Genomic DNA, 55205 nt, shown 5'->3' on the forward strand with positions numbered 1-55205 from the left:
GAGTCGGACCGGCCGGACGCGTGGCTGCTGCGCGGCGGCCCCGCCCCGCAGCTCGTCATCACCACCGGCGCGCTGCGCCGGCTCGACGACTCCCAGCTCGACGCGCTCCTCGCCCACGAGCAGGGTCACGTCCGGGCCCGCCACGACTGGCTGCTCCACTGCTCCTCCGCGCTCGCCAACGGCTTCCCCCAGGTGCCCGTCTTCGCCGCCTTCCGCGACCGGGTGCACCACCTGGTGGAACTGGCCGCCGACGACGTCGCCTCCCGGCGGTTCGGGCGGCTGACGACGGCGCTGGCGCTCGTCGAACTCAACGAGGACCGAGGGGTGTTCGACCCCTGCGCGGCACGCACGTCCCAACTGCCCGGCCGGGTGGACCGGCTGCTCGCCCCGGCCCCCCGCCTCACCCCGGCCCGCCGCCTCCGCCTGACGGCCACGGCGGCGCTGGTGCCGTTCGTCCCGGTGCTGGTCACGTTCGTACCGGGGTTGCGGGCGCTGGGCTGAAGACCCGCCCCGGAGCGATCAACGGTCCCGGAACCGTGTGCGTCTTGCCCACTGCCGCCGGGCCGCAGCGCCTGCCGGCCCACACCGGGTGAGGAACCGCCTTGTCCGGCAGGGACCTTGAGGAGCGGGAAGATGAGCGAGGGCACCGGAACGCCCGACACCGGCGAAGCGAGCCGGGCAAGCGCGACGAGACCGGGACGGATGTGGGAGTTCCTCTGGGGGTCCCCCGGCCTCTTCTCGCTGACGTCGATGATCCTGTTCGTCGGGCGATGGGACCGGGCAGCCTGGAACGTCTACCTCCTCGGCTGGACACCCCTGGGGGTGATGGGCCTGGTAAGTCTGCTGACGCACAGGAAACCGCACCTTCCCGGCCTCGGAGCCGGTCTGGTGCTCCTGGTGGCCCTCGGCGTGTTCAATGCGCTGGTGCACGGCGACGGTTACCCGTACTGAGCACGGCGCCGGACGGGCTGCTCCCAGCCCGTCCGGCACGTGAGGGCGAGCGGGCGGAGTCGTGGAGAGGGCTGGGGCGCACCCCCAGAAAACGGCGAAGGGCAGGGTCAGGGGCTCAGCACACCGCCGTAAGCTCCCCGATCCGCTCCGGGAAGTCCGGCTGTGGCAGCGGCAGGTCGACCTCCTCGACGAAGCCGAGCGCGTTCGGCACGTACGCGATCACCGCCGTCGCCGCGGGCGAGAACCCCTCCCTCTCCCCCTCCCGCAGCCCGTCCAGCATCTGCAGGGCCATGTTGAGGTCGTTCCGGTCGATCTCCTCCGGAGTCTCCGGCATCAGCGCCTCCAGGCCCGCCTGCCGCCGCCACAGCTCCGCCTCGCGTCGCTCGCCGAGCGCCATGTGGTGCAGGTACAGGCAGCAGGCGGCGCCCGTGTCGTCGGCGCCGGCGCCGAACTGCCACCAGAAGCGGGCGCTGTCCTCGCGGTCGGCGAGTTGGAGGACGCAGCCGAGGACGAGGGCGCCCTCGGGTTCGAGGAGGCGGTCGGCGAGGAGGGCGCCGAGTTTGTGGAGGTCGTGGGCGACGACGGTCTTGCAGAGGCTGCGCAGTCGGCGGTAGAAGGCGCGGTGGGGCAGGTAGTTGCGCTGGGCGGCGCGGACGGCGGCGGTGCGCGCCGGTTCCATCTGGTCGTCGAAGTACAGGGCGCCGTGCCACATGCGCTCGGTGAGCCGGACGGCGAGCCGGGCCTCGGCCCGGTCGACCTCCGCGCTCGGGTACGGGCGCGGGGCGAGCCGGGCCTTGGCCAGCACGTGGTCGAGTGTTCCGGTCACCGGTGCTCCTCTTCTCTCTCCAGTCCGAGCGCGTCGTGCAGGCGGTGGCGGGCGTGCCGGGCGGTGGAGCGCACCCCGCCCTCGGTGATGCCCATGATGTCGGCGGTCTCCCGAACGCTGTAGCCGAGGCAGTAGTGCAGGACGATGACGTCGTGCTGGCGCGCCGGCAGGGCGCAGATCGCCTTGTAGACGGACAGGCTCTGCTCCAGCTCGTCGATGGGGTCGACGGCGTGCCGCAGGGCGGTGGTCTCGAAGGCCGCGGTGTCGACGACGGTGGGGCGGCGGCCGCGCGCCCTGGCGCAGTCGATGGTCCGGTGTCTGACCACGGCCCACGCGTAGGCGTTGGGGTTCTCGGTTCTCAGGACCTCGGTCCAGGTGAAGTACAGGTCCTCGAAGGCCTGGTCGACGGCCTCCTCCGCGTCGTGGCGGTTGCCGAGGTAGAGCTCGGCCCAGTGCACGTAGGCGGCGCGGTAGAGCTGGTGGAACGCCCGGTAGTCCGCGGGCAGTCCTGTCACGGGAAACGTACTCGCTCGGGAGGGTGCCGTCACCTCTCGCCTCCCCGCCGCCCGCGGGGGCCGCGGCGCAGTTCGCTGATGCCGATGCGGACACCGGCGGCGGCGGCGCGGCGCAGCAGGGCGAGGGCGTCACTGCCGAAGACGCGTGCGAAGACCGCCGCGCTCAACAGGTCGGCCGTGTGATGTGGGTTCACGGAACTGGTGGTCCCTCCGGTCGTTTTGATCATGTACCGGACGCGGCGGGCCGCTGCCGAGTCCGCCGTGCCTCAGAGGAAGGCGTCGCGGTGGCGCGCTCTCTTCCCCTTCGCCGGTAATGGCGTTCCCCAGGGGGGTTTTGTGCATCGGACCAACGTAAAGTCTTACGGAAGGTTTCACTCCGGTTACCCTCCGCCGCTTTGTCGGAGGTGACAAAAATCGAAAGTATGCGGGATTGGATCCTCCGGATGCCTCTCGGGAAGCGGCCGTCCTGAGTAGGGTGGGGCTCACGGCCGGTGAGCGTCCGACCACGCGCGGGGTCCGGATGCCGTCCGGCTCGGGCGAGTTGCGCGATTTCCGGTGCGGTGTGATTCCGGTGCGGTGCGTCCGGCGGACGCGTCCCGATGGTGCGACAGGGTGGCAGGTGAGCATGGTCGCTGGCTCGTTCGAAGGTCGGTACGTCTGGCATCCGGCCGCCGACGACCACGAGTTGGCCCAGGCGTGCGTCGAGGTGCAGGCGGGCCGGTACCACAGCGCCCACGCGATCCTGCACGACTCCCGGGACGACTTCGCCACGCGGGCGCACCGGTCGCTCGTCCTCGCCTCGATGGCGGCCGACTCGGACTTCGCCGAGCGCTGGCTGGCCGAGGAACCCGGCCCGGACTCCGCCCTGTTGTGGGCCCGGGTGGCGATGTTACGGGCGCTGCGGATGGCCGACAGCCGGGACCGCAGGACCGCGTCCCTGCTGCGGATCGCCGAGGCGGCCTGCGACCAGGCCGCGCAGATGGCGCCCAAGGACCCCACCCCCTGGGTGGCCCGGCTGGCGCTGGCCCGCACCGGACGGGTCCGCGACCCCGCTCCCCCGGGGATGCTCACCGCGCCGTCCGGCCCGTGGTCGCTGTTCTCCCGGGCCCTGACGCTGGACCCGTGGAACCGGGAGGCGCACCACCGCTTCCTCTCCTTCTACTTCGCCCGCCACGGCGGTTCGGCGAGCGCCCGCTGGGACGTGGCCGAGTTCCTGGCCAACCGCGCCCCCGCCAACTCACCGCTGCGGCTGCTGCCGTTGGTGACGCTGGTGGAGGACTACGACCCGCGCGCCGACCCGTTCGCCGACCGCGCCTGGGGCCAGCGCCGCTGGCGGACGCTCGCGCTGGAGGTCTACGCGCGGTGGCTGCCCGAGGTGCCCGGGTACCGGTTCACGCCCGTCCTCGACCTCGCCTACCTGGCGCACGCGCTCTGCATGGCGGGCTGCCTGGACGAGGCCCGCACGGTCTTCACCACCATGGGCCCCTACGCGTCCCGTATGCCGTGGAGCGTCTTCGGCAGCCCGGAGGAGCAGCTCAGCAAGGCCCGCCGGCGGTGCGGACTGCCGGCGCCCGGCTCGCCCTGACCGATCGCCGGGCCGCCCCGCGCGCACCGCCTTGCCCCGCGCGCACCGCCCGTACTGCTTTGCACCACCCGCACTGCCCGTACCGCTTTGCACCACCCGCACCACCGTACAACCGGACGTCGCGTGAGCCGCCCGGCGCCCGGCCCCGTCCCCCGTCCCCCTCGCAGAAAGCCGCTGTCCGTGTCGGAGTTCCTCTCCCCCGCTCACGCCCGAGCCCACCGGCAGGCCGCCCACGTCGCGATGGACGACGACGCGACGCTGCACGCCATGGGGTACCCGCGCAAACTCACGCGGAGATTCCGGGCGTTCGACAACTTCGCCATCTCCTTCACCATCATCAACATCCTCTCCGGGATCTTCTCCTCGTTCGGCTTCGGAATGAACGCCGGCGGCCCCCGGATCCTGGTCTTCGGCTGGATCGGCGTCTCGGTCATGGTGCTGTTCGTCGGCGCCTCGATGGCCGAGATCGCCTCCGCCTACCCGACCAGCGGCGCGCTCTACTTCTCCGCGGGCAAGCTCGCCAAGCGGCACAAGGGCGCCTGGTCCTGGTACACGGGCTGGCTCAACTTCATCGGGCAGGTCGGCGGCACCGCCGCCACCGACTTCGCCGCCGCCACCTTCATCCAGTCGTTCGTCGCCCTCCAGTGGCCGTCGTACGAGCCGACGGCCCAGCAGACCGTCGGCATCACCGCCGTCATCCTGCTGATCCAGGCACTGGCCAACACCTACACCGTGCGGCTGGTCGCCATCGTCAACCGGATCTCCGTGTGGTGGCTGCTCATCGGCCTGGTGGTCATCGTCGCCTGCCTGATCACCGTGCCCTCCGAGCACCAGTCCGCCTCCTTCGCCACCCACTTCGTCAACAACACCGGCTTCTCCAACGCGGTCTACGCCGGGATGCTCGGCCTGCTGGTGACCAGTTGGACGTTCACCGGGTTCGACGGCAGCTTCCACATGTCGGAGGAGACCGTACGGGCCACGGTGAACGCGCCGCGCGGCATCATCCGGGCCATCGGCTGCTCCGCGCTCACCGGCCTGGTACTGGTGCTCGCCCTGGTGTACGCGATCCGGGACTACGCCTCCGAGGCCGCCGCCTCCGCCCCGCCGGTGCAGATCCTCATCGACGCCCTCGGGCTGACCACGGCCAAGCTGCTCCTGCTGCTCGTCATCGGCGCCATGCTGTTCTGCGGCCTCGCCAACATGACCAGCAACACCCGGCAGATCTTCGCCTTCTCGCGCGACGGCGCGATGCCCGGCTCCCGGCTGTGGCACTCCGTCTCCGACCGCACCCGCACCCCCGTCAAGGCCGTGTGGCTGGCGGCGGCCTGCGCCCTGGTGCTCGTCATCCCCGGCTGGTGGTCGCACGTGGCGTTCACGGCCGTCGTCAGCGTCAACGTCGTGGGCCTCTTCCTCGCCTACGGCGTGCCCATCTTCCTGCGGCTGCGGCTGAAGGACTTCGAGCCCGGCCCGTGGCACCTCGGCCGGTTCGGACGGCCGGTGGCCTTCGTCGCCGTCGCCTGGATCGTGATCAGCAACCTGCTCTTCATGCTGCCGCAGGCGTCCCCGATCACCGCCGAGTCCTTCAACTACGCGCCGATCGCGCTGGGCGTGGTCCTGCTGATCGCTACCGTGTGGTGGTTCGCCTCCGCGCGGCGGCGCTTCAAGGGGCCGGTCAGCTACGGCAGTCCGGACGAGGTGGCGGCGATGGACCTCATCTGACCCGCCCATCCACCGTACGTACCGAAAGGAACTCCCAGCACCATGCACCCCATCGACGCACCCGAGCTCACCGTCACCACCGCCTCGGCCGAGGACTGGCGGCAGGTCGTGGCGTGGGCCACCGAGGAGGGGTGGAACCCCGGCCACGGCGACGCCGACCGCTTCCTCCCCACCGACCCGGAGGGCTTCTTCACCGGCCGGCTCGGCGACCGGATCGTCACCGCCATATCGGTCGTCAACCACGGCCCGGACTACGCCTTCCTGGGCTTCTACCTGGTGGCGCCGGAACAGCGCGGCCGCGGCCTCGGCCTGGCCACCTGGCGCGCGGCCTTCCCGCACGCGGGCACCCGGACGGTGGGCCTCGACGCGGTGCCGGAGCAGGAGGAGACGTACAAGCGCTCCGGGTTCGTCCCCGCCTACCGCACCCTGCGCTGGACCGGCCGCCCGGCCCGGTCCGGCACCACGGCGGCCGGCGTCCACGCCGTCACCCCGGACCGCCTCGACGCCGTCGCCGCCTACGACCGGCGCTTCTTCCCCGCCGAGCGCCGCGCCTTCCTCGCCCGCTGGCTCGACGGGCCCGGCCGCGCCGCCCGGGTGCTGCTGCGCGACGGCCGCGTCACCGGCTACGGCCTGATCCGTCCCTCCCACGACGGCCACCGCGTCGGCCCCCTCTTCGCCGACACCCGCGAGGACGCCGAGACCCTCTTCGACGCCCTCACCGCGCACCTCGGCCCCGATGAGGAGGTCTGCCTCGACATGCCCGAACCGAACCCGGCGGCCGCGGCCCTCGCCGAGGGGCGCGGCCTGACCACGGACTGGCACTCCATCCGGATGTACGCGGGCCCGGTCCCGGGGACGCCGGCGGAACGGGCGTTCGCGGTGACGAGCCTGGAACTGGGATAGCCGGAAGGAGCCGGCCGGCCCTCCGCGAGGAGGACCGGCCGGCCGGTACCCGGGATCAGTACCCGCGCTCCGCGGTGACGTCGACGGTGTGCGCCTTGCCCTTGACCTTCAGCAGCACCCGGATCTGATGGTTCGTGTAGTAGTTGCTCACGGCGTAGTGGGGCTTCCAGTCGCACGGCTGGAAGCCGCTGCCGCCGAGGACCCGGTTGAGGGTCATGTCCTTGATCTGGACCTGCGCCTTGCCGCCGTCGCCGTTGTTCCAGCACTGCAACTTGACCCGGGCCGTGTTGGCGGGTCGCGGCATGGTGTAGTTCTGCGACTGCCACTGCTTGCCGTGTGAGTTGAGGTAGGCGGCCGAGATCTTCGCCGGGCCCCAGACGTGCACGTAGGTGGTCTTCAGCGCCGCGTCCCCGCCGGCATCGGCGGGCGCGGCCATGGAGGGTGTCGTGGCGAGGACGCCGCCGAGGACGGCGGTCGCGGCCGTCAGGACGACGCGCTTGCGTACGTGGGTCATGCGGGTTCCTTCCCCCGTGAAGCGGGACGGCGGCGCGGAGGGACCTCGCGCCGCCCGTTGACACCACCGACTCTGCCGACCGGCCCCGCCGCCCGCCAGGGACTCCCGGGAAAGCGGGTGTTCATGGGACGTCCCAGCCCGTGACCTGGGATTTCACTGCTTCCCATGAGGCAGGAGTGGGACGGCGGACCGCACGCCCACGCACCGCACTAACGTTCCCCCAATGGAATGGACGAGTCTTGCCGGCACGGCGCTGGGCGCGGTCATCGCGACCGCCTCGGGCGCCCTGCTGGAACGCCGGCGCTGGCGGCGCGAGCGCGGGGAGCGCGACGCGGCGGTGCGGCGCGCGCTGTACGCCGAGTACCTGGCGGGCCTGGCGGAGGCGCGGTCCGTCGGGGCCGTACTGGCCCGGAACACGACCATGGACCCGGCCGACCGGTTCACCACCGCCCGGGAGGCGTTCGCGCCCTGCATCCGGCTGCGGTACCAGATGGCCATCACCGCCCCGGCCGACGTCGTCCGCGCGTCCGACGAGGCGTTCCGCCGCCTGCGGGACTTCCGCGACCGCGTCATCGAGGGCGCGGGCGAGACCGATCCCGCGTACGTGGACGGCAAGTGGGCCTACAACGAGGCGTTGTCGGCGCTGCAGGAGCTGATGCGGGAGGATCTCCTGGGCGAACGCGCCGGGCCGCTCGGGTGAGACGCCCGCCGGTCGGAACCAGGAGAGGACACCCGTGACATCCACCCCCGCCGAGGACTCCGCCCTCTGGGCCACGGCCCGCCGGTCCGCCGCCGCTCTGGACGCCGCCAACGGCACCGGCCCGCACGAGACCGCGCTGCGCCTGATCAAGCTGAGCGAGGAGGTGGGCGAGGTGCATCAGGCGTACATCGGCATGACGGGTCAGAACCCCCGCAAGGGCGTCACCCACGACCGTTCGGACGTGGCCGCGGAGCTCTGCGACGTCATCATCACGGCGGCCACCGCCCTCCACCTCTTCACCGACGACCCGGCCGGCGCGCTGGAGGAGCATGCGCGGCGGGTGGGACGACGGGTGACGGAGTGGGCCCCCCGCAGCCAGTCCGGCGCTTGAGGGCAACCGCGCGGAGCGCGGTTTCGGGGGCCGGGGCGAACCCGGACAACGGTGGAAGGCCGGTCAGGGGCAGGCGACCGCCCGGTCACCCCTTCTCCGCCCGGAACGGCACGCACCCCTTCGCCGACGTGCCGCCATGCGCCCCGAGGAAGGCGAGCACGTCGCAGAACGACCGGCCCAGCACGTCGTCGTGTCCCGCGCCCGCATACGCGCGCTCGGTGACCGAAGGCGATCCGAGCGCGCGGAGGTTCCGGGCGACCTGGGCCGTCCACGCGGCGGGTACGTCCTGGTCGGCGCCGCCCTGGACGATCAGGACGGGGGCGCGGACGGCCGACCGGTCCGGGTTGCCGTAGGCGGCCATCTTGCCGCCCACGACCGCAAGTTGGGCGCGGTCGAGCGGCAGGGCCGCCTCGGTGGTGGTCCGGGCGAGGGCGGGGTGCGGAGCGGTCAGGCACTCCTCGAAGACCTGGCGGGCGGTCCGGGTGGCCGAAGGACCGAGCAGCCGGGCCAGGTCCACGCCGGGGTCGGTCGCGTTCAGTCCGGCCAGCGAGTAGAGGGCGAACGCCAGGCTGCCCGGCTGGTGGGCGGCGATGACGCCGGGCAGCATCGCGTCGAGGTGGCTCGCCGGGGCGACGGCGACGGCGCCCCCGAACCGGGTCCCCGCCGCCCGGTCGGCCGCGCGGGCGGCGAAGAGGGCGGCCTGGCCGCCCTGGGAGTGCCCGACGGCGAACCACGTCGGCGCGAGGTCCGGGAGCAGCCGGTGCGCCGCGGTGACGCTGTCGACGACCGCGTTGCCCTCGTCCGGCCCGACGAGGTAGGTGTGCGGGCCGGGCGTGCCGAGCCCCGGGTAGTCCGTGGCCACCACCGCGTAGCCGGCCCGCAGGAACGCGCCGGCCTCCTGCGCGTAGACGTCGAACCCCAGGTTCGCCGCCTGTGACGGCGCGCACGCGTCGGCGATGCCGGTGGTGCCGTGCGCCCAGGCGACGACGGGCCGGCCGCCCGGCGGCGGGGCGCCTCGGGGGACGAGGAGAGTGCCGCTCACGGCGATGTCCCTGCCGTGGGCGTCGGAGGAGTGGTGGAGGACGGTCCAGCGTTCCGCCGCCCCGGTCCTCGGGTCCGGGCCGTGCCGGGTGGCGGCGATCGGGGTGCCGGGCGGGGCCGGGGACAGGGGCTGCGGCACCTGGTAGGTGTGCCCGTCGAGCCGGACCCCGGCCGGACGCTCCCCCGCGTCCGCGGCCCCCGCCGGACCGGAGCCGTCGGCCGAGCAGGCCGCCGCGGCGAGGGCGAGGGCGGTCGCCGCCGCCAGCGGCCAGGCGGGCCGGCGCCGCCGCGTACGGCGGCGATCGGATATGTCCCCGGGGCTGGTCGTCCTCACGGCGCGCGCTCCCTCCGCCTGGGCGATGGCACGGCCCCAGCGTCCCATCCGCCCCGGCGGCCCGCAGGAGGCGTCGGCCGGACGGGTGACGGGCTCGGGGCGCGGCCGGGGTTCCGGAGGCTCCCGGCCGCCTGGCAGGCTGCCGCCCATGACCGTGACGGGTGTGCTCTTCGACTTCTCCGGAACCCTCTTCCGCATCGAGTCCCCCACCGCCTGGCTGCGCCACGCCGCCGCCCGCCGCGGCCTGCACCTGGGCGACGGTGAACTCACCCGCTTCGCCGCCGCCCTGGCCGCGGCCGGCGCCCAGCCCGGCGGCCCGCCGCCGACGGCCGTTCCCCCGCGCCTGACGGACGCGTGGGCCCACCGCGACCGCTCCGCCGCCGAACACCGCGCCGCCTACCTGGGCCTGGCGCGCGAAGTGGCGCTTCCGGAGGAGGGGTTGTACGAGGCGCTGTACGCGCGCCACATGGAACCCGACGCGTGGCTGCCGTACCCGGACGCGCCCGGCGTCCTCGCCTCGCTGCGGGAGCGAGGCATACCGGTCGCCGTCGTGAGCAACATCGGCTGGGACCCGCGGCCGGTGTTCCGCGCGCACGGCCTGCACGCGAGCGTGGACGCGTACGTGCTCTCGTACGAGCACGGCGTGCAGAAGCCGGACGCCCGCCTCTTCCGCACCGCCTGCCAGGCGATCGGGCGGCGGCCCGAGGACGTCCTGATGGTCGGCGACAGCGCCGCGGCCGACGGCGGCGCGGCGGCGATCGGCTGCGCGGTGCGGCTCGTCGAACACCGGCCGGCGGCCGAACGCCCGGACGCACTGCGGCGCGCCGTGGACCGGGCGGTGGCCTGACGTCCGTGGGCCGGGGGCGGTTCGACCTCGGTAGGCGGGGCCGCGACCTGACCTCCGCGGGCTGGGCCCTGGCCTGACCTCCGCGGGCCGGACCGCGGGCTGCCCCCCGCAGGCCGCACACCGCGCGGTCTGGCCTTCACAGGCCGCACCGCGACCCGACCCCCGTGAACCGCGCCGCGGCCTACCCCCGGCGCCTCCTCCGGAACCGCGGATCAGGCCGTCTCCCCCGCCTCCCGCCGCGCCCACGCCCGCAGTTCCGCGCGGTCCTCGAAGCGGGCGACGTTGCGGTCGATCCCGCCGGACGTGCCGTACTGGTGGAACGTCCAGGGGAACCGCACGCCCGGCCGGCCCGCGGCGTGGTCGGGGTCGGCGATCCAGAGGCCGTCCCCGGCGCGGCTGGTGGTGTCCCGGTGGAACCAGAAGTCCCGGTTGCAGTAGAGGACGACCCGGTGGCCCGGCGCCTTCGCGGCCACCCGGGCGAGCCAGCGGTCCTTGTCCGCGCAGGAGACGCCGGCCTCCTCCCAGTCGAGGGCGAGGACGTCCCCCGCTCTCAGCGCGATCCTGCTCAGGAACCGGTCCGCCTGCGCGGACATCGATCCGGGTGTGACGTAGTGGTAGTACCCCACCACCAGCCCGGCCCCCCGGGCCCGGTCCCGCTGCGCCACCCACTTGGGGTTGGTGTAGGACATGCCTTCGGTGACCTTGACGAAGGCGAAGTCCTGTCCGGCGACGGGGTAGTTCTCGCTCTGGTAGCTGCTGACGTCGACACCGTGGATCATGACGGGCTCCTAGCGTGACACGAACACGTCACGTGAGTGCCCGGTGGCCCGCCCTGTCAACAGCACGGATCGGCCACGAACCGGTACCGGTTGGGGACGCCCGCCTCAGGCGGCGGCGCCGAACCACCGGGGCAGGTGCTCCAGCAGCTCCGCCTGGTCGTCGCCGGCCCAGGCGACGTGACCGTCCGGGCGCAGCAGCACCGCCGGCGCGTCCAGCTCCTCGCTGACGTCGACGACGTGGTCGACGCGGTCCACCCAGCCCGTCGCCGAGAGGAGACCGGTCTGGTCGAGGAGGAGGCCGCGACCGCCGCGCATCAGCTCGTAGAGGCGGCCGTTCTCCTTCAGGGGGATGTCGCGCAGCCGGCGGCCGAGCAGGTCGTGGCCCTCGCCGAGGTCGTAGCGGACCCCGACCGCGGTGATCATGGCGGTCACGTGCCGGTTGACCTCCTCGAAGTCCATCAGTTCGGCGAAGAGTTCGCGCAGGGCGACGGCGCCCGGGCCGGTCCCCAGCAGGGTGATCTGGGCGCGGGTGTTGGCCAGGACGCGGGCGCCGACGGGGTGGCGTTCGGCGTGGTAGCTGTCCAGGAGGCCGTCGGGGGCCCAGCCGGCGACCTCGGCGGCCAGCTTCCAGCCGAGGTTGAACGCGTCCTGGACGCCGAGGTTGAGGCCCTGGCCGCCGGTCGGCGGGTGGATGTGGGCGGCGTCGCCGGCCAGCAGCACGCGGCCGGACCGGTAGCGCTCGGCCTGCCGGGTGGCGTCGCCGAAGCGGGAGAGCCAGCGCGGCGAGTGCACGCCGAAGTCGGTGCCCGCGACCTCCCGCAGCCGCCGCTTGAACTCGTCCAGGGTCGGCGGCGCCGTCCGGTCCTCCGAGACGCCGTCGGCGGGCACGATGACGCGGAACGTCCCGTCGCCGTTGGGGATGGTCCCGAACCGGAGCTGCGTCTTTCGGACTTCCTCGACGACGGCGGCGACCGCCTCCGGGTCGTCGGCGATCTCCATGTCGCCCAGCATCGTCTCGACCGTCGCGGGCTCGCCGGGGAAGCCGACGCCGATCAGCTTCCGCACCGTGCTGCGTCCGCCGTCGCAGCCGACGAGGTAGCGGGAGCGAAGCCGGGTACGGTCGGCGAGTTCGACGGTGACGCCCTCCTCGTCCTGCTCGAGCCCGACGACCTCGTGGCCGCGCCGGATCTCGGCGCCCAGCTCCCGCGCGCGCTCCTCCAGCAGCCGCTCGGTGACCGGCTGCAGGGTGGACAGGCCGTACGGGTGGCCGGTGTCCAGGCTCTTGGGCCACGGCTTGGCGATCCCGCCGAAGAGGCCGCCGACCTGGAACTTCTCACTGACCGCGAGGAACCGGTCCAGCAACCCGCGCTGGTCCATCAGCTCGACGCTGCGCGTGTGCAGGCCGCGCCCCCGGGTCTCCTTGGTCGGCTCGGCCAGCCGCTCCAGCACGACCACGTCCACACCGTGCAGCCGCAGCTCGCCGGCCAGCATCAGACCGGTCGGACCGCCGCCGACCACGATCACGTCGTACATCCCCACGCCCACTTTCACGAGATTGCCGTGCACCCGGCCAGGGAAGGGCGTGATCGCGCCGTTTCCGCAGCTCATCGGGTATCGAGTGGAGATTCTGCGGTATGACCGGGGCCTTGCCGCAAGGCCCCCTGTGCGCTATAAGTTGAGAGTGGCGAGGAGAGGACTCCTCGCCTTCGTCGTTCCCCGGCCCGGCGCGGCGCGGTGGCGGCCCTCCGGTGACGGGGCCGCGACGGCAGGCGGGCAGCGCTCCCCGACGCGGACGCGCGGCGGGTGGACGGACGGCGGACGGACGGCCTGTCCATCGGGCGCCTCCTCGGGGAGGCTGGCAACCGTGCCCGTCAAGGGCGCCACCGCCGTCAGCGAAGGAGAGCCACCGTGACCCGCACGCCCGCAGTCGCACACGGCGCCGCCTGGCGCCGGTCCACTCACAGCGATCCCGGCCGGGGCGAGTGCGTCGAGGCGTCCGACCGTTTCGCCGACAGGGTGCTCATCCGCGACAGCAAGAGCCCGGGCCGGGCGATCCTGATCTTCCCGCTCGCCTGCTGGCGCGCCTTCACCGCGGCCCTGTCCCGGCCCGAACACCTGCGGGACGACGGGGAGTTCCCGTGGGCGGACGACGGCTGAACGCCCGCCGGAGCCGGGGTCAGACCGCCGCCGGTGCCGCCGCGCGGGCGCCGCCGAGCGTCGCGAAGGACTCCCGGACGGCGTCCAGCGCGGCCAGCCGGTCGGCGTCGGTCATATGGGCCGGCCCGTAGGTGACGACGGGCGGCAGCACCTCGTAACCGACGAACTCCAGCATCCCGCGCCGGATGTGGTACAGGAAGTCGTCCATCGCCCCGAACGAGCCGCCCCGGGCGAAGGACTCCGCCGTGCCGCCGGTGGTCACCAGGACCATGGCGCGCTTGCCGCGCAGGGCGCCCCGGTCGAAGACGCCGTGGTCGCCGCCGAAGACCGCCCCCATGGCGAAGACGCGGTCGACCCAGCCCTTGAGGATCGCGGGCACCGAGAACCACCACAGCGGGAACGACAGCACCAGCAGATCGGCGTCGAGCACCGCGTCCAGGTGGGCCCGCACCTCGACGGGCAGGGTCCCCTCCCGGACGGCCTTCCGCTGCTCCGCCTGCGGCTTGAAGTGCCCTTCGACGGGCCCGAACTCATGCCGGTCGAGGACCGGAGCCCACCCGTCGGCGTAGAGGTCCACCACCCGCACGGAGTGGCCGGAGCGCCGCAACTCCTCGGCGGCGGCCCGCATTTGGGAGGTACTGAAAGAGCCCGGCTCGGGGTGGGCGTGCACGATCAGGGCGGACTTGCTCGGTGTCGTCGCATCCATGCGGACGATCGTATCGCAATATTCCGATGTGTCGATAGGAGTCGGTCGGGCCGCTCAGAGCTGCTCGCCGATCGCGTCCGCCAGCCGCCGCAGCCGCTCCTCGTCCCGCCGGTAGTGCGTCCACTTGCCCACCCGCGTGGAACGGACCAGCCCCGCCCGCTCCAGGGCGGCCATGTACGAGGAGACGGTCGACTGCGCCAGCCCGCTCCTGGCCTGGATGTGACTGACGCACACCCCGACGACCCGCCGGTCCGCGATCGGCTCGTAGTCCGCGAACTCCCGGTCCGGCTCCCTCAGCCACCGCATGATCTGCATCCGCACGGGATTGGCCAGCGCCTTGAACGCCTCCAGCATCTCCTCGGCCCGCACCGCCGCCTCGTCGCCCACCGGCACCCTTCCTTCCCTTCCTCCGGATTCCCCCCGTACCGACACACCACGGTATCCGGGGCCGCACCGCACCCCGATCCGCACTTGCCAGCCGAAGCTAATGCCATTAGCTTTACGGCTAACGAACCAAACCTCACGGGGGACACCATGACCGAGTACCTGACCGTCAACGGCGGGCGGATCGCCTACGACGACGCCGGCGAAGGCCCGCTCGTCGTGCTCGCGCACGGAATGGGGGACAACCGGCACGCGTACCGCGACATGGCCGACGGGCTGGTCGCGGCGGGGTACCGGGTCGTGCGGACGGACCTGCGGGGCCACGGGGAGTCGGACGCCGACTGGGAGGCGTGGTCGCGGACGGAGGTGGCGGGGGATCTGGTGGCGCTGGTACGGCGGTTGGGGGGTCCCGCCGTCGTCGTGGGGCACTCGTTCGCCGGCGGGGCCGCCGTGATCGCCGCCGCCGAGGAGCCCGGGCTCGTCCGCGCCGTCGTCGGCATCGGGCCGTTCACCCGCGCCCAGCGGATCGACGCGGGCGCCCTCGTCTCCGACGCCCGCTACCGGAAGGGACTCGCCCTGCTCCTGGGCGCCGGGCTGTTCCGCAGCGTCGGACTGTGGAAGCGGTACCTCCGGCACGCTCACCCCACCGGTGTCGAGCCCGCCCGCCTCGCCGCCCTGGAGGCGGAGTTGCGCAGGCCGGGGCGGATGGCCGTCGTGGCCCGGATGGGCATGTCCGCGCCCACCGACGCCGGGGCCCGGCTCGCCGACGTCCGGTGCCCGGTGCTGATCGTCCAGGGCGGCCTGGATCCGGACTGGCCCGACCCCCGGGCCGAGGGGAACGGGATCGTGTCCGAACTCCCGCCCGGACTGGGCAGGTTGGAGATGGTCGCGGGCGCCGGGCACTATCCGCACGTCGAGTTCCCCGACCGCGTCACCGCCGCCGTGCTCGCCTTCCTCGGGGAGGGCGTCCGTGCCTAGGGCCGCCCTGTCCCCCGGCGCCGTCGTCGACCTCGCCCTCGCGATCGTCGACGAGGGCTCCCCCGCCGCCCTGACGCTGTCCGCCGTCGCGGGCCGGGCCGGTGTCGCCACCCCGTCGCTCTACAAGCACGTCCGCAACCTCGCCGAACTGCGCGACCTGATGTCGGCGCGGATCCTGGACGACCTCACGGACGAGGTCGGCCGGGCCGTGCTCGGCCGCTCGGCCGACGAGGCGATCCGCGCGCTGATGCTCGCCTGGCGGGACTGGGCGCTGCGCCACCCGCACCGGTACGCGGTGCTCGTGCAGCGCCCCGAGCCGCGGACGGCCGAGGCCGGGGAACGCCTGCTCGGCATCGTGTTCGCCGCGCTCCGTGCCTACGGCATGGAGGACGCTGCGGCCGTGCACGCGACCCGCTGCCTGCGGGCCGCGCTCCACGGCTTCGCCGTCCTGGAGGCCGAGGGCGCGTTCGGGCTCCCCGAACGGCTGGAGGAGAGCTTCGAGCTGCTGATCCACATGGTGATCAGCGGGCTGCGGACGCCTCGTCGGCCCCCGGGCCGCTGACACCGGGCCCGCGGCCACCCGGGCCGCTGACCCCGGAGCCGCGGACGCCCGGGCCGTCAGCACCGGATCCGAGGGCACCTGGGCCGTCGGCAGCGGAGGCGTCGATTCCAGGACCGTCGGCACCGGGACCCTCGACACCAGGACCCTCGACACCGGAACCGTCGGCACCGGAGCCTTCGGCCTCGGCACCGCCCCCCGCCGAACCCCGGAACGCCCCCAGGATCCGCTCCGCCGCCAGCGTCGCCGTCAACGTGCCGTCGCGCAGCGCCCGTTCGACGTCCGGGGTCACCGCGCGCACCCCCGGGTGAGCGTGCAGCTCGCCCAGCAGCTGGTCGCGGACCATGCCCCACGCCCACTCGACCTGCTGCTCGCTGCGCCGCCGGACCAGCTCGCCCGTCGCCTCCAGCACGCGGCGGTGCTGTTCCAGGCGTTCCCACAACGCGTCCAGGCCGGTGTTCTCGCGGGCGCTGCACGTCAGGACGGGCGGGTTCCAGGCGGCGTCGGGCGACCGCAGCAGCCGGAGGGCGCCGGCGAGTTCGCGGGCGGCGGCCTTCGCGTCGCGCTCGTGCGGGCCGTCGGCCTTGTTGACGGCGACGAGGTCGGCGAGTTCCAGGACGCCCTTCTTGATGCCCTGGAGCTGGTCGCCGGTGCGGGCGAGGGTGAGCATCAGGAAGGTGTCGACCATGCCGGCGACGGCCGTCTCGGACTGGCCGACGCCGACGGTCTCGACGAGCACCACGTCGTAACCGGCCGCCTCCATCACCACGATCGTCTCGCGGGTCGCCTTGGCGACGCCGCCGAGCGTTCCCGCCGTCGGGGACGGCCGGACGAACGCCGCCGGATCGACGGCCAGGCGTTCCATGCGCGTCTTGTCGCCGAGGATGCTGCCGCCCGTGCGCGTCGACGACGGATCGACGGCGAGCACGGCGACCCGGTGGCCCAGGCCCGTGAGCATGGTGCCCAGGGCGTCGATGAACGTCGACTTGCCGACGCCGGGCACGCCCGTGACGCCGATCCGCCGGGCCGCGCCCGCGTGCGGGAGCAACTGCACCAGCATGCGCTGGGCGAGCTCGCGGTGGTCGGCGCGGGTGGACTCGACGAGGGTGACGGCACGGGCGACGGCCGCCCGCTTACCATCCAGCACCCCCTTGACCACCGCGTCCAGATCGATCGCGCGCGCCATCAGCCGGCCGCCCCGCTCACTGCGCGTGGCCGAGGACCCCGGCGAGGGTCTTCAGCAGGTCGTGGGCGGCGTCGGGGATCACCGTGCCGGGCGGGAAGACGGCGGTCGCTCCCATCTCCAGCAGCGTCGGCACGTCCTGCGGGGGGATCACCCCACCCACGACGATCATGATGTCGTCGCGCCCCTCCTCCGCCAGGCACTCGCGCAGCGCCGGCACCAGCGTCAGGTGCCCGGCGGCCAGCGAGGAGACGCCGACGACGTGCACGTCGGCCTCCACCGCCTGCCGGGCGACCTCCGCCGGGGTCTGGAACAGCGGGCCGACGTCGACGTCGAAGCCGAGGTCGGCGAAGGCGGTCGCGATCACCTTCTGGCCGCGGTCGTGCCCGTCCTGGCCCATCTTGGCGACCAGGATGCGGGGCCGGCGGCCCTCCTCCCGTTCGAACGCCTCGACGAGCGCCCGGGTGCGCTCCACGCCGGACGACGGTCCGGCCTCCTGCCTGTACACACCGGAGATGGTACGGATGCGGCCGGCGTGGCGTCCGTACACCTTCTCCAGGGCGTCGGAGATCTCTCCGACGGTGGCCTTGGCGCGGGCCGCGTCCACGGCGAGTTCCAGCAGGTTGCCGTCGCCGCCGGCGGCGCGGGTGAGCGCGTCCAGCGCGCCCCGGCAGGCGGCCTCGTCCCGCTCCTCCCGCAGCCGCCGCAGCTTCTCGATCTGCTGCGCGCGGACGGAGGAGTTGTCGACCTTGAGGACCTCGATCTGCTCGTCGCTGTCCACGCGGTACTTGTTGACGCCGATCACCGGCTGCCGGCCGGAGTCGATGCGGGCCTGGGTGCGGGCCGCCGCCTCCTCGACGCGGAGCTTGGGGATGCCGGCGTCGATGGCCTGGGCCATGCCGCCCGCGGCCTCGACCTCCTGGATGTGCTGCCAGGCCCGGCGCGCCAGGTCGTGCGTCAGTCGCTCGACGTACGCGCTGCCGCCCCAGGGGTCGATCACCCGGCAGGTGCCGGACTCCTGTTGCAGCAGGAGCTGGGTGTTGCGGGCGATGCGCGCGGAGAAGTCCGTCGGGAGGGCGAGGGCCTCGTCGAGGGCGTTGGTGTGCAGCGACTGGGTGTGCCCCTGGGTGGCGGCCATCGCCTCGACGCAGGTGCGCGTGACGTTGTTGAAGACGTCCTGCGCGGTCAGCGACCAGCCGGAGGTCTGCGAATGCGTGCGCAGCGAGAGCGACTTGGGGCTCTTGGGGTCGAACTGCCGTACCAGCTTCGCCCAGAGCAGCCGCGCGGCCCGCAGCTTGGCGACCTCCATGAAGAAGTTCATGCCGATCGCCCAGAAGAACGACAGCCGGGGCGCGAACGCGTCCACGTCCAGCCCGGCGCCGAGTCCGGCGCGCAGGTACTCGACGCCGTCGGCGAGCGTGTAGGCGAGCTCCAGGTCGGCGGTGGCCCCGGCCTCCTGGATGTGGTAGCCGGAGATGGAGATGGAGTTGTACCGCGGCATCCGCTGCGAGGTGTACGCGAAGATGTCGGAGATGATCCGCATCGACGGCTTCGGCGGATAGATGTAGGTGTTCCGGACCATGAACTCCTTGAGGATGTCGTTCTGGATGGTCCCGGCCAGCTTCTCGGGCGGTACGCCCTGCTCCTCCGCGGCGACGATGTAGAGCGCGAGGACGGGCAGCACCGCGCCGTTCATCGTCATCGACACGCTCATCCGGTCCAGCGGGATGCCGTCGAACAACTGCCGCATGTCGTAGATGGAGTCGATGGCGACGCCCGCCATGCCGACGTCGCCGGTGACGCGCGGGTGGTCGCTGTCGTAGCCGCGGTGGGTGGGCAGGTCGAAGGCGACCGACAGGCCCTTCTGGCCGGCCGCGAGGTTGCGGCGGTAGAAGGCGTTGGACTCCTCGGCGGTGGAGAAGCCGGCGTACTGCCGGATGGTCCACGGCTGGTTGACGTACATCGTCGGGTACGGGCCGCGCAGATAGGGCGCGATACCCGGGTACGTGCCGAGGAAGTCCAGCCCGTGCAGGTCCTCGGCGGTGTAGAGGGGTTTGACGCCGATGCCCTCCGGGGTCTCCCAGAGCAGGTCGTCGGCGCCGCGGCCGGTGCTCTCCTTCAGGGCCGCCCGCCACTGCCCGGCGTCGGCGGGCACGGACGCCGCCGGTCCGTCCGGTGCGAGGTCGATACGGGAGAAGTCGGGGATGCTCATCACGCCACTCCGAGGTGGTCGAGGACGGAGGAGAGGAGGGCGACGGCGTCGCCGCCCGCGGAGACGAACGCGTCGACGCCCGCGCGCTGCCAGTCGTCGCGCCGGTCCCCGGGGCGGCCCGCGAGGAACACCCGGGTCGCGCCCGCCGACTTGAGGGCCCGGGCGACGTCCTCGGCCTGCTCGGCGTAGAGCGCGTCGGAGGAGCAGAGGCAGGCGACGGCGGCGCCGCTGCGGCGGAACGCGTCGGCGGCGGTGTCCGCGTCGACGGTGACGGGGTCGTGGACGGGCTCGACGCCGCCCGCCCGGAAGAGGTTGGCGGCGAAGCCGGCCCGCGCGGTGTGCGCGGCGGCCGGGCCGAGGGCGGCGAGGAAGACGCGGGGCCGGGCGCCGGTGGCGGCGGCGTGCGCGTCGGACCGGGCGCGCAGCGCCTCGAACGCCTCGTCGCGGCGGACGCGCGGGAGGCCGCCGGAGGGCGGGGCGGGCGCGGGCCGCCGCTCGACGGGCCGCTCCTCCAGGTGCGGGAACTCGCTGACGCCGGTGACCGGTTCGCGCCGGGTGGCCAGGCGGCGGGAGCGGTCGGCCCAGGTGGCGGCGAGCCGCTCGCCGACCATCCCCGAGCGCAGGGCGGCCTCCTGGCCGCCGGCCCGTTCGATCTCCTGGAACCAGGCCCAGGCGGCGTGCGCGAGGTCGTCGGTCAGCCGCTCCACGTACCAGGAGCCGCCCGCCGGGTCCACGACCCGGGCCAGGTGGGACTCCTCCAGCAGGATCGACGAGGTGTTGCGGGCGATCCGGCGGGCGAACGCGTCGGGCAGGCCGAGGGCGCTGTCGAACGGCAGGACGGTGACGGCGTCCGCGCCGCCGACGCCCGCGCCGAGGCAGGCGACGGTGGTGCGCAGCATGTTCACCCACGGGTCCCGGCGGGTCATCATCACCGGTGAGGTGACGGCGTGCTGGCGCTGGGCGCGGGCGGCCGGGGACGCGCCGCAGACCTCGGCGACGCGCGACCAGAGCCGGCGGGCGGCGCGCAGCGCGGCGATGGTGAGGAACTGGTCGGCGGTGGCGGAGAGGCGGAACTCCAGCTGCCCGCACGCCTCGTCGACGTCCAGGCCGGCGGCGGTGAGCTCGCGGAGGTAGGCGACGCCGGTGGCGAGCGCGCAGCCGAGTTCCTGCGCGGTGGAGGCACCGGCCTCGTGGTACGGCAGGGCGTCGACGACGAGGGCACGCAGGCCGGGGAACTCCCGTGCGCAGCGCACGGCGAGGGCGGTTCCCGAACCGGCCGTGCCGGTGCGGGCGAGGGTGCCCAGCGGGTCGGCGCCGAGGTTGCCGGGGACCGTGCCGGGCCGGACGCCCCGCTCCTCGTACACCCGCAGCAGGGCCTCGCCCGCGGCCTCCGCGTCGGCGCCGGCGTCGAGGACGACGGGCGCGAGGTCGAGGTAGACGCCGTCGAGGGCGGTGGCGAGGCCGTCGACGGGGAGGCCGGCGGGGCCGACGGTGAGCCAGAGGGAGGTGACGCCGTTCTCCAGGTCGGCCAGGACGGCCTCGTTGGCGCGGCGGGGGTCGGGCTCGGCGTGGAGCTGGCGGACGTCCCAGCCGGCGACCGCCGTTCCCTCGGGGCGTCCGCCGCGGACGAACGGCGGGAAGCCCGGGAGGCCGGGGTCCGGGGCCGCGTCGTCGGCCGTGTAGAGCGGACGGGTGCTCAGCCCGTCCTGGAGGGCGGTGGTCAGCGCGTCCTCCGCCGCCGTCCCGGTGGCTTCCGTCCCCGCCTTGCGCAGTACGCCCTCGACGAGGCGCTGCCACTGCTCGCGGGTCGCGTCCGGGAATTCGGCGGCCAGGGAGAAGCCTTCTTCGGGCAGGACCGTCATGGGGGGAAGGCTAGGGGGTAGGGCGCGCTGTGCAGCAGGGGACGAGGCTGTGACCTTGACCTCTTCACGGCGCGCGAGGGGGGCCGCGGGCGGGCCGGTCGTCCGCGGGCGCGTGCCGGTCCGCCGGGGGCCGGCGCCGCCGCCGCGCGGCCGGCCCCCGGCGGGGCGGCTCACTCCCCGGCCGGGACGGTCAGCCCCACGCCCTCCGCCATCACCGCGACCGCGTAGTCGAAGAACGCCTCCTGGTCGTGGACGCTGTCGTGGGTGCGGCTGAAGACCTGGAAGGACAGGAGGCCGATCAGGCCGCTCCAGAGCACGATCCCGCGCTCGATGAGGTCCGCGAACGGCTCGCCGGGGGCCTCGCCGAACACCGCCACCGCCTCCGGCCGGATCAGGGGCGGTCCTGGCACGGCCCGCCGGGGCGGGGTCAGTTCCCCGGCCTCCAGCGCGGACCGCAGGACGCCGGCCAGCACGGCGGGGGTGCGCGCGGCGGGCGGGACGGTCTCCTGCGGGGCGTGGTAGCCGGGCACGGGCGAGCCGTAGAGCAGGGCGAACTCGGCGGGGTGGGCGAGGGACCAGGCCCGCGCCGCGCGGGCGACGGCCAGCAGCCGCGCGCCGGCCGGGGCCCCGGCCCCGCGGGCCCGTCCGTCCGCTTCCTCCAGCGCGGCGGCGGAGGCGTCGTAGGCGTCGATCAGCAGGGCCGTCAGCAGATCGTCGCGGTGCGGGAAGACGGCCGCGACCTCGGCGGCCGGCAGGCCGCTCGCGCGCGTCAAGGCGTCGGGCGTGAGCCCGGCCGCCCCCGTCTCGCCGAGCAGTTGACGGGCCGTCGACAGGGCGGCCGACTGAATGGTGTCTCCACCGGAAGTGTCCATGGCGGCACGCTACCCGCCGCCCGCCGGGCACCGTCCCGGCGGCCCTACGGACTCCTCCGCGCCCCGGAGTCCTCGGGCGCCGGCCCCAGATCGAACTCGCACCACACCGACTTGCCGCTTCCCCGCGACTCCACGCCCCAGACGTCCGCGAGCCGGTCCACGAGCAGCAGGCCGCGGCCGGAGACGCCCGACTCGCCCGGTTCGCGGCGGCGGGGCAGGGCGCTGGAGCGGTCCTCGACCTCGACGCGGAGGCGGCGCCCGGCGCCGGGGACCATGCGGATGGTGACCACGGCCGCGCCGTCGGTGTGCAGCAGGGCGTTGGTGGCCAACTCGTCGGCGGCGAGCTCGATGTCGTCGGCCCGGTCCCGTACGCCCCACGCGCGGACCGCGGTGCGGATCATGTGCCGGGCGGCGGACAGCGCCTCGGGGTCGGCGGGGGCGATGTGCTGCTGGAGGCGTCCGCCCGGGCGGGCGACGGTGCCCTGACGGCGCAGCAGGAGGATGGCCATGTCGTCCTCGCCGACGCGCTCCTCGACGACCTCGCACAGCCGGTCGGCGAGGTCGTGCGGGTCCTCGGGGCCCTCCTGGACGAGTCCGGCGAGCTGCCGGATGCCCTCGTCGAGGTCGGCGCCGGGCTGTTCGACCAGGCCGTCGGTGAACATCATCAGCGTCTCGCCGGGTTCGAGCTCCACCGTGGTCACGGGGTAGTCCAGCCGCCCGAACTCGGCGGACAGCCCGAGCGGCAGGCCGCCGGCGACGGGCAGCTGGCGGGAGGTGCCGTCGGCGTGCCGCAGCAGCGGGTCTATGTGCCCGGCGCGGACGAGCTGGACGGATCCGGTGGTCAGGTCGGCCTCGGCGTAGGAGCAGGTGGCGAAGCGGTCGGTGTCCAGTTCGTGGAGGAAGGCGGAGGCACGGGCCATGACCGTGCCCGGGGAGTGCCCCTCGGCCGCGTAGGCGCGCAGCACGATGCGGAGCTGGCCCATCACGGCGGAGGCGTGGGTGTCGTGGCCCTGCACGTCGCCGATGACGGCGGCGACCCGGCCGCCGGGCAGCGGGACCACGTCGTACCAGTCGCCGCCGATGTCGCGGCCCATCCGGGCCGAGCGGTAGCGGACGGCGATCTGGGCGCCGGGCACCTCGGGGATCCGGCGCGGCAGCATGGCCTGCTGGAGGCCCTCGGCCAGGTCGTGCTCCTGGTCGAAGAGCATGGCGCGGGCGATGCTCTGTGCGAGGCTGCTGCTGAGGGCGATGAAGAGGTTGCGTTCCTGCCGGGTGAAGCCGCGGGCCTCGCGGTAGAGGAGGCCGAGCGCGCCGATGGGCCGGGCCTGGGCGATCAGCGGCAGGTAGGCGCCCGAGGAGATGCCGATGCCCTTGATCCGCTCCCACAGCCAGGGGTAGCAGCGGGCCCACTCCTCGCGGGACTCGATGAAGCGCGGGGTCATGGTGCGGATGACCTCGCTCATCGGGAAGTCGTCGTCGATCCGGGTGTAGCGGGTGCCGGGGATGAAGTGCTCGGACGGGCCCTCGGCGACGAGGTGGACGCGTCCGGACTCGACCAGCCCGAGGACGAGGAGGTCGGAGCCGAGGTGTTCGACGGCCCGGGAGTCCTTGAAGAAGTCGATGACGTCCTGGACGGTCCGGGCGTGGGCCAGGGCCGCGGTGGTGGTCTCGACGACGGTGGTCTGGTGGCGGCGGTCGCCGTTCGACTCCCCCGGCCGGTCGGGCAGCCGCAGCTCCTCGTTCGCCTCGCGGAGGATGCCGAGGATCCGGCAGGGCCGGCCGGCGGCGTCCCGCTCGATACGGCCCTGGGTGTAGGCCCAGCGGAGGCCGTCGGGGCAGCGCACCCGGTGGTAGGCGCCGTAGCTCTCGCTGCCGTCCTTCAGGGCCCGCGACACCAGGGCGTCCAGCCGGGCGCCGTCCGCGCGCGGCACCCGGACGGCGAGGTCGGTGACGTTGCCGTGGAACTCGCCGGGCGGCAGGCCGAGGATGCCCAGGGCGACGGGGTCGAGGTGGAGCCGTCCGCTGACGAGGTCCCAGTCGAAGGTGCCGACGTGGTTGAGGGCGAGGCAGCGCTCCGGGCGGGCGGGCCAGTCGTCCGGCAGCGCTCCGGAGGCAGGCGTGGCTCCCCGATCAACCATGGATTCACTCTGCCACTTTTTGTCCGTTTCTTCGATTTCTTCGGTTCTTCGGTGCGACCGCGCGGCCGACGGGGACGCACGGGGTACTCGGAGGGGCATGGAGTGGTTCACGGCCTCCGGGTACGGGCTGAGCCGGCTGGTCTTCCAGCGCGGGCTGGCCGTCCTCTACCTGGTCGCCTTCGCCTCGGCGGCGCTGCAGTTCCGGGCGCTGATCGGGGAGCGCGGCATGCTGCCCGTACCGCGCTACCTGGCGTACGTCCCGGCACGCCGGATCCCGACGCTCTTCCGGTGGCACTATTCGGACCGCTTCTTCGCCGGGTGCGCCTGGGGCGGGGCGCTGCTGGCCGCGGCGGTCGCGGCGGGGGCCGCCGATGCGGTGCCGCTGTGTGCGGCGATGCTGATGTGGCTGGTGCTGTGGGGGCTGTATCTGTCGATCGTCAACGTCGGCCAGACGTGGTACGCCTTCGGGTGGGAGTCGCTGCTGCTGGAGACCGGGTTCCTGGCGGTGTTCCTGGGGAACGCGCGGACGGATCCGCCGGTGCTGGTGCTGTTCCTGCTGCGCTGGCTCCTCTTCCGGGTGGAGTTCGGCGCGGGGCTGATCAAGATCCGGGGCGACCGCTGCTGGCGCGACCTGACCTGCCTGTACTACCACCACGAGACGCAGCCGATGCCCGGCCCGCTGAGCTGGTTCTTCCACCGGCTGCCCCGGCCGCTGCACCGGGTGGAGACGGCCGCCAACCACGTCGCGCAGCTGGTGGTGCCCTTCGGCCTCTTCGCGCCGCAGCCGGTGGCGAGCGTCGCGGCGGGGCTGGTGATCGTCACCCAGCTCTGGCTGGTCGCCTCGGGCAACTTCGCCTGGCTGAACTGGATCACGATCGTGCTGGCCTTCGCGGCGGTGGACGGCGACGCCATGGCGGACCTGTTCTCCGTGACCGGCCCTTCCCCCGCCCCCTCGGCGCCGGTCTGGTACGAGGTCCTGGTCGTCGCGGTGACCGTGCTCGTGGCCGCGCTGAGCTGGTGGCCGGTACGCAACCTGCTCTCGCGCGGGCAGCGCATGAACATGTCCTTCAACGCGTACCACCTGGTCAACACGTACGGCGCCTTCGGCAGCGTGAACCGGAGCCGGTACGAGGTGGTGGTCGAGGGGACGGCGGACACGGTCCTCGGCCCGGAGACCGAGTGGCGGGAGTACGGCTTCAAGGGCAAACCGGGCGATCCACGCCGGCTGCCCCGGCAGTTCGCGCCCTGGCACCTGCGGCTGGACTGGCTGATGTGGTTCGCGGGGATCTCCCCGGCCTACGCCCGGGACTGGTTCGGACCCCTCGTCGAACGACTGCTCGAAAACGACCGGGACACCCTGCGGCTCCTCCGCCACAACCCGTTCCCCGACGCACCGCCCGCGCATGTCCGCGCCCGGCTCTACCTCTACCGCTTCACCACCTGGCGCGAGCTGCGCACGACCGGCGCGTGGTGGCACCGCGAGCTGGTGCGCGAGTTCCTGCCGCCGGCCGCGCTGCGGCGGCCGTGACACCGGAGAGGAGACGGACCGGATGGACCCTGTGGAGGCACTGGAGCGGATCGCCTTCCTCCTGGAACGCGACGGGGCGCCGACCTACCGCGTCCAGGCGTTCCGGACGGCGGCCGGCGTGGTCGCCGGGATGCCCGCCGACGAGGTCCGCCGCCGGTCGGAGGCCGGGTCGCTCACCGACCGCAAGGGCATCGGGCCGAAGACGGCGGCCGTCGTCGCCGAGGCGCTGCGCGGTGAGACGCCCGCCTACCTGGAGCGCCTGGAGCGGGAGGCGGACCGGCCGCTCACCGAGGGCGGCGCGGCGCTCCGCGCGGCCCTGCGCGGCGACTGCCACCTGCACTCGGACTGGTCGGACGGCGGCAGCCCCATCGACGTCATGGCCCGCGCGGCCCGCGACCTCGGCCACGAGTGGGCCGTGCTCACCGACCACTCCCCCCGCCTGACCATCGCCCGCGGCCTGTCCGCCGACCGGCTGCGGCAGCAGCTCGACGTGGTCGCCGAGGTCGACGAGGCGCTCGGGGACGGCTTCCGGCTGCTCACCGGCATCGAGTGCGACATCCTCCCCGACGGCTCCCTCGACCAGGAGGACGAGCTCCTGGACCGGCTCGACGTGGTCGTCGCCTCCGTCCACTCCAAGCTGCGGATGGACGCCGAGAGCATGACCCGGCGGCTCGTCGCCGCCGTCGCCAACCCGCTCGTCGACGTCCTCGGGCACTGCACCGGCCGCCTCGTCGGCGGCAAACGCCCCGAGTCCGCCTTCGACGCCGAACTCGTCTTCACCGCCTGCGAACGCTTCGGCACCGCCGTGGAGATCAACAGCCGGCCCGACCGGCTGGACCCGCCTCGGCGGCTGATCCGGCTGGCCCTGGAGACGGGAGCGCTGTTCTCGATCGACAGCGACGCGCACGCGCCGGGACAGCTGGACTGGCAGGTGCTGGGGTGTGCGCGGGCGGAGGAGTGCGGGGTCCCGGCGGAGCGGGTGATCACGGCGTGGGGGTGCGAGGAGTTGCTCGCGTGGGCGCGGGGGAGGTAGGCCCCGGTCCCGCCCTTTCGCCGTTTCCTGGGGGCAAGCCCCCAGACCCCCCTTGTCGCGGCTTCGCCGCTCGTCCTCAAACTCCCCCAGAGGGGGCACCCCCAACGGGCTGACTTTCAGCCCGTCCGGCGTTTGAGGACAACCGCGCGGAGCGCGGTTGCGGGGGTGCGGGGGCGGCAGCCCCTGCAAGAAACGGCGAAAGGGCGGGACCGGGGCACCCCTCACGGCAACGACCCCCGCACCGCATCCCCCGCCACCGGCCCCAGCAAATCCCCCAACTCCCCCACCCGCCCCACCACATCCTCCAGCCCGAACCCCAAATCCCCAGGCTCCCGACAGGAGCCCACCTCGTCCCACGTCACCGGCGCCGCCACCCCCTCCCGCTCGCCCCGCACCCGCACCGTGTACGGCGCCGCCGTCGTCTTGGCGCTCGCGTTCTGGGACCAGTCGATGAGCACCTTCCCGCGCCGTTCCAGCTTCGCCATGGAGACGACGACCAGTCCGGGATGCTCGTTCATCAGCCGGGTGGCGAGCCCCTTCGCGTAGGCGCTGACGGAACGCCCGGGGGCCGGGTGGATGGGGGCGTACAAGTGGAGCCCCTTGGAGCCGGAGACGACCGGGAAGGCGGTGAGGCCGTCCTCGTCGAGGAGCTGGCGCAGCCGTTCGGCGACGCGGCAGCAGACGACGAGGTCGGTGCCGGGGCCGGGGTCCAGGTCGAGGACGACGCGGTCGTGGGCGTCACGGCCGGCCGCGGCCGTCCACTGCGGCACGTGCACCTCGTACGCGCCGAGGTTGACCATGGCGACCAGCGCGGCGACCGAGTCGATCACCACCTGCCGGCTGGTGCCCTCCCGGTGCCGGACCGTGGCCCGCGGCACCCAGTCCGGTGCGCCGGGCGGCGGGTTCTTGGCGATCCAGCTCTCCCCCGCCGCGCCCTCCGGGGCCCGGACGAAGGACGCCGGGCGGCCGGTGATGTGCGGCAGCATCGCGGGGGCGATCCGCGCGTAGTAGTGCAGGACGTGGGCCTTGGTCTGGCCGGTGGCGGGGAAGAGGACCCGTTCGAGGTGGGAGAGGGAGAGCCGGTGCCCCTCGATCTCCACCGTCTGGCGGCCGGGTGCGGCGGGCACGGGGCGCCCCTCCCCTCAGGAGACCCGCTTCTTGCGACGGCCGCCGGACGGTTCCGCCGCGTGCGACGCCAGGGCCTTCACCAGTTCCTCGCGGCTCATCGAGGAGCGGCCCGGGATGCCGGCGTCGGTGGCCCGCTGGTAGAGCTCCGTCTTGCTCAGCCCCTCCAGCTCCGCCGTGGCGGACTTCTTCGCCCCCTTCTTGGCCGCCTGCCGGGTGCGGCGCTTCTCCGCCGCGTCCTTGAGCTGCACGGGCGGCCGGAGTTCGCCCTCCTCCGCGCCCTCAGCGGCTTCCGCGGCCTCGCCCCCGCCGGACTTCGCCTTCTCGATGCTGGCCTGCAGGGCGCCCATCAGGTCGATGACGTTGGTCGAGCGCGGCGCCGGCTCGCTCTTCTCCACCGTGCCGCCGGCCCGCTTGGCCTGGACGAGTTCCAGGACCTTCTCCTGATACGTGTCGTGGTACGTCTCGGGGTCCCAGTCGACGCTCAGCGCCTCCACCAGCTGCACGGCCGTGGCCAGTTCGCGCTCGGCGACCTTGGCGCGCTCGGGGAGCGTACCGATCTCGGTACGGGGGTCCCGGATCTCGTCGGCCCAGTGCAGGGTGTGCAGGGTGAGGATGTCGCCCTCGGCCTTCACCGCGACCAGGTACTCGCGGTTGCGCATCACGAACGTGGCGATCCCGGCCCGGTTCGACCGGCTCAGCGCCTCGTGGAGCAGCGCGTAGACCTTGGCGTACTCCTTGCTCTTGGGGCCCAGGTAGTACGTCTTGTCGAAGTAGATGGGGTCGATGGTGTCGAGGTCCACGAACCCGCTGATCTCCAGCGACTTGGAGCGGCCGGGGGCGATCTCCTCCAGCTCGCCGGGTTCGACGACGACGTAGTCGTCCCCCATGTCGTACCCCTTGACGATCTCCGTGAGGGGGACTTCCTCGCCGGTGCGCTCGTTGACGCGCTTGTTGCGGACGCGGTCGGAGGTGCCGCGTTGGAGCTGGTTGAAGCGGATGGTGTGGCTTTCGGTGGCCGAGAACATCTGGACCGGTAGGGCTACCAGTCCGAAGGTGAGGGCTCCGCTCCAGACCGCGTGCGCCATGACGTCCTCCGCCTCGGGGGTTTCCTCCATGGCACCCCGGTGCGGCGGAGATCGCATGTTGGAGCGCCCCAGTCCCGCCCTTTCACCGTTTCCTGCGGGGCAAGCCCCCGCACCCCCGAAACCGCGCTCCGCGCGGTTGTCCTCAAACGCCGGACGGGCTGAATCGTGCGCCCGGGCGCGAAATCAAGCCCGTCCGGCGTTTGAGGACGAGCGGCGAAGCCGCGAAAGCGGGGTCTGGGGCGCAGCCCCAGGAAACGGCGAAGGGGCGGGACCGGGGCCTAACCCGCCCCCACCTCCGCCAGCTCCGCGCGAGCCGCCCCCGCCACCCCCTCCGCCCCGCACTCCTCCGCGATCCGCAGCCCCTCCCGGAGCCGCTCCGCCGCCTCCTCGCCGCGCCCGACGCGCAGCAGTGCCTTGCCCAGGTCGACCAGGCCGCAGGCGCGCTCGTAGCGGCACGGAGACTCCTCCAGGTGCCGGACCGCCTGCTCCAGACGGGGGACGGCCTCCTCGGGCGCGTCCGGTCCGGCGAGGGACGCGACCCGGCGCAGCGCCTCGCCGATCGCCGTCTCGGTGCCGAACCGGTTCGCGTACTTCAGGGAGCGGTCGGCCAGCTCGCGGGCCCGCTCGGGCTCCTCCGCGGCCACGGCCGTGGCCAGGTCGAGGGACCAGGGCGCCCAGAGGACGTTGTGCCTGCCGCGTTCGTCCAGCCGCCGGCCCGCCGCCTCCAGCTCGGTGACGGCTTCCTTGGTGCGGCCGAGGGCGAGCAGCAGCCTGCCGAGCACGCAGGCGGCGTCGGGCATGACCATGGCGGGCGGGTAGGGCGGCCCGAAGGAGTACTTCTCGGCGACGGCCTGGGCGCCGGCGATGTCGCCCTTGGCGAGCAGGGTGTCGATCAGCAGGCAGCTGCCGTCCCACTGGATGGGGACGCCGGGTCCCAGCCGGTCGGCGAGCCGCAGCCCCTCGCGGAGGAGGCTCTCGGCCTTCCGCAGATCACCGCGACGGCGGTGGACGAGGCCCAGGAACTCGTGGGCGAAGGCGAGGTGCCCACCGCGCCAGCCGGAGATCTCGAACTCCCGGATCGCCTCCTCGAACAGCTCCTCGGCCTTGTCCAGCCGGTCGCAGAAGGCGTAGGTGATGCCGATGATGCTGGGGAGTTCGAAGCCCCACTCGGTGTTGGTCCAGCCCATGCCGTCGGCGAGCCGGCCGTCGACCAGGGCGCGGTCGGCGAGCTCGACGACCTGGAGGACGTCCTCGCCCTGGATCATGGCGTCGAAGGCCCGCAGGGCGAGCAGGGCCCGTTCCGCGTTGTCCCGGCCGCTGAGCCGGGCGGCCAGGTCGGCGATCTCCTGGGACCGGGCGTGCGCGCCCTCTTCCTCCAGCTGGATGCCCTTCCAGAGGAAGTGGGCGGCCTGGAGGCGCATCCGGCCGGGGCCGTCGGGCGTCCGGCCGGCGTGCTCGGCGACGACTTCGGCGGCCTCGGAGAGCTGGCTGTTGTGGGCGTACGCCTGGGAGAGCCGGTAGGTGGCGTCCACGCGCAGGTTCTTGGGGAGCCCGGACAGGGCCAGGGCCGAGCGCAGGTGGTTGATGGTGGTGGGCGGCGAGGTCAGCAGGGCGGAGCAGCCCAGTTCGAAGAGGACCTCGGCGCGGTCCTCCTCCGGGGGCGGCTCGGCCAGCGCCCGCTCCAGACAGCGCTGGGCCGCCTCGGGGGCGCCGACGGCCAGGTGTTCGCGGGCGGCCTCGCGCAGCTGCCGGACGAGGTCGGGGTCGCCGTCGGGGTGGACCTCCAGCAGGTGCCGGGAGGCGGCGGCCGGGCCGTGGCCGGCGTTGGTGACCGCCCAGGCGGCGAGGCCGTGCATCGCGGTGCGGGCGGCGGGCGGGATGGCCCGGTAGACGGCGGTGGCGATCAGCGGGTGGACGAACTCCAGCTCGGTCGCGCCGGTGAGGATGCGGGCCTCGCGCAGCCGGTCGGCGCAGACGGCGCCCTCGGCCGGGCTCATGCCCGCCAGCATGGCCGCCACGCGGACCTGGATCTCGGTGCCGAGCACCGACGCGCCCCAGGCGAACCGGGTGGTCGCGTTGCCCAGCCGCTCCAGCCGGGCGACCAGGCCGCTGCCCCGGGCGGCGGCGCCGAGTTCGCGCAGCAGGGCGGCGGACTCCTCCATGGGACGCAGGCTGCGGTCCCGGGCCTTGGCGACGAGCTCGACGGCCTCGTAGGGGTTGCCGCCGGTGACGGCCCAGACCTCGCGGCAGAACGGGTCGTCGGCCTCCCGGCCCATGGCGGTGCGCACCAGCTCGGCCACCGCGCCGGGGGTGAGCGGGTGCAGGGTGACCGGGCGGTTGCCGCGGCCGTTCACCAGGTCCGCGAAGGCCGGTGAGTGCTTGGGGAGTTCGTCCGGCCGGTAGGCGACGGCGAGCAGGACCGGCAGTTCCGTCAGCCGGACGGTGAAGGACGTCAGCCACGCGAGCGACGCCGCGTCGGCCCAGTGCGCGTCGTCGACGATGAGGACGAGCCGCTCCTTCGTACAGGCCAACCGCGTGACGAGCCAGTCGAGTCCGTCGCGCACGCCCTGCGGGCCGACCGGTGGCGCGATGCCGAGCGCGGGGCCCGCGATGTCGTACCAGGCGCCCAGGATGTCCCGGCGCTGCCGCTCCTCCATCGGCGCCAGGGCGGGCTGGAGCAACTGCCGTACGACGTGGAAGGGGACGGACTGCGCCTGCTCGCCGCCGCGGGCGGCGAGCACCGTGCAGCCGCCCCGCTCGGCGGCCAGCCTGCGCATCTCCCCGAGCAGGGCGGTCTTGCCCACGCCCGCGTCGCCGTTGAAGAGGAGGAGTCCGCCGGACGGCCGGCCGCTCCCGTCCGCGCCGCCGCACAGGGCCTCCACGGCCCGTTCCGCGACGGCCACCTCCTGTTCGCGCTCGAACAGGGCGGTGTACGGGCGCCGTTCGTGCTCTTGCCGCGTCATGACGTGTCTCCCGTATGAGTGTGGTGGAGCGAGCCTAGCCGGACGTCCGGACGCCGGTGGGCGGGTTCGCCGGACTGACCCCCCGGGAGGCTCCGGGAGCGCGGCCCGCCGATCGCCCGAACGCATTTCCAGGCAACTCAAAAATGTTTTCGAGAAACCGCCCCCGGGGCCATTGTGATGCCTTTCGAATTCCTCCGTCAGCCCTTTCCGCGAATATGACAACTTCGCGCCGGACGACCGCGCGACAGGCTACGCTCCATTCCCGCAGCGGTCGTGGCGACTACGGCACGCTGCCGCCGACCGCCGCGCCGACGCGACCGGAGAACCCCGGCGAACCCCGGCGAACCCGGGGAGATCCCGGGGTGTCCGGGAACCTCGGCCTCCGCTCACATCCGTTCGCATCGTCCGCATCCCCGTGCCGGGCGCCGGCGGCGACGCCACTCCAGTGGTCCCTTGTCGCCCCCGTCTCAATTCCCCCAAGCCCCGAGGAACTCGATGGTTGGTACTGGATCGTCACCTCAAGTCAGGCGGCCCGCCTCGTCCCTCATATGGCTGGTCCCTCCTGTGGTGCTGGCGGTCTGCACCGCCACCGCAGCCCTGCTGGTCCCCCTGGAAGTCCGCACCCCGACGGCCTGGTGCGGCACCGCAGCCACCGTGGCGGTCGCCCTGACCTCGTCGGAGGCCGCCCGCCGGGGCCGCGTCATCAACTCCCTGCGGCGCCGGTGCGCCGAGCAGGAGGCCGCCCTCCGCCACCAACTGGCCCAACAGGACGCCGCCACCGCACGGTTGGCGAGCGAACTGCTCCCCAAGGCCGTGGAGATGCTCCAGCGCGGGGCGTTCGTCGACGAGGTGGTCCGCGCCGTCGCGCCGTCCCCCTCGGACAACTCCCCGTACGCCGCCGAGCACCGCAAGGTGATCCGGTTCGTGGTCGAGGCGGTCCAGGCCGAGGAGGGCCTGCGCGACTCGGCCCACCGGGCGTTCGTCAACATCGCGCGCCGCGTCCAGGCGATCGTCCACCAACAGGCCACCGACCTCCGGGAGATGGAGGACCGGCACGGCAACACCCCCGAGGTCTTCAGCGACCTGCTGCACCTCGACCACGGCACCGCGCTGATCGGCCGGCTCGCGGACAGCATCGCCGTCCTCGGCGGCTCCCGCCCGGGCCGCCAGTGGAAGAACCCGATCCCGCTGTACAACGTGCTGCGCGGCGCGATGTCCCGGATCATGGACTACCGCCGGGTCGACCTGCACTCGGTCGCCGACGTCGCCATCACCGGACCGGGCGTCGAGCCCGTCATCCACGCCGCCGCCGAACTGCTCGACAACGCCACCCGGTACTCCCCGCCCGAGACGCGGGTGCACCTGACGGCCGTCGAGATCCAGTCCGGCGTCGCCATCGAGATCGAGGACGCCGGCGTCGGCCTCACCGACGAGCACCGCCGCCGCACCGACCGCGTGCTGGAGATGGCCGACCGCGGCTTCGACCTCGACGACCTCGGCGAGACCCCGCGGCTGGGCCTGGCCGTCGTCAGCCGGCTGGCCAAGAACTACGGCTTCCGGGTGTCCCTGCGGCCCTCGGCGTACGGCGGGGTGCGCGCCGTCCTGATCGTCCCCGGCGACCTGGTCACCGCCAGCGCCACCCCGGGCGGCGAGATCGCCCGCGCCGCCACGCTGCCGCCCCCCAAGGTCCGCAAGAAGCCCGGCCGTCCGCTCCCCGACCCGCCGCCCGCGATGGAGACCCCCGCAGTGGGCACCCACACCGCCAACGGCCTTCCGCAGCGCCGCCGGCGCGCCCTCGGCATGGCCGCCCGCGCGGCGGCGGTCGCCCCGACCGCGGCCGAGACCGCGCCGCGCACGGAGCCGGAGTCCGAGCCCACCCAGCCGGGCCTGTGGCTGGCCGCGTTCACCAGCGCCCTCAAGGGCGACGCTCCGGCGGGCGACCGGGGCCAGACAAGTGATGACCCGTCAGACGAGAAAGAGTAGCCAAGTGACGCAGCAGCGGTTCAACATGGACTGGATGCTCAAGGATCTGGCATCCAGCGTGCCCCAGATCCGGCACGTGATCGTGCTGTCCTCGGACGGCCTGCGCATGGCTCAGCACGGCACGGACACCGACGCCGCGGACCGGCTGGCCGCCGCGTGCGCGGGACTGCAGAGCCTGTCCACGGCGGTGGCCGCCGAATTCCCGCACGGCGACGGGCAGATGCGGCTGGTGGTGATCGAGGTGGACGGCGGCTTCTTCTACCTCATGGCCGCCGGGGCCGGCGCGTTCCTGGCGGTGCTCGCCGACGACGACGTCGACGCCGGGCTGATGGGGCACCGGATGCGCGACCTGGTGGCCCGGATCGGCGAGCACCTCACCAGTCCCCCGCGGGTCACCGGGCCGGTGGCATGAGCAAACCCGAAAGGGCATGGGATCCCGGCAATCCGGACCGGCTGTACATCGTCACCAAGGGCTGCGACGACGCGAAGCAGGACACCACCAAGCTCGACCTGGTGACCCTGATCGTCGCCCGCACGGAGACCGACCCCGGTCTCCAGCCCGAGCACGGGACGATCGTGCACATGTGCGACTACCCGCTGTCCGTCGCCGAGATATCCGCTTACCTCACGCTGCCCGTCAGCACGGTGACCGTCCTCCTCACCGACCTCCTCACCCGGGGTCACGTGGAAGCGAGACCCCCGGTCCCCGTCGCTGCCCTTCCTGACGTTGGCCTCCTGGAGGCGGTGATGCATGGACTACAAAACCTCTGACCCCTACACCGGTCCCAGGAGGGAGGACATCCTCCCGGCCACCGCCGCGGCGGCGGTGAAGGTCGTGATCGTGGGCGGCTTCGGAGTCGGCAAGACCACCCTCGTCGGCTCGGTGAGCGAGATCAGACCGCTCACCACCGAGGAGACGATGACCCAGGCCGGCGTCGGCGTGGACGACATCGCGGGGATCGAGCAGAAGATCGAGACCACCGTGGCCATGGACTTCGGCCGCATCAGCATCAACGAGCAACTGGTGCTCTACCTGTTCGGGACCCCCGGGCAGGAGCGGTTCTGGTTCCTCTGGGACGGCCTCTTCGAGGGCGCCCTGGGCGCGGTGGTGCTGCTCGACACCCGTCGGCTGGAGGTCAGTTACGAGGTGGTCGGCATCCTGGAGGAGCGCGGCGTGCCCTTCGTGGTCGCCGTCAACGCCTTCCCCGGCGCCCCCGTGCACCCGGTGTCCGAGCTGCGGGCGGCGATGGACCTCCCCGAGTCCGTGCCGATCTTCACCTGCGACGCCAGGGACCGCGCCTCCTGCCGCGACGCCCTGATGACCCTGATGCGGTACCTGTACAGCCTCGCTCACACCACCCCGGAGCCACAGTGACCCCTCCCGACGAGCACTCCCGCGCCGACACCGCGCAGGCGGCCCCCCCGCCGCAGTGCCCGGCCCACGCCTACGGGGACGGCGGCGTGGCCCGGCTGTACGGGCCGGCCGCCGAGGACGACCCGATGGGCCTGTACGAGCAGCTCCGCGAGCGGCACGGGGCGGTGGCGCCCGTCCTGCTCAGCGGGGACGTCCCGGCCTGGCTGGTGCTGGGCTACCGGGAGAACCTCGACGTGACCCGGACCCCGTCCCGGTTCTCCCGCGACTCGCGGATCTGGCGGGCCATGCGCGAGGGGCGGATCGGCCCGGAACACCCGCTGGCGCCCATCGCCACCTGGCAGCCCATCTGCTCGATGGCCGACGGGCAGGCGCACGAGCGGTGGCGCGGCGCCATCAACGACTCCATCGGCCGCTTCGACCGGCGGGGCGTGCGGCGGCACATCACCCGGTTCGCCAACGAGCTCATCGACGAGTTCTGCGCGACGGGCACCGCCGACCTGGTGCACGCGTTCGCCGAGCCGCTGCCCATGATGGTGATGACCCAACTCCTCGGCATGCACGAGGAGTACAGTCCGGAGCTGGTGCAGGCCGCCCGGGACATGATCAAGGGCACCGAGACCGCCGTCCGCAGCAACGCGTTCGTCCAGGCGGCGCTGCACCGGACGGTGGAGCGCAAGCACCGCGAGCCGGGGGCGGACTTCACCAGCTGGCTGCTGGAGCACGAGTCCAAGCTGTCGGACGAGGAGGTGCAGCAGCACCTGCGGCTGGTGCTGATCGCCGCCTTCGAGACCACGGCGAACCTGATCGCGAACACCCTGCGGATGGTGCTCACCGACCCCCGGTGCCGGGCCAACCTGGCCGGCGGGCATATGACGCTGCCGGACGCGGTCGAGCAGACGCTGTGGGACGAGCCGCCGTTCATCACCATCCTCGGGCGCTGGGCGACCCAGGACACCGAGCTGGCCGGGCACCGGATCCGGGCCGGGGACGCCCTGGTGCTGGGGCTGGCCGCGGCCAACGTGGACACGGCGATCCGGCCGGACCCGACCACGCCGGTGCACGGCAACCGCTCCCACCTGGCGTTCAGCGGCGGTGCCCACGAGTGCCCGGGCCAGGACATCGGCCGGGCCATCGCGGACACCGGCATCGACGCGCTGATCACCCGGCTGCCGGACGTCCGGCTGGCGGTGGCCGAGACGGAACTGCGCTGGTCGTCGTCGCTGATGTCCCGTCACCTCGTGGCGCTGCCCACGCAGTTCACCGCGGCGGCGCCGCTGCCGCCCGACCCTCCCGCCCCGGAGGACGTGCCCCCGGTCCGGGAGGAGGACGGCGGCGCCGGTGGTCAGACCTCGGCCGGCGACCGTGCGACGCGCGTCCCGGCGCCGCCCGCCGACGAGCCGTCACCCGCGGGCCGTTCGCGCGGCACGTGGTGGAGGTCGTTCGTCCGGTGGTTCCGGGGTGAGTGAGACAGGGCGTCGAGCTGGTCCCACCACCAGGCGGCGGAGGGGATGGGCAGCGGGCCGGTCGCCGGGTCGCTGGGCGTGTCCCGCCAGGTGATGCCGTAGGTGGCCCCCGGCACCGGAAGGTCGTACCGGTTCCGGGGGCTGGCGTAGCGGGGGGCCGCGTTCATCCACCGGATGCAGCCGGCGATGTAGTGGCCCAGCGCTTCGAGGTAGCGGGTGAGGTCCGGGCCCGCGTCACGGGCGATCCGGTCGCGCAGCGCGAGGAACAGGGTCATGGCCCGGTCCCTTATGGCGAGGGCTTCCCGGAGCGCCCGGTCGGCGGAGGTGCCGTTGTGGTGGACGAGGACGTTGACGATGTTCTGGTCGGTGGTCTCGTGGTCGTCCTCCTTGGCGTAGGAGAACAGGTCGTTGTCGCAGCTGACGATGAACCCGGCCGCCTCGGTGAGCGCCTGGACGGGGGCGGAGGCCAGCTCGGGGGCCGGTACCTCGAAGCCGTTGGCGATCTCGCTCCAGGCGAGGGAGAAGCGGGTGCCGTTGATCGACGGGCGCAGCGCCACGTAGTCGGAGAGCGTGGGCATCACTCCGCGTTCGATGTTGCTGACCTGCCAGGAGGCGCCGAACAGCCAGTCGCGCATGCCTTCGGCGACCCGGCGGAGCTGGACCGGGGTGGCCACGGCCCGGGTCCGGGCGGCGAGGTCCTCCAGGGCCCGGTCGAACGGGGAGTCGCCGAGCATGGCGGAGCCGGGCGCCTCCAGACAGCGGGAGATCCGGGCGTTGAGGTCGACGATGTGCGCGGTGTTGACGTCGGCGGCGCCGGTGTCGTGCCAGATGTCGTCGAGGGCGAACGCCCAGTGGTTCCACTCGATGAAGAGGAGCAGGGGTTCGTCGCGGCCGTGCGGGATCATCCGGCAGCTGAAGTCGGTGCTGTGGGTGGCGATGCTCCAGGCCCGGTCGGTGGCGTCGCGGAAGATGCCGGTGGCGTCCAGCCAGGCGACGGCGCGCCGTTCGAGTTCGTCGCGCCGGGGGTGGACGGCGTCCGGGATCGGGCAGTAGAAGGGGGGCAGCCGCCAGCCGATGGCGCTGGCGCGCGGCGGGAGTCCGTAGGGGACGACCATGCTCAGTTGCCCTCCATCCGGAAGAGCAGCAGGCGGGTTTCGACGGCGTGATCGCGCCAGGCGCGGAAGAGCTTGCCGTGAGTGAGGGCGGATTCGTGCAGCCGCTCCACGGTGATGGGGGACGGTTCGTCCACGGTCCGCTGCACCCGGTCGAGTTCGGCGGTGGTCCAGGCCATGGACTGGACCCAGAACTCGGCGACGCGGTCGGTGATGTCCTCGTCCTGCTCGAGTTCGAAGCCGGCCGCGCGGGCGGCGGAGATGTACTCGGCGAGGGTGCCGAGGCGGGTCTTGTAGTAGCCGTCGATGAAGGTGGTCCACTCGGGCCGGCAGAGGAAGTGCTCCTGGATGCCGAACCAGCCGCCGGGTCGGAGGGACTTGGCGACGACCCGGAAGAGGCGTTCGCGGTCCATGTAGCCGGAGCTCTCGATGGCGACGGCCGCGTCGTAGCCGGCTTCCTCGCAGAGGTCGTGGATGTCGCCGAGGACGGGCGTGACCAGGTCCTCGACGCCGGCCTCCCGGACCAGGTCGGCCATCACCGGGACGTGCTTGGCGGTGACGGTGAGGGCGGTGACGGAACTGCCGTACTCCTGCGCCCAGTAGATGGAGCCGCCGCCGATGCCGCAGCCGATGTCGAACAGCTGGTGCGGCGGGTTGTCCGGCACGCCCCAGAGGCGGGCGGCGTGGTCGAGCACCATTTCCTGCGAGGCGCGCAGCCGGTTGCGCAGGACGCGCTGGGAGACGGTGGTGTTGGGGTGGACGCCGGGCTCGAACATGCCCACGTGAAAGTGGATCCGGGGGCCGGGGCCGTACTTGTGGAGGATCTCGGCGGTCTTCTTGGAGTAGTACGACGGCACCTGGGCCTCATCACACGCCGCATCCGAAGCTGCGGTCACCTCGGCGACAAGGTTGTCCATGGGATCCCTCCGGGACGTCAACGATCGGTGGACGGATGGAAGGGGGTCAGGACACGGGTGGTTCCCGTGCCCGGCGGCGACTGGATTGCCGTTCGATCACATGCGCGAGTCACGCCGCCCCCCAGCAACAAGCGACCAGCATTCCTGTCCAGTTTTGCCCGGTACCTGCCCAGGGTGCCGCGGCGATAACCCGTGATACGTACCGGCGTACGCCTTTCTGACGCCGCAGGCCAGGATCGTTTCGTTTCACTTTGGAGCATATAGCGCCGTTTCTCTGCCGGGTTGCGATGAGAAAGGCTGAAACTTGCACGCTGTTGTCGGGGTTTTGGCCTCGCCAAGGACCGATATCCGGACGCCCGGCAGTTGGCCGGATCCCGTTCGTGCGTATGGTGTGCGGACGAACGTAGGGGGCGCTCCCACTTGTGAAGGTGCGCCCTTTCACGGCGTCCCCCTGTTTCCGGGGCGACGCGGTGCGTCGCAGCCGCCCCACGGCCGGTCCCGCCGCGCACCGCGCACACTGGACCCCCGGCCGGAAAACCGGCCCCGACGAGGGAGAACGTGATGAGGGTGAGGTTCCCGGAGCGGACGTCCGGGAGGTTCCCGGCCCGGGCGTCCGGGCCGACCCCCGCCGGGGGGCGGTGGCGCGCGCCCTGCGCGGTCGTCGCGGGCGCCTTCCCTGCCCTCGCCTTTCCGGCGCCCTCCCTGTGGTGGCTGGCCTACGCGGCCCTCGTGCCCTGGCTGCTGCTGGTCCGGTCGGCCGGTTCGCCGCGCCGGGCCGCGCGGGAGGCGTGGCTGGGCGGCGCCGGCTTCCTGCTGGCCGTCCATCACTGGCTGTTGCCCAGTCTCCATGTCTTCATCCTGGTACTGGCGGCGCTGCTGGGGCTGCTGTGGGTGCCCTGGGGGCTGCTGGTGCACCGGCTGCTGGGCGGCCGTCCGGGGCCCGGCCGGGTGGCCGCGGCCCTGGTGCTGGTGCCCGCGGGCTGGCTTCTGGCGGAACTCGTCCGCTCCTGGGAGTACCTGGGCGGCCCCTGGGGGCTGCTGGGCGCGAGCCAGTGGCAGGTCCCGCCGGCGCTGCGGCTGGCGTCCGTCGGCGGCGTCTGGCTCGTGGGGCTGCTGCTGGTGGCCGTCAACACCGCGCTCGCCGCGCTGCTCGCGCTGCCGCGCGCCCGGCTCGCCGGCCTGGCCGGGCTGACCGGCTGCGCCGCGGTCACCGCCGGGGTGTGGTGGTGGGCACCGCAGCCCCGGGCCGCCGGCACCGCCCGGATCGCGGTCGTCCAGCCCGGCGTGATCGACGGTCCGGTCCGGCGCCTGGAGCGGGAGGAGACGCTCACCCGGACGCTGGCCGGCCGCGGCGTCGATCTGGTGGTCTGGGGCGAGAGCAGCGTCGGCACCGACCTCGGCGCCGACCCCGCGCTGCGCGCCCGGCTCGCCGCGCTGTCCCTTACGGTCGGCGCCGACCTGCTCGTCAACGTGGACGCGCGCCGCTCGGACCGGCCCGGCATCTTCAAGAGCTCGGTACTGGTCGGCCCGGACGGCCCCACCGGCGACCGCTACGACAAGATGCGGCTGGTGCCCTTCGGCGAGTACGTGCCCGCCCGCTCGCTGCTGGGCTGGGCCACCTCGGTGGGCAAGGCGGCGACCGAGGACCGCCGGCGCGGGGATCGGCAGGTCGTCATGACGCTGCCGTCCGGACGCGGCGCGGGCCTGCGGATCGGCCCGCTGGTGTGCTTCGAGACGGCGTTCCCCGACATGAGCCGGCACCTGGCCGCCGACGGCGCCCGGGTGCTCGTCGCCCAGTCCTCGACCTCGTCGTTCCAGCACGGCTGGGCACCGGCCCAGCACGCGTCACTGGCCGCGCTGCGGGCCGCCGAGACCTGGCGGCCGATGGTCCACGCCACGCTGACCGGGGTGAGCGCGGTGGCCGACGCGCACGGCCGCCCGGTCGGCCGCCGGCTGGGCACCGACGCGTCGGCGGCCGCCGTGTACGACGTACCGCTGGCGAGCGGCACCAGCCCCTACGTACGCACCGGGGACTGGGCGGTGTACGCGGCGCTGGCCGCGCTGGCGCTGTACGGCGGCGTGGCCGGCGCGCGGGCCCGCGTCAGGCGCTCCGCTTCTCCACGGCGTTGACGATCCGCTCGCACAGCTCGTGGGTGCGCAGGGCGTCCTCGGCGTCCGGGGTCCGGCCCTCGCGGACCGCGTCGAGGAACGCCGTGACGCACTGCTCGACGCCGCGCTGCCGGGCGACCGGCGTCCAGTCGCCGCGTCGGCGGACGGTCCGCGCCCCTTGGTGGTCCACGACCTCGGCGAGGTCACGGACCTCCCGCTTCCGGTCCCGCCCGGACACCTCCAGGACCTCCTCGACGGAGCCGTTCCGGCGGTTCATGACGCCGAGGGCGGTGAACCCGTCGCCCGCGAGCGTGAGGACGAGGTGCTCCAGCAGGCCGTCGACGACCCTGGCCCGCACGTCCACGTCCGTCACCGGACCGGGCGCCAGGAAGCGGAGGGTGTCGACGACGTGGATGAAGTCGTCGTAGACCGTCGACCGGGTGTCCTCGGCCAGGTCCACCCGGTTCTTCCGCAGCTCGATCAGGTCGCGGGGGTGGTCGAGGCAGGCCGCGTAGTCGGGCGCGTACCGGCGGTTGAAACCGACGGTGAGCGGCACGCCGCGGTCCCGGGCCAGGCCGACCAGCCGCTCGCAGTCGGCGAGTTCGCGGGCGAGCGGTTTGTCCACGAAGACCGGCACGCGCGCCTCCAGGAGCCGGCCGACGATCTCCGGGTGGACGGCGGTGGGCGCGTGCACGAGCACGGCGTCCGGGCGGGCGGCGAGCAGGGCGTCCAGGTCGGCGTGGCGGTGCGCCTCCGGTATCCGGTGGGCGTCGCCCACCCGGGCCAGGGTGGCGGGGGTCCTGGTCTGGAGGTGCAACTCCAGACCGGGCAGGGCGCTCAGCACCGGCAGATATGCCTTCCGCGCGATGTCCCCGAGTCCGACACAGCCGACCTTCACAGATCCTCCTCGATGCGTGGGTCCGTGCAGCATACGGGGGAGTCCCGGATCCGAAGGGGGCCGGGCGGCCCCGACGGCCGGCGGACCCGTGACCTCCGCGAAAACCGCGTGCCGGGCGGCACGGTCCCGGGCAGGATGACCGCCATGACCGAACCCCAGCGGCGGAAGCCGCCCCACATCGCCGACGAGCGCGCCTCCCTGGAGGCGTTCCTCGACTTCCAGCGGGCGACCCTGGAGCACAAGTGCGCGGGCCTGGACGACGCGGGGCTGCGCACCGCCTCCGTACCGCCGTCCACCCTGACGCTGCTGGGGCTCGTCCGGCACCTGGCCGACGTCGAACGCCACTGGTACCGCCGGGTGTTCGCGGGCGAGGAGGCCCCGCCGCTGTTCTACAGCGACGAGAACGAGGACGGCGACTTCGAGTTCCCGGCGGAGGCCACCTGGGAGGAGGCGCTCACCGCCTGGCGGGAGGAGGTGGCGGCGGCCCGCGCGGCGGTGCGCGGCCGGTCGTTGGAGGAGACGAGCGTGGGCCGGCACCACAAGACGGGCGAGCCGGTCGGCCTGCGGTGGATCCACCTGCACATGATCGAGGAGTACGCGCGGCACAACGGCCACGCCGACCTCATCCGGGAGCGCGTCGACGGAGCGACCGGCTCGTGACGTCCGTCGGGGGCGCGCGTGCCCGGTGACGCTCCGCGTCACTCCTGAGGGGAATCCCCAACAGCACGTCATTCGGGCATGGTTGGGCGGATGTCCAGGATCCCCATGACCGCCGTACTGGTGGTGGTGGCGCTGTCGGCCACCTCCGGCTGCGTCTCCCTGTCCGGCCACCCCCCGTCCCGGTCCGACCCCTCCTCACGGGCCGGCTGGGACCTGCGGCAGGGGCGCGACCGGGAGTCGCTGGCCCGGACGGGGCCGGGGCCCGCGCGTCCCGGCGGCACCGGGCTGCCGAGCGCGCCGGGGCTGTCGGGGCTGCCGCCCCTTCCCGGACTGCCGACGCCGCCGGGGGTCCCCGGCCTCCCGGGGGCGGGGGTTCCGGGAGCGGGGCTGCCGGGCTTCGACGTGCTCGGTCCGCCGTTCGCGCCGTCCGCCACCCCGCCGGCCGGGGCGGGCGCGGCGCGGCGCGACGGGCCGTCGGCCCCGTACCGCGACGGGCCGGACTCCCGCGGGCCCGTCGCTCCCCCGCCCGCCACGCGCGGATCCGCCGCCGCCCCGGCTCCCGCCCCCGAGCGCCGGCGCTCCTCGCCGAGCGCGAGCGACCGGGCGGACGGTGAGCGCCACTCCGAGGCACCCCCGCCTCCCGCCGCCCCAGCACCCGCAGCCCCACCGCCGTCCGAACACCACGCCCCACCGCCCCCGCCCCGGTCGGACCCGCCCCCGGCCCGTCCCCAACCCCGCCCGGAACCGGCGCCCGAGCAGCGGCATCCGGCACCGACACCGCCCCGGGCCAGGTCGGGGATGTGCGCGATGGGCGAGCAGTACGGCCGGTGGCAACCGGGGAGTGACGCGTCGCGCATCTGCCGTCAGGTGTACGGGGGTTGACGGGCTCTCGCGGCCGGTCGGGGACGATCGCCCGGCCGCGGACGGTCACGCGGCTCGGGTCACGGTACCCGTCGAGCCTCACGGCTCGGCGGCCGCCCGGCCCGGCCTTCCTCGGCCCGTCGCGTCGACCGTGCGGTCGGCCGCCTCTCGGCCCGCCGACCGGCCGCGCATGTCCGGTCCCCCGGCCCCGACGGCGGCGCGACGCGGCGGATCCGCCCGACGACGCTCGACGGTCGCGCGGACGCGGCCACAGCCGCGCGGCCCGCCGGCCGGCGGTCGTTTCGACGGCCCCGAGCCCCATTCCGCCTCAGCCCCCGGCGGCGTACCGCGCGGCGAGGGCCGTCGCCGCCGCGGCGACCGCCGCGCGCAGTTCGGGCGGTGCCAGCACCTCGGCCTCCGCGCCGAGGCCGAGCAGGTCGCAGACCGCGACCGGCAGGGATTCGACCGGGAGCATGACCTCCGCCCACCCGTCCGCGTCCGCGGACCCTGCTTCCGCCACGGCCCGGGCCCCGGCGGCGCCGAACTTCGCCGGCAGCAGCCGGAGGACGCCCGGTGACACCCGCAGCCGGGCCTCACCCTGGTAGCGCATCCCCTCCAGGCGGCTGGAGGTCTCCGTCCAGACGGCCGCCAGGTCGAAGTCGGCCGGGCGCTCGAAGCGGCCGGGCAGCGGTTCGACGGCGAGGAAGCGGGAGACCCGGTAGGTGCGGATGTCCGCCTCCGCCTCCGCGACCAGGTACCAGACGCCGCCCTTGAGGACGAGCCCCAACGGATGCAGCTCCCGGCGCACTTCGCCCTTCCAGCGCCGGTAGTGCACCCGCAGGGCACGCTGCCGCCACACCGCGTCGGCGACGACCGCGAGGTGCGGCACGGGCTCGGCGTCGCGGAACCAGCCCGGCGCGTCCAGGTGGAAGCGCTCGGCGACGCGCCGCGCCCGCTCCCCCGTGCCGGCGGGGAGGGCGGCCTCCAGCTTGAGCCGGGCCGCGGCGAGGTCGGCGCCCAGGCCGAGTTCGGCCGCGGCGCCGGGCACGGTGGCGAGGGCGAGGGAGCCGGCCTCGTCCTCGGTGAGGCCGGTGAGGCGGGTGCGGTACCCGCCGACCAGCCGGAAGCCGCCCGTCGGCCCCCTGTCGGCGACGACGGGCACCCCGGAGGCACCGAGCGCCTCGACGTCCCGGTAGACGGTACGGACCGAGACCTCCAGCTCCGCCGCCAGTTCGGGCGCGGTCATCCGCCCCCGGTTCTGGAGCAGCAGGAGCAGCGAGAGGAGACGGTCGGCGCGCATTCCCGCATCGTCCCACCGCCGGTTCCCCTACCTGACAAGAGGTGTCAGGTAAGGGCGGGAGCCTGTACGGGAGCCGCCCGGACCGCACGGGCGGCCACCCGATCCCGGAGGAACCACCGCATGACCGCGCACACCGACTCCACGTTCACCTTCCTCGACTGGGACGAGCACGAGCTCGGCCGGACGGAGGGCGGCACCCGCCTCGCCCGGGCGACCGTCCGCAACACGTACACCGGCGTCATCGAGGCGACGGGCACCCACTGCGCATACACCCTCGCCTACGCCCCGGACGGGACGGGCACCTTCTCCGGCCACCAGCTCTTCGAGGGCGCGGTCGCGGGGCGGAAGGGCGGCTTCGTGGTGCGCGAGGAGGGCACCTTCGACGAACGGGGTACGGTGCGCTGCTCGTTCGAGGTGGTGCCCGGCTCGGGGAGCGGCGAGCTGGCCGGCCTGACGGGCAGCGGTTCGTACACGGCGGAGCACGGCGTCAGGGCCGTGCCGTACCGGTTCGAGCACTCCGCCCGCTGACCGGCGCGGACCGGGCCGGGGGCGGCCCCGCTCAGATCTCCAGGTCCGGGATCCGCCAGTCGATCGGCTCGTGCCCCTGGGCCGCGACGGCCTCGTTGATCTGGGTGAAGGGCCGGCTGCCGAAGAACCGCTTGGCCGACAGGGGCGAGGGGTGGGCGCCCTTGACGACGGCGTGCCGCGACTCGTCGATCAACGGGAGCTTCTTCTGCGCGTAGTTGCCCCACAGCACGAAGACCGCCGGATCGGGCCGCGAGACGACGGCGCGGATCACGGCGTCGGTGAACTTCTCCCAGCCCTTGCCCTTGTGGGAGTTGGGCTCACCGCCGCGGACCGTCAGCACCGCGTTGAGCAGCAGGACGCCCTGCCGGGCCCAGGGCATGAGGTAGCCGTTGTCGGGCACGTCGTAGCCCAGCTCCTCGCGCATCTCCTTGTAGATGTTGCGCAGGGAGGGCGGCGTCTTGACGCCGGGGCGGACGGAGAAGCACAGGCCGTGGCCCTGGCCGGCGCCGTGGTAGGGGTCCTGGCCCAGGATGAGGACCTTGACCCGGTCGTAGGGCGTGGCGTCCAGGGCGGCGAAGACCTCGCCGCGCGGCGGGTACACCGGCGCCTTCGCCCGCTCTTCCTCGACGAAGTCGGTCAGCTCCTTGAAGTAGGGCTTCTCCAGCTCCTCGCCGAGGACTGCGCGCCAGGACTCGGGCAGTACGTCGGTGACCGTCACTTCAGCAACCTCCGGGGTCGGTTCTCGATCTCGTCCAAGAACTTACCGGTGACCACTGACAACGCCCGCCGCGCGGGGGCGGGGACCGCCTCCGGCCCCCGCCCCGCCCGCTCAGACCGCGGCGTTGAGGAACCGGCCGCCGTCGAGGACGAGCGTCTGCCCGGTGATCCAGGCCGCCGCGTCGGACAGCAGGAACGCCACCGCGCCCGCCACGTCCTCGGGGGCGCCGAGCCGGCCGAGCGGGTAGCCGGCGGTGGCCTCCTCCTCCCGGCCCTCGTAGAGCGCGGCGGCGAACTTCGTCTTCACCACGGCGGGCGCGACGGTGTTGACGCGGACGCCGGGGGCCATCTCGTGGGCCAGCTGGAGGGTGAGGTTGGCCAGGGCGGCCTTGCTCATGCCGTAGGCGCCGACGAAGGGCGACGCGGAGAGCCCGGCGATGGAGCCGATGTTGACGATCGCCCCGCCGTTCTCCTTCTGCCACGCCCGCCACGTCTGCTGGGCGAAGCCGAGGGCGGAGACGACGTTGGTCTCGTAGACCTTGCGGGCGACGCCGAGGTCGGTCTCGGTGATCGGGCCGAACACCGGGTTGGTTCCGGCGTTGTTGACGAGGTGGTCGACGCGGCCGAAGGTCTCCATGGCCCGTTCGACGGCGGCGGCCTGGTGGGCCTCGTCGTGCGCCTTGCCGGGCACGCCGAGCGCCCGGTCGGCGCCCAGCCGTTCGACGGCCTCCGCGAGGGCGGTGGCGTCGCGGCCGGTGATGACGACGCGGTCGCCCCGGGCGACCAGGGCCGCGGCGATGGCGTACCCGATGCCGCGGCTCGCCCCGGTGACCAGGGTCACCTTCCCGGTGGCCCGGGCGTCTTCGGTGGTCATGGCTGCGCGACCCCTTCCGGTCGAGTTCAGTCGAGCGGCCCGCCGGCCACGTACAGCACCTGGCCGGAGACGAAGCCGGCGTTCTCGCCGGTGAAGAAGGCGATGGCGTGGGCGACGTCGTCCGGCTGCCCCACCCGTCCCACGGGGATCTCGCCGGCCGCCGCGGCCTGGAGGTCCTCGAAGCCGACGCCGATCCGGGCGGCGGTGCCGGCCGTCATGTCGGTGGCGATGAAGCCGGGGGCGACGGCGTTGACGGTGACCCCGAACTTGCCGAGCTCCTTGGCGAGGGTCTTGGTGAAGCCCTGCAGACCGGCCTTGGCCGCCGAGTAGTTGGCCTGGCCCCGGTTGCCGAGGGCGGAGCTGCTGGAGAGGTTGACGATCCGGCCCCAGCCGGCGTCGACCATGTGCTTCTGGCAGGCGCGGGCCATCAGGAACGCGCCCCGCAGGTGCACGTTCATGACGGTGTCCCAGTCGTCCTCGCTCATCTTGAACAGCAGGTTGTCGCGGAGCACCCCGGCGTTGTTGACGAGCACGGTCGGCGCGCCGAGGTCGGCGGCCACGCGGGTGACGGCGGCCGCGACCTGGTCCGCGTCGGAGACGTCGCAGCCGACGGCGAGGGCCTCGCCACCGGCCCGGGCGATCTGTTCGACGGTGTCCGCGCAGGCCGCCTCGTCGAGGTCGAGGACGGCGACCGCGCGGCCTTCGACGGCGAGGCGCAGGGCGGTCGCGGCGCCGATGCCGCGGGCGGCGCCCGTGACGACGGCCACCCGCCGTTCGCTGGTCAACATGGGGACTCTCCTCACCTCGGGCGGCGTCCCCGGCCGGTGCGAGCGGGCCGGGCGGCCCCTCGGACGGTGGGTGAGCAACCGCTCAGTAGCTTCGGCCGATCAGACGCTAGAAGCCCCGCCACCCGCTGTCAACGCCCCCGGCGGGCGCCCCGGCTCAGCGGACCAGCAGGTCGAGCAGCCGCTCCGGCTCCCCGCGCGGGTCGAGCGTCAGCCCGGTGTGCACCGGCCCCGGCTGGACGACCGTGCTGCGCGGCGCGATCAGCCAGCGGAAGCGGCGTCCGGCGTCGTCGCAGGCGGCCTGCCCGGCCCGCTCGCCGCCGGCGCAGACGCCCTCGACGGCGCGGAGCGCGGCCCGCACCCCGGCGACGTCCGCCGCGGGGTCGAGCGCCAGCAGCCGGGCCTCGTCGAGGTGCACCCGGGCCTCGACGAACGACCGCGCCTGGCAGTAGACGACGACGCCGGCGTTGATCTGCTCCCCGCGCTCGACCCGCGGCACGACCCGCAGCAGCGCGTACTCGAAGACGTCCCGCTCCTTGGCGTCCCGCATACGGTCCGTCACTTCCCGGCCTTCCTGTTGTCCAGCCTGACCCGCACCCACTCGGGCGCCTGCGAGGGCTTGTCGGCGCTGCGTTCGCCGAGCGTGATCCGGTCGCCGACGCCGGCCGCCCGGGCGAGCAGCACCTCGACGTAGGCCCGGCGCACCGCGTCCGGCCCGTCGAAGCCCGGCTCGTCCGCCAGCCAGACGTCGGGGACGTCGGCGACGACCTCGGTCAGCAGCTCCTCGGTGACGCGCGGGGCGAGCTCGGCGGTCGCGGCGGCGAGGTCGGGGGCGAAGGTGGCCAGCACGTGGTCCGAGGCGTCGTACCCCTTGTCCGCGGCGGCGCCGGCGGACGGCCAGTTGTGGTGCCAGATCATGGTGGCGCCGTGGTCGATCAGCCACAGGGCACCGTGCCACACCAGCAGGTTGGGGTTGCGCCAGGACCGGTCGACGTTGCCCACCAGCGCGTCGAACCACACCACGCGCCCGGCCTCGGCGGCGTCCGTCTCGAAGGCGAGCGGGTCGAACCCGAGCGCACCGGGAAGGTAGTCCATCCCCAGGTTGAGGCCGCCGCTGGACCGCAGCAGCGCCTGCACCTCCTGATCGGGCTCGCCGCGCCCGATCACCGGGTCGATGTGGACCCCCGCCAACTCCGGCACCCGCAGCCCGAGCGCCCGGGCGAGCCGCCCGCAGACCACCTCGGCCACGAGGGTCTTGCGCCCCTGGCCCGCCCCGGTGAACTTGACGACGTACGTCCCGAGGTCGTCGGCCTCGACGATCCCGGGCAGTGATCCGCCTTCCCGCAGGGGTGTGACGTAGCGGGTGGCGACGACTTCCGTCAGCATGATCGCCGGCCCCGCGGCCGGTCTGCCTTGCACTCCACGGTCCGCTCCCTACGGGTACTCACGGGGACCGGCCGCCCCTTGCTTCCGGCCTCCGGCGTGAAGTGAGCATAGTAACCGGGCGTGATCGGCGGCCGTACGCGGCAGCGCGCCCACCCGCAGCCCGGCCGCGGTCCGCTGCCGGCCGGGGCGGCCCGGAGTCCGTCGGCGGTGAGGGCGGTGCGCGCGGAGATCCGGCAGAGGTGCCCGGTTCAGGTCCTCCGTCCGGGATCGGGCCCGCGGCCCGGCCGACAGTGGCAGGATGCGCTGGGCAGGCGGCGGGTGCCCCGGTGGCGACCGCATGGCGGGGCGTCATCGCCGACGCCCGTGACGGAGGGGACAACCATGGCTCAGGACGCCGACGACACCGTGCCCAACGAGGCTCTCCTGTACACGGACGACCTGACCGAGGCGGACGTCATCGCGCTGACGGAGTTCCTCGACCGGCGCCTGGAGGAGATGGCCGGCCGGCACCCGGAGGGCAGCGACGAGCACGCGGCCGCCGTCGGGTTCTCCCGGCTGGTGGCCATGGACGGCCTGCAGCTCCGTGACTACGTCAACGCGTGGCGGGACGTCGAGCACCGGCACGAGTACCCCGTACCGGAGAACGCGCTGCGGCAGGAGATCCACTTCGGGTGGATCCACCTGTGCCAGGCCGTGGCCGGGTGGAGCGGCCACGCGGAGTTCAACGCCGCGCGCTGGAGGGTCCTGCGCTGGTTCTGCCCGCAGCACCAGGAGTTCGTCGAGGCCGCCACGGGCGACGCGTGGACGTGTGCCGAGCCCGACGAGCCCACCACGGGGACGTGGCGCCCCGCGGCGCATCCGTGACCGGTCGCTCAGTGGGCCGGCTCCGGGTCGGCGAGTGCGCGCCCGGCCGCGCACAGCGCGTCGACCGTGGCGCGGACGGACGGCCGCGCGCCCGCGTCGGCGCGCCAGACGGCGAACACGTGACGGCACATCGCCTGCCGCACCGGCACCACGCGCACCCCGGCGGGGAGCGGGCCGCGGCCCAGGCGCGGGGAGACGACGACGCCGAGGCCGGCGGCGACGAGGACGAGCTGGGTGTGGTGCTCGTCGGCCATGTGCGAGACGCGGGGTTCGATGCCCTGGGCACGGAGGGTGGCCAGCAGCCAGTCGTGGCAGAACTCGCCACTGGGCCAGGAGACCCACTCGTCGTCGGCGAAGTCCTCCAGGACGACGTCCGGGCGGTCGGCGAGCGGGTGCCCGGCGGGCACGGCGACGTCCACGGGGTCGTCCAGGATCCCGGCCTTGGACAGTCCGGCGGGCAGGGTCATCGGGCGGTTGGTCCAGTCGAGGACGATCGCCACGTCGAGGTCACCGCGGTCGATCCGCCGGACGGCCTCCTCGGGCCGCATCTCCTCGGTGGCCACGGTGAGTTGGGGGTGGTCGGCGCGGAGCCTGGTCAGGGCGGCCGGGAGCACGCCGCGGACGGCGGTGGGGAAGGCGCCGAGCAGCAGCCGGCCGACGGCCCGGCCCCGCTGCGCCTCCAGGTCCGACCGGGCGAGGGCGACCTGCGACAGGATGCGCTCCGCGTGGTCGGCGAGCAGCCGTCCGGCGTCGGTGAGGCGGATGCCGCGGCCCTGCCGGGCCAGCAGCCGCTCACCGGTCTCGCGTTCCAGCTTGGCCAGTTGCTGAGAGACGGCGGAGGTGGTCACCCGCAGTTCCGCGGCGGCGGCACTGACGGATCCGTACCGGGCGACGGCGTCCAGCGTGCGCAAACGCTCCAGGTTCAACATCTCAGCGATGCTACGCGAATGCGTGTACGATAATTTGCTTGTTCTAAGAGGTCCGGTCGGACATCTTGAGCCGCATGAGCACCGTCACCCCACGTCCCCCCACGGCCGCGCCCGCCCGCGACACCGACCCGTCCCCATCCCGCGCTTCCTCCCGCGCCTCCTCCCGCCCCTCCGCCCTCTCCGCCGTCGACTGGCGCGTCCGGTTCGGCGCGCTGGCCCTCGTCTGGGGCTTCAGCTTCCTGTTCATCCGGCTGGGGACCGACGGGTACGCCCCGCTCTTCGTCTCCCTGGGCCGCATGCTGTTCGGTACGGCGGTGCTCGCCGCGGCCCTGCTCGCCAAGCGGGAGCGGCTGCCCCGCGCGGCGCGGACCTGGGCGCACCTGACGGTGGCGGCGTTCCTCCTCAACGCGCTGCCCTTCTCCCTGTTCGCCTACTCCGAGCTGCGCATCCCCTCCTCGCTGGCCGGCATCTGCAACGCCACCACGCCCCTGTGGGGCATGGTGTTCTCCCTGGTGGCGCTGTCGGAGGACCGTCCGACCCGGCGCCGGTTCGCGGGGCTGCTCCTGGGCTTCGCGGGAGTGCTCGTGGTGCTGGGCGCCTGGAACGGGTTCTCCGGGCAGGACCCGTGGGGCACCGTCATGGCGCTGACGGCCTCGGCCAGTTACGCGATCGGCTGGATCTACGTGCGGCGCACGCTGTCCGGCACGGGCGACTCGCACCTGTCCCTGTCCACCGGCCAGCTGCTGGTGGGCACCGCGCAACTCGCCGTCGTCGCCCCGCTGGCCGCGCCCCTGCCGTCCGCCTTCCACCCGGTGTCGCTGCTGGCGATCGCCGCGCTCGGCGCGCTGGGCACCGGGATCGCCATGCTCGTCCAGTACGGGCTGGTGGCCGAGGTGGGCCCCACCACGGCGGCCCTGAGCACCTACTTCATCCCCGTGGTGGCGACGGCGGCCGGAGCCGCGCTGCTCGGCGAGGAGCTGACCTGGAACACCCCGGTCGGCGCCCTGATCGTGCTGGCCGGCGCGGCCTTGACCCAGTCCCGGGCCACCTCGCGGGACAGAGCCGCCCACCCCACCACGACAGCCACACAGGAGCGCGACGTCACGTAGCGCCGCCAGGACGGGCGCCCGACGCAGACGGCCACCCGCGCGACGGGGTGTACGACGCGCACCCGTAGCGCCTCGGTAACCGCGCCGGACCGCGACCGCACGAAGCCGTCCGACACGGGCGCTCGGCCAAGGCGGCCACCCGCTCCGCCAGGCACCGGGACGTACGAGCTGCACATCCCGCAGCGCCTCAACAGCCACGCAAGACCCCGACCGCACGAAGCCGTCCGACACGGGCGCCCGACGCAGACGACCACCCGAGCCGCCGTGGGCAGGAGCCGTACGGCGCGGCTGTCGAGGCGCTCCGACTGCCCGTACCGGCCGGGTCTGCCCCCTCAGCGTCCCGCGCGCTCGCCCGGCACCGCGTTCCCGCCCGGTCCGGCCCGGCCGCGGCTCTCCCCGCGATCCTCAACACAAGCAGCCCCCTCTCAGCCGTAACGCCCCGCCGCGACCGGCCCCGTAGCGGCCGCCAACGCGTCCGCGACCGGCTGTATGTCCTCCGGACCCAGGGCGGACACCGTGATCCGCACCCCGGGTGGCGAGGCGAGCCGGAAGCGGGCGCCGGGCGCCACCGCGTAGCCGGCGCTCAGCAACCGGGCCACGGCCCCCGTCTCGTCCGGCACCGGCAGCCAGACGTTCATTCCGCTGCGCCCGCGCGCCTCCAGGCCCCGCTCCCGCAGGGCGCGGACGAGCGCGTCGCGCCGGCGGCCGTACGCGGCGGCCGTCGCGACCGGGTCGACGGCCCCCGTCCGCCACAGATGGAGCACGGCATCCTGGAGGACGTGGCTCACCCAGCCGGGCCCGAGGCGCTGCCGCCCGCGCAGCCGGTCCACGGTCACGGCGTCGCCGGTGAGGACGGCGAGCCGGAGGTCGGGGCCGTACGCCTTGGCGACGGAGCGGACGAACGCCCAGTGCTCGGTGACCCCGCCGAGCGGCCGCGGGGGCGCGTCGACGATGCCGTGCCCGTGATCGTCCTCGACGAGCAGCACGCCGGGGTGGGCGGCGAGGACGGCTCGCAGCGCGCGGGCGCGGTCCGCGCCGACGAGAGCTCCGGTGGGGTTCTGCGCGCGGCCGGTGACGACCAGGGCCCGGGCGCCGCCCTCCAGGGCGCGGGCGACCGCCTCCGGCTCCGGACCGTCGTCGTCCACCGCGACGGGGACGGGCCGCAGGCCGAGAGCGGGGACAAGGTCGAGGAGGCTGCCCCAGCCCGGGTCCTCGACCGCGACGGCGTCGCCAGGGCGCAGATGGGCCGTCAGCACCCGCTCCAGCCCGTCGAGAGCGCCGGAGACCACCGCGACCGGCCCGTCCGGCACGCCGTCCGCGTCGAAGGCGGCGCGGGCCATCCGCTCCAGCCCGGTGTCGACCGGGGGTTCGCCGTAGAGCACCGGCGTCCGGGCCGACCGCTCGGCCGCCGCGGAGAGCGCGGCACCGAGCGGCGGCAGCAGCGCGGGGTCCGGATTGCCCGTCGCCGCGTCGCGCACCCCGTCCGGCACCTCCACCGCTATGAGCTCGCGGGGCGTGCTGGCCGGGCGGGGCCGCACCCTGCTGCCGCGCCGGCCGGCCGTCTCGATCACCCCACGGTCGCGCAGGATCCGGTAGGCCGACGCCACCGTGTTGTGGTTGACCCCCAGCTCGACGGCCAACTCACGCAGCGGCGGCAGCAGTTCCCCCGGAGGGAGGCGGCCGTCGCCCACGGCGCGCTCCACGCTCTCCGAGATCTCCGCTGCGCGGCGGCCCGTGATCCGATACTCTCCTAGCACAAACCCGATTATGCACTAGTGCAATGGAGTCCGCAATGTCTTCCCCGGCTTCTCCGGCCTCCCCGGCTTCCACAGCTTCCCCGGCCCCTCAGGCCGAGGCGCACACCTCGGCCCCAGCCCCGGCCCCCGGCGGCGCGTACGAGCGCACCGCCCGCACCACCCCCACCCGCTACCGCGACCGCGCCTCCTACGACCGCGAACTGGTCCACGCCATCCTCGACGACGGCTACCTGTGCCACCTCGGTTTCGTCCGCGACGGCGCGCCGGTCGTCCTGCCGACGCTCTACGGGCGCGTCGGCGAGCGGCTGTACGTGCACGGCTCCACGGGCTCCGCCCCGCTGCGCGCCGCGGGGGAAGCCGCCGAGGGCATACCCGTCTGCGTCACCGTCACCCACGTCGACGGCCTGGTGCTGGCCCGCAGCGCCTTCAACCACTCCGTCAACTACCGCAGCGTCGTGGTGCACGGCACCGCCCGCCGCGTGACCGACCCGGAGGAGCTGGCCACCGCGCTCGACGCCCTGGTGGACCAGGCGGTGCCCGGCCGCGCGGCGGACTCCCGGCCGGGCTCGCCCAAGGAGCTGGCCGCCACGGCGGTGCTGCGCGTGGACCTCGCGGAGGTCTCCGCCAAGGTCCGCGCCGGCGGCCCCGGGGACGACCCGGAGGACCTCTCCCTGCCGTACTGGACGGGCGTCGTCCCCGTGACCACCGTGCGCGGGACGCCGGTCCCGGCGGACGACCTCGCCCCCGGCATCCCGCTCCCCGGCTACCTCACGCCCCGCTGACCGGCCCGCCGACCGCCCCGCCGGCCCCGGCCGCCTCCGGTTCCCCGGCCACTTCCCGGCCCCCGGCCGGAACGGCCGCCGCGGGCCGGGCGGCCCGTCCGGCCCCGCGCGTCTCCACCAGCGCCAGCCCCGCCACCGCGGCCATCAGCACCACCGTGCCCAGAACGGTCGCGGCCGTCAGCCGCTCCCCCAGCGCCGTCACGGCGATGACCGCGGCGGTGACGGGCTCCAGCAGGGTGATCACGGTGGCCGTGGTGGCGCGCACCGCCTGCAGCCCGGTGAAGAACAGCGCGTACGCCAGCGCCGTCGGCACGGTCACCAGATACCCCATCAGCAGCAGCGTGCGCCCCAGCCCCTGGGCGCTCGGCAGCACCCCGCCCGCCACCGCGAACGGCAGCAGGAGCACGGTGCAGACGCCGAACGAGGTCAGGGTCGTGGTGAAGGGGTCCGTCGCCCGGCCCGCCCGGCCGAGGTACCGGGCGTGCACGGCGAACAGCGCGTACCCGGCCGCCGACAGCAGCGCCAACGCCACCCCGGCGGGCCGTACGGTGGCCGAGCCGCCGCCGAGCACCAGCACGGCCAGCCCGGCGAGGGCCCCGGCGACGGCGAACCGGCCGCCCCCGCCGAGCCGTTCGCCCATCAGCAGCCGGCCGCCGAGCGCCGCCAGCACGGGCGCGGCGCCCAGGGTGACGACGGTGCCGACCGCCGTGCCCGTCGCGTCCACCGCCGCGAAGAAGGCCGCGTTGAAGACGGTGAGCCCGACCCCGTTGACCAGCGCGGCCGACACCCGGCGGCGCCGCGGCCCGGTCGGGCGGGGACGCCCCGCCGAGCGCCGCGAGGGCACCAGGAACCGTACGGCCAGCAGCAGCGCGAAGCCGCCGGCGCTGCGCCAGAAGGTGAGCG

52 protein-coding genes and 2 pseudogenes (2 of these 54 cut by a window edge) are annotated in these 55205 nt (G+C 74.0%); 25 read left to right on the forward strand and 29 right to left on the reverse strand.

All coding sequences use genetic code 11. From position 1 onward, the window contains the following. A protein-coding gene (locus J7W19_RS03815) for a M56 family metallopeptidase (protein WP_004938496.1) crosses the window boundary here: on the forward strand, positions 1–501 show its 3' portion. Its footprint begins 438 nt before the window's first position; the window shows 501 of its 939 coding nt (coding positions 439–939); its start codon lies beyond the left edge, outside the window; the stop codon is at positions 499–501. Between the two features lie 132 nt (positions 502–633). Further along, complete coding sequence (locus J7W19_RS03820) at positions 634–951, forward strand: hypothetical protein (RefSeq protein WP_158688715.1); 318 nt, start codon at positions 634–636, stop codon at positions 949–951. 115 nt (positions 952–1066) lie between these two features. Here the strand turns inward: J7W19_RS03820 and J7W19_RS03825 are convergent, their stop codons facing one another. From J7W19_RS03825 to J7W19_RS03835, 3 genes are read right to left on the reverse strand one after another with little or no spacing between them, the layout of a single operon-like run. Continuing rightward, the gene (locus tag J7W19_RS03825; RefSeq protein ID WP_004938502.1) at positions 1067–1777 is read right to left on the reverse strand and encodes a hypothetical protein; all 711 of its coding nucleotides are present in this window, start codon (positions 1775–1777) and stop codon (positions 1067–1069) included. Next, complete coding sequence (locus tag J7W19_RS03830; RefSeq protein WP_004938506.1) at positions 1774–2292, reverse strand: RNA polymerase sigma factor; 519 nt, start codon at positions 2290–2292, stop codon at positions 1774–1776. Before J7W19_RS03830 ends, J7W19_RS03825 begins: the two co-directional genes overlap by 4 nt. 29 nt (positions 2293–2321) lie before the next feature. Continuing rightward, positions 2322–2486 (reverse strand): hypothetical protein, encoded by a 165-nt coding sequence (locus J7W19_RS03835; RefSeq protein WP_004938510.1) that lies wholly within the window; start codon positions 2484–2486, stop codon positions 2322–2324. 431 nt (positions 2487–2917) lie between these two features. Between J7W19_RS03835 and J7W19_RS03840 the strand changes: the two genes are divergently transcribed. From J7W19_RS03840 to J7W19_RS03850, 3 genes are all read left to right on the forward strand, one after another. Continuing rightward, positions 2918–3877, forward strand: a complete 960-nt coding sequence (locus J7W19_RS03840; RefSeq protein WP_004938513.1) for a tetratricopeptide repeat protein — start codon at positions 2918–2920, stop codon at positions 3875–3877. Positions 3878–4144: 267 nt separating this feature from the next. Next, on the forward strand, positions 4145–5596 hold the full coding sequence (locus tag J7W19_RS03845) for an amino acid permease (RefSeq protein ID WP_040887567.1): 1452 nt from the start codon (positions 4145–4147) through the stop codon (positions 5594–5596). 42 nt (positions 5597–5638) lie between these two features. Beyond that, positions 5639–6499, forward strand: coding sequence for a GNAT family N-acetyltransferase (locus J7W19_RS03850; protein ID WP_004938519.1), 861 nt, complete (start codon positions 5639–5641; stop codon positions 6497–6499). A gap of 55 nt (positions 6500–6554) precedes the next feature. Here J7W19_RS03850 and J7W19_RS03855 read toward each other — a convergent pair whose 3' ends face one another. Continuing rightward, positions 6555–7013: a hypothetical protein gene (locus tag J7W19_RS03855; protein WP_004938522.1), complete on the reverse strand. Its 459-nt coding sequence runs from the start codon at positions 7011–7013 to the stop codon at positions 6555–6557. Between the two features lie 223 nt (positions 7014–7236). On the opposite strand from J7W19_RS03855, the gene J7W19_RS03860 reads away from it, so the two are divergent. Both J7W19_RS03860 and J7W19_RS32695 read left to right on the forward strand, forming a co-directional pair. Then, positions 7237–7713 carry a hypothetical protein gene (locus J7W19_RS03860; RefSeq protein WP_004938525.1) on the forward strand — a complete coding sequence of 159 codons (477 nt, stop codon included), beginning with the start codon at positions 7237–7239 and terminating at the stop codon, positions 7711–7713. 34 nt (positions 7714–7747) lie between these two features. Further along, positions 7748–8104 carry a MazG-like family protein gene (locus J7W19_RS32695; RefSeq protein WP_004938528.1) on the forward strand — a complete coding sequence of 119 codons (357 nt, stop codon included), beginning with the start codon at positions 7748–7750 and terminating at the stop codon, positions 8102–8104. Positions 8105–8189: 85 nt separating this feature from the next. On the opposite strand, the gene J7W19_RS03870 is transcribed toward J7W19_RS32695, so the two are convergent. After that, complete coding sequence (locus J7W19_RS03870) at positions 8190–9479, reverse strand: alpha/beta hydrolase family protein (protein WP_233478065.1); 1290 nt, start codon at positions 9477–9479, stop codon at positions 8190–8192. Between the two features lie 148 nt (positions 9480–9627). Between J7W19_RS03870 and J7W19_RS03875 the strand changes: the two genes are divergently transcribed. Beyond that, positions 9628–10326: an HAD family hydrolase gene (locus J7W19_RS03875; protein ID WP_004938534.1), complete on the forward strand. Its 699-nt coding sequence runs from the start codon at positions 9628–9630 to the stop codon at positions 10324–10326. A gap of 212 nt (positions 10327–10538) precedes the next feature. Here J7W19_RS03875 and J7W19_RS03880 read toward each other — a convergent pair whose 3' ends face one another. Both J7W19_RS03880 and rox read right to left on the reverse strand, forming a co-directional pair. Continuing rightward, entirely contained in the window at positions 10539–11105 is a 567-nt protein-coding gene (locus J7W19_RS03880) for a glycoside hydrolase family 25 protein (protein WP_004938537.1), read from the reverse strand. 105 nt (positions 11106–11210) lie between these two features. Then, positions 11211–12638: a rifampin monooxygenase gene (gene rox / locus J7W19_RS03885; RefSeq protein WP_004938539.1), complete on the reverse strand. Its 1428-nt coding sequence runs from the start codon at positions 12636–12638 to the stop codon at positions 11211–11213. 375 nt (positions 12639–13013) lie between these two features. Between rox and J7W19_RS03890 the strand changes: the two genes are divergently transcribed. Next, a complete protein-coding gene (locus tag J7W19_RS03890) occupies positions 13014–13262 on the forward strand; it encodes a DUF397 domain-containing protein (RefSeq protein ID WP_004938542.1) in 249 nt (82 codons plus the stop codon). Positions 13263–13281: 19 nt separating this feature from the next. Here the strand turns inward: J7W19_RS03890 and J7W19_RS03895 are convergent, their stop codons facing one another. Both J7W19_RS03895 and J7W19_RS03900 read right to left on the reverse strand, forming a co-directional pair. Continuing rightward, a complete protein-coding gene (locus J7W19_RS03895) occupies positions 13282–13968 on the reverse strand; it encodes an NAD(P)H-dependent oxidoreductase (protein ID WP_040887512.1) in 687 nt (228 codons plus the stop codon). Positions 13969–14022: 54 nt separating this feature from the next. Continuing rightward, positions 14023–14355 carry an ArsR/SmtB family transcription factor gene (locus J7W19_RS03900; RefSeq protein WP_004938548.1) on the reverse strand — a complete coding sequence of 111 codons (333 nt, stop codon included), beginning with the start codon at positions 14353–14355 and terminating at the stop codon, positions 14023–14025. A gap of 147 nt (positions 14356–14502) precedes the next feature. Between J7W19_RS03900 and J7W19_RS03905 the strand changes: the two genes are divergently transcribed. Continuing rightward, positions 14503–15330: an alpha/beta fold hydrolase gene (locus J7W19_RS03905; protein WP_004938550.1), complete on the forward strand. Its 828-nt coding sequence runs from the start codon at positions 14503–14505 to the stop codon at positions 15328–15330. Next, entirely contained in the window at positions 15323–15892 is a 570-nt protein-coding gene (locus tag J7W19_RS03910) for a TetR/AcrR family transcriptional regulator (protein WP_004938553.1), read from the forward strand. The genes J7W19_RS03905 and J7W19_RS03910 overlap by 8 nt, the downstream gene beginning before the upstream one ends. A 184-nt stretch (positions 15893–16076) precedes the next feature. On the opposite strand, the pseudogene meaB reads toward J7W19_RS03910, so the two are convergent. The 5 genes and pseudogenes from meaB to J7W19_RS03935 all read right to left on the reverse strand — a co-directional run. After that, positions 16077–17075: pseudogene (gene meaB / locus J7W19_RS03915) on the reverse strand (methylmalonyl Co-A mutase-associated GTPase MeaB); the annotation flags it as partial. 16 nt (positions 17076–17091) lie between these two features. Beyond that, positions 17092–19284: a methylmalonyl-CoA mutase gene (scpA, locus tag J7W19_RS03920; RefSeq protein WP_004938559.1), complete on the reverse strand. Its 2193-nt coding sequence runs from the start codon at positions 19282–19284 to the stop codon at positions 17092–17094. Then, positions 19284–21146, reverse strand: a complete 1863-nt coding sequence (gene mutA, locus J7W19_RS03925) for a methylmalonyl-CoA mutase small subunit (protein WP_004938562.1) — start codon at positions 21144–21146, stop codon at positions 19284–19286. The genes scpA and mutA overlap by 1 nt, the downstream gene beginning before the upstream one ends. Positions 21147–21316: 170 nt before the next feature. After that, on the reverse strand, positions 21317–22018 hold the full coding sequence (locus J7W19_RS03930) for a TetR-like C-terminal domain-containing protein (RefSeq protein ID WP_004938565.1): 702 nt from the start codon (positions 22016–22018) through the stop codon (positions 21317–21319). Between the two features lie 44 nt (positions 22019–22062). Beyond that, positions 22063–24156 carry a SpoIIE family protein phosphatase gene (locus J7W19_RS03935; protein WP_004938568.1) on the reverse strand — a complete coding sequence of 698 codons (2094 nt, stop codon included), beginning with the start codon at positions 24154–24156 and terminating at the stop codon, positions 22063–22065. A gap of 97 nt (positions 24157–24253) precedes the next feature. Here J7W19_RS03935 and J7W19_RS03940 point away from each other — a divergent pair, with 97 nt between their 5' ends. Next, positions 24254–25684 carry a lipase maturation factor family protein gene (locus tag J7W19_RS03940; RefSeq protein ID WP_004938570.1) on the forward strand — a complete coding sequence of 477 codons (1431 nt, stop codon included), beginning with the start codon at positions 24254–24256 and terminating at the stop codon, positions 25682–25684. 22 nt (positions 25685–25706) lie between these two features. Further along, positions 25707–26717, forward strand: coding sequence for a PHP domain-containing protein (locus J7W19_RS03945; protein ID WP_004938573.1), 1011 nt, complete (start codon positions 25707–25709; stop codon positions 26715–26717). A gap of 221 nt (positions 26718–26938) precedes the next feature. On the opposite strand, the gene ligD is transcribed toward J7W19_RS03945, so the two are convergent. The 3 genes from ligD to J7W19_RS03960 form a co-directional block, all read right to left on the reverse strand. Then, the gene (gene ligD / locus J7W19_RS03950; protein WP_004954288.1) at positions 26939–27844 is read right to left on the reverse strand and encodes a non-homologous end-joining DNA ligase; all 906 of its coding nucleotides are present in this window, start codon (positions 27842–27844) and stop codon (positions 26939–26941) included. A gap of 15 nt (positions 27845–27859) precedes the next feature. Next, a complete protein-coding gene (ku, locus tag J7W19_RS03955; protein WP_004954290.1) occupies positions 27860–28960 on the reverse strand; it encodes a non-homologous end joining protein Ku in 1101 nt (366 codons plus the stop codon). A gap of 248 nt (positions 28961–29208) precedes the next feature. Next, the gene (locus J7W19_RS03960) at positions 29209–31893 is read right to left on the reverse strand and encodes an ATP-binding protein (RefSeq protein ID WP_004954293.1); all 2685 of its coding nucleotides are present in this window, start codon (positions 31891–31893) and stop codon (positions 29209–29211) included. A 495-nt stretch (positions 31894–32388) separates the two neighbouring features. On the opposite strand from J7W19_RS03960, the gene J7W19_RS03965 reads away from it, so the two are divergent. Genes J7W19_RS03965 through J7W19_RS03985 form a run of 5 tightly spaced genes read left to right on the forward strand, consistent with a single transcriptional unit; the run spans position 32389 to position 36717 of the window. Further along, positions 32389–33876, forward strand: coding sequence for a sensor histidine kinase (locus J7W19_RS03965; protein WP_051072760.1), 1488 nt, complete (start codon positions 32389–32391; stop codon positions 33874–33876). 4 nt (positions 33877–33880) lie between these two features. Continuing rightward, on the forward strand, positions 33881–34288 hold the full coding sequence (locus J7W19_RS03970) for a roadblock/LC7 domain-containing protein (protein WP_004954301.1): 408 nt from the start codon (positions 33881–33883) through the stop codon (positions 34286–34288). Beyond that, positions 34285–34647: a DUF742 domain-containing protein gene (locus J7W19_RS03975; RefSeq protein WP_004954302.1), complete on the forward strand. Its 363-nt coding sequence runs from the start codon at positions 34285–34287 to the stop codon at positions 34645–34647. Before J7W19_RS03970 ends, J7W19_RS03975 begins: the two co-directional genes overlap by 4 nt. Further along, on the forward strand, positions 34628–35251 hold the full coding sequence (locus J7W19_RS03980) for a GTP-binding protein (protein WP_004954305.1): 624 nt from the start codon (positions 34628–34630) through the stop codon (positions 35249–35251). The genes J7W19_RS03975 and J7W19_RS03980 overlap by 20 nt, the downstream gene beginning before the upstream one ends. Further along, positions 35248–36717: a cytochrome P450 gene (locus J7W19_RS03985; protein ID WP_004954309.1), complete on the forward strand. Its 1470-nt coding sequence runs from the start codon at positions 35248–35250 to the stop codon at positions 36715–36717. The genes J7W19_RS03980 and J7W19_RS03985 overlap by 4 nt, the downstream gene beginning before the upstream one ends. A gap of 281 nt (positions 36718–36998) precedes the next feature. On the opposite strand, the pseudogene J7W19_RS32700 reads toward J7W19_RS03985, so the two are convergent. Beyond that, positions 36999–37829 (reverse strand): annotated as a pseudogene (locus tag J7W19_RS32700) (terpene synthase family protein); the annotation flags it as partial. Positions 37830–37831: 2 nt separating this feature from the next. Continuing rightward, complete coding sequence (locus J7W19_RS03990; protein ID WP_051072761.1) at positions 37832–38743, reverse strand: class I SAM-dependent methyltransferase; 912 nt, start codon at positions 38741–38743, stop codon at positions 37832–37834. 561 nt (positions 38744–39304) lie between these two features. Here J7W19_RS03990 and lnt point away from each other — a divergent pair. Next, on the forward strand, positions 39305–40873 hold the full coding sequence (gene lnt, locus J7W19_RS03995) for an apolipoprotein N-acyltransferase (protein WP_210455273.1): 1569 nt from the start codon (positions 39305–39307) through the stop codon (positions 40871–40873). Here the strand turns inward: lnt and J7W19_RS04000 are convergent. Then, positions 40845–41750 carry a Gfo/Idh/MocA family protein gene (locus J7W19_RS04000; protein ID WP_004947277.1) on the reverse strand — a complete coding sequence of 302 codons (906 nt, stop codon included), beginning with the start codon at positions 41748–41750 and terminating at the stop codon, positions 40845–40847. The genes lnt and J7W19_RS04000 overlap by 29 nt on opposite strands. Before the next feature lie 144 nt (positions 41751–41894). Between J7W19_RS04000 and J7W19_RS04005 the strand changes: the two genes are divergently transcribed. Further along, positions 41895–42410: a DinB family protein gene (locus tag J7W19_RS04005; protein WP_004947274.1), complete on the forward strand. Its 516-nt coding sequence runs from the start codon at positions 41895–41897 to the stop codon at positions 42408–42410. Positions 42411–42500: 90 nt separating this feature from the next. Further along, positions 42501–43292 carry a hypothetical protein gene (locus J7W19_RS04010; RefSeq protein WP_158688791.1) on the forward strand — a complete coding sequence of 264 codons (792 nt, stop codon included), beginning with the start codon at positions 42501–42503 and terminating at the stop codon, positions 43290–43292. A gap of 307 nt (positions 43293–43599) precedes the next feature. Here the strand turns inward: J7W19_RS04010 and J7W19_RS04015 are convergent, their stop codons facing one another. Then, a complete protein-coding gene (locus J7W19_RS04015) occupies positions 43600–44571 on the reverse strand; it encodes a helix-turn-helix transcriptional regulator (protein ID WP_004947268.1) in 972 nt (323 codons plus the stop codon). A 120-nt stretch (positions 44572–44691) separates the two neighbouring features. On the opposite strand from J7W19_RS04015, the gene J7W19_RS04020 reads away from it, so the two are divergent. Beyond that, on the forward strand, positions 44692–45099 hold the full coding sequence (locus J7W19_RS04020) for a DUF3224 domain-containing protein (RefSeq protein ID WP_004947265.1): 408 nt from the start codon (positions 44692–44694) through the stop codon (positions 45097–45099). 31 nt (positions 45100–45130) lie between these two features. Here J7W19_RS04020 and J7W19_RS04025 read toward each other — a convergent pair whose 3' ends face one another. The 5 genes from J7W19_RS04025 to J7W19_RS04045 form a co-directional block, all read right to left on the reverse strand. Then, entirely contained in the window at positions 45131–45817 is a 687-nt protein-coding gene (locus J7W19_RS04025; RefSeq protein WP_004947262.1) for a uracil-DNA glycosylase, read from the reverse strand. Positions 45818–45928: 111 nt separating this feature from the next. Continuing rightward, positions 45929–46690, reverse strand: a complete 762-nt coding sequence (locus J7W19_RS04030) for an SDR family oxidoreductase (protein WP_004947261.1) — start codon at positions 46688–46690, stop codon at positions 45929–45931. A 26-nt stretch (positions 46691–46716) separates the two neighbouring features. After that, positions 46717–47478, reverse strand: a complete 762-nt coding sequence (fabG, locus tag J7W19_RS04035) for a 3-oxoacyl-ACP reductase FabG (protein WP_004947257.1) — start codon at positions 47476–47478, stop codon at positions 46717–46719. A gap of 154 nt (positions 47479–47632) precedes the next feature. Then, positions 47633–48025, reverse strand: coding sequence for a DUF3037 domain-containing protein (locus J7W19_RS04040; RefSeq protein WP_040890476.1), 393 nt, complete (start codon positions 48023–48025; stop codon positions 47633–47635). 8 nt (positions 48026–48033) lie between these two features. Next, positions 48034–48861: a HipA family kinase gene (locus J7W19_RS04045; protein ID WP_040890446.1), complete on the reverse strand. Its 828-nt coding sequence runs from the start codon at positions 48859–48861 to the stop codon at positions 48034–48036. Positions 48862–49242: 381 nt separating this feature from the next. Between J7W19_RS04045 and J7W19_RS04050 the strand changes: the two genes are divergently transcribed. After that, positions 49243–49725, forward strand: coding sequence for a hypothetical protein (locus tag J7W19_RS04050; protein ID WP_004947248.1), 483 nt, complete (start codon positions 49243–49245; stop codon positions 49723–49725). Between the two features lie 8 nt (positions 49726–49733). On the opposite strand, the gene J7W19_RS04055 is transcribed toward J7W19_RS04050, so the two are convergent. Next, positions 49734–50654: a LysR family transcriptional regulator gene (locus J7W19_RS04055; RefSeq protein WP_004947244.1), complete on the reverse strand. Its 921-nt coding sequence runs from the start codon at positions 50652–50654 to the stop codon at positions 49734–49736. Positions 50655–50728: 74 nt separating this feature from the next. Here J7W19_RS04055 and J7W19_RS04060 point away from each other — a divergent pair, with 74 nt between their 5' ends. Further along, positions 50729–51763 (forward strand): DMT family transporter, encoded by a 1035-nt coding sequence (locus tag J7W19_RS04060; RefSeq protein ID WP_004947241.1) that lies wholly within the window; start codon positions 50729–50731, stop codon positions 51761–51763. 425 nt (positions 51764–52188) lie between these two features. Here J7W19_RS04060 and J7W19_RS04065 read toward each other — a convergent pair whose 3' ends face one another. Further along, entirely contained in the window at positions 52189–53520 is a 1332-nt protein-coding gene (locus J7W19_RS04065; protein ID WP_078588083.1) for an aminotransferase class I/II-fold pyridoxal phosphate-dependent enzyme, read from the reverse strand. 35 nt (positions 53521–53555) lie between these two features. On the opposite strand from J7W19_RS04065, the gene J7W19_RS04070 reads away from it, so the two are divergent. Then, positions 53556–54302 carry a pyridoxamine 5'-phosphate oxidase family protein gene (locus J7W19_RS04070; protein WP_004947237.1) on the forward strand — a complete coding sequence of 249 codons (747 nt, stop codon included), beginning with the start codon at positions 53556–53558 and terminating at the stop codon, positions 54300–54302. Here J7W19_RS04070 and J7W19_RS04075 read toward each other — a convergent pair. Further along, a protein-coding gene (locus J7W19_RS04075; protein WP_004947232.1) for a DMT family transporter crosses the window boundary here: on the reverse strand, positions 54289–55205 show its 3' portion. 181 nt of this gene lie beyond the right edge of the window; 917 of the gene's 1098 nt are visible here — the last part of the coding sequence; its start codon lies off the right edge, out of view; it ends in the stop codon at positions 54289–54291. The two genes, J7W19_RS04070 and J7W19_RS04075, sit on opposite strands and share 14 nt — an antisense overlap.

It is taken from the genome of Streptomyces mobaraensis NBRC 13819 = DSM 40847, assembly GCF_017916255.1.
In the GTDB taxonomy this organism is placed as follows: Bacteria; Actinomycetota; Actinomycetes; order Streptomycetales; family Streptomycetaceae; genus Streptomyces; species Streptomyces mobaraensis.

Excerpts from the sequence above, each read along its gene's own strand:
- J7W19_RS03820 (WP_158688715.1), top strand. The coding sequence starts at position 634 with ATGAGCGAGGGCACCGGAACGCCCGACACCGGCGAAGCGAGCCGGGCA.
- J7W19_RS03840 (WP_004938513.1), top strand. The coding sequence starts at position 2,918 with ATGGTCGCTGGCTCGTTCGAAGGTCGGTACGTCTGGCATCCGGCCGCC.
- J7W19_RS03845 (WP_040887567.1), top strand. The coding sequence starts at position 4,145 with ATGGGGTACCCGCGCAAACTCACGCGGAGATTCCGGGCGTTCGACAAC.
- J7W19_RS03850 (WP_004938519.1), top strand. The coding sequence starts at position 5,639 with ATGCACCCCATCGACGCACCCGAGCTCACCGTCACCACCGCCTCGGCC.
- J7W19_RS03855 (WP_004938522.1), bottom strand. The coding sequence starts at position 7,013 with ATGACCCACGTACGCAAGCGCGTCGTCCTGACGGCCGCGACCGCCGTC.
- J7W19_RS03860 (WP_004938525.1), top strand. The coding sequence starts at position 7,237 with ATGGAATGGACGAGTCTTGCCGGCACGGCGCTGGGCGCGGTCATCGCG.
- J7W19_RS03875 (WP_004938534.1), top strand. The coding sequence starts at position 9,628 with ATGACCGTGACGGGTGTGCTCTTCGACTTCTCCGGAACCCTCTTCCGC.
- J7W19_RS03880 (WP_004938537.1), bottom strand. The coding sequence starts at position 11,105 with ATGATCCACGGTGTCGACGTCAGCAGCTACCAGAGCGAGAACTACCCC.
- rox (WP_004938539.1), bottom strand. The coding sequence starts at position 12,638 with ATGTACGACGTGATCGTGGTCGGCGGCGGTCCGACCGGTCTGATGCTG.
- J7W19_RS03895 (WP_040887512.1), bottom strand. The coding sequence starts at position 13,968 with ATGGATGCGACGACACCGAGCAAGTCCGCCCTGATCGTGCACGCCCAC.
- J7W19_RS03905 (WP_004938550.1), top strand. The coding sequence starts at position 14,503 with ATGACCGAGTACCTGACCGTCAACGGCGGGCGGATCGCCTACGACGAC.
- scpA (WP_004938559.1), bottom strand. The coding sequence starts at position 19,284 with ATGAGCATCCCCGACTTCTCCCGTATCGACCTCGCACCGGACGGACCG.
- mutA (WP_004938562.1), bottom strand. The coding sequence starts at position 21,146 with ATGACGGTCCTGCCCGAAGAAGGCTTCTCCCTGGCCGCCGAATTCCCG.
- J7W19_RS03930 (WP_004938565.1), bottom strand. The coding sequence starts at position 22,018 with ATGGACACTTCCGGTGGAGACACCATTCAGTCGGCCGCCCTGTCGACG.
- J7W19_RS03935 (WP_004938568.1), bottom strand. The coding sequence starts at position 24,156 with ATGGTTGATCGGGGAGCCACGCCTGCCTCCGGAGCGCTGCCGGACGAC.
- J7W19_RS03940 (WP_004938570.1), top strand. The coding sequence starts at position 24,254 with ATGGAGTGGTTCACGGCCTCCGGGTACGGGCTGAGCCGGCTGGTCTTC.
- J7W19_RS03945 (WP_004938573.1), top strand. The coding sequence starts at position 25,707 with ATGGACCCTGTGGAGGCACTGGAGCGGATCGCCTTCCTCCTGGAACGC.
- ku (WP_004954290.1), bottom strand. The coding sequence starts at position 28,960 with ATGGAGGAAACCCCCGAGGCGGAGGACGTCATGGCGCACGCGGTCTGG.
- J7W19_RS03960 (WP_004954293.1), bottom strand. The coding sequence starts at position 31,893 with ATGACGCGGCAAGAGCACGAACGGCGCCCGTACACCGCCCTGTTCGAG.
- J7W19_RS03965 (WP_051072760.1), top strand. The coding sequence starts at position 32,389 with ATGGTTGGTACTGGATCGTCACCTCAAGTCAGGCGGCCCGCCTCGTCC.
- J7W19_RS03975 (WP_004954302.1), top strand. The coding sequence starts at position 34,285 with ATGAGCAAACCCGAAAGGGCATGGGATCCCGGCAATCCGGACCGGCTG.
- J7W19_RS03980 (WP_004954305.1), top strand. The coding sequence starts at position 34,628 with ATGGACTACAAAACCTCTGACCCCTACACCGGTCCCAGGAGGGAGGAC.
- J7W19_RS03990 (WP_051072761.1), bottom strand. The coding sequence starts at position 38,743 with ATGGACAACCTTGTCGCCGAGGTGACCGCAGCTTCGGATGCGGCGTGT.
- lnt (WP_210455273.1), top strand. The coding sequence starts at position 39,305 with ATGAGGGTGAGGTTCCCGGAGCGGACGTCCGGGAGGTTCCCGGCCCGG.
- J7W19_RS04005 (WP_004947274.1), top strand. The coding sequence starts at position 41,895 with ATGACCGAACCCCAGCGGCGGAAGCCGCCCCACATCGCCGACGAGCGC.
- J7W19_RS04010 (WP_158688791.1), top strand. The coding sequence starts at position 42,501 with ATGTCCAGGATCCCCATGACCGCCGTACTGGTGGTGGTGGCGCTGTCG.
- J7W19_RS04015 (WP_004947268.1), bottom strand. The coding sequence starts at position 44,571 with ATGCGCGCCGACCGTCTCCTCTCGCTGCTCCTGCTGCTCCAGAACCGG.
- J7W19_RS04020 (WP_004947265.1), top strand. The coding sequence starts at position 44,692 with ATGACCGCGCACACCGACTCCACGTTCACCTTCCTCGACTGGGACGAG.
- J7W19_RS04030 (WP_004947261.1), bottom strand. The coding sequence starts at position 46,690 with ATGACCACCGAAGACGCCCGGGCCACCGGGAAGGTGACCCTGGTCACC.
- fabG (WP_004947257.1), bottom strand. The coding sequence starts at position 47,478 with ATGTTGACCAGCGAACGGCGGGTGGCCGTCGTCACGGGCGCCGCCCGC.
- J7W19_RS04040 (WP_040890476.1), bottom strand. The coding sequence starts at position 48,025 with ATGCGGGACGCCAAGGAGCGGGACGTCTTCGAGTACGCGCTGCTGCGG.
- J7W19_RS04045 (WP_040890446.1), bottom strand. The coding sequence starts at position 48,861 with ATGCTGACGGAAGTCGTCGCCACCCGCTACGTCACACCCCTGCGGGAA.
- J7W19_RS04050 (WP_004947248.1), top strand. The coding sequence starts at position 49,243 with ATGGCTCAGGACGCCGACGACACCGTGCCCAACGAGGCTCTCCTGTAC.
- J7W19_RS04055 (WP_004947244.1), bottom strand. The coding sequence starts at position 50,654 with ATGTTGAACCTGGAGCGTTTGCGCACGCTGGACGCCGTCGCCCGGTAC.
- J7W19_RS04060 (WP_004947241.1), top strand. The coding sequence starts at position 50,729 with ATGAGCACCGTCACCCCACGTCCCCCCACGGCCGCGCCCGCCCGCGAC.
- J7W19_RS04070 (WP_004947237.1), top strand. The coding sequence starts at position 53,556 with ATGTCTTCCCCGGCTTCTCCGGCCTCCCCGGCTTCCACAGCTTCCCCG.